The organism is Peribacillus sp. 05N428 (assembly GCF_056397085.1).
This window is the reverse complement of record NZ_JBFTMS010000013.1, coordinates 1-57,671: the sequence shown is the minus strand read 5'-3', so window position 1 is coordinate 57,671 and position 57,671 is coordinate 1. Positions and strand designations below refer to the sequence as shown.

Here is a 57,671-nt window from a genome sequence, read left to right as displayed (position 1 = left end):
TTGAAGAAGACATTTAAAACTTACGAAGTATAGTTAGAGGGAACAAACCAACTAACGAAATTAAACAAGCGAGTTGGCTTAAACAATTTTGTGAATTATTTATAAAGAACACGATGAAGCACTTGGTTGCCTTTTAGGCAAAAGGTGCTTTTTGCTTTTTAGCATGAAGTAAAAGAATTAGCCTCAATTCCTAATCTATTGCCTTACAATTTTAAAAACCAACTGATGAGTACCTTATAATGTGGTTAATGGTGCGGGGTTAAAGGATCAGCTCATTTCTATGGCGAGAGTGGAGTAGGAAATTAGTGGTAAGGGTATAGATAATCAAGTTAGTAATTTATATAGAGGAGATAGTTTACTACATTCTCCTAAAAGACCTAATGGAATAGGTAAGCCTTTTATTGCAGATTCAGGTAATTTAGTTCCTGCAAACACTAAAGGATTGTATAAAGGACGTCAAGTTACTGTTATAGAGCACATTTTAGGTGGTTGTAGAAAGGGGAAAAATCAAATAGCCCTTATACCAGTGTTACCGTTAACAAAAACATAATTGAAGGTTATGTCCAATATGGACATATACTCTCGGAAAATCATAATTGAGATTTAGAGAAAAAAATGACTTTATAACTATTAAAAATACAAAAAATGGATATATACCCACTTATTACTGTGGAATTCTTACATTTATCACAACGTGGAATTTTAAATATGGTAAGATAATCTTATCTTTATTATTGTAATAATGTGTGTGAAATGATTATATTTGCTAATTTTTTATAAATCACTGCTTATAAAAGGTGGAAACAATGAAATGAATGATTTTGTAACTTATTTAAATTCCTTGAATAATGCAAATAGCTCTAATGAAAATGCTTTAGCTGAAGCGCAAGTAACAAATAAATTTTACAAAGATTTTCATATTGATCGAAACTTGGGTAGTTACCTTGTCCAGCAATTGAAAAAGAAACCTACTTGTGTAATTCTTACTGGTCACGCGGGGGATGGAAAGACTAGCTTAGTATATCAAGTATTAAAAAGCTTTGATATTTTTAATGAACAAGAGGGATTAAAAAAATATGATCAAAAGTATTCTAGCGAAATAGATCGTGAGTTATTTTATATTAAGGATATGAGTGAATTAGCTGAAAGTGAACAAATAAAACTCTTAGAAAAAGCTCTTTCAGGGAAACAACAGGATATTTCTTCTATAGTTGTTTCTAATACCGGTCCATTAATGGCAACATTTAAACATTTGATAAAACAGGGACGAATTAGCGAGGTTACAGAAGATAACGTAGAGATGCAACTTTTAGAACTCATGGATAAAAACGAAGGATTAGAAGTTAAGATAGGGAATTATGAAATCTTATTAGTAAATATGGCACGTATTGATAATGTGGTTTTAGTTCCCCAAATAATTGAGCGTATTACTTCAGAGAACCTTTGGGAACCCTGTTCAATGTGTTCAAAAAGTGATGGTTGTCCAATTTATAATAATTATTTATCAGTTAAAGAGAATAAAGAGAATATCGTACATTTTATAACAAGCTATTATCGTTGGTTGTTTGAATCAGATAGAAGATTAACTATCCGTCAGATTATAGCACAATTATCCTATGCGATGACAGGGAATCAAAATTGTAATTCTAATATGGATTCAGAGTCGATATTTAGATATCACTTTAGTAACTTGTTTTTCGGGTTTAATGGTCTTTATATAAATGAAGAGGCTAAGCAAATTCGTGCTATAAAAGAGCTTCAACAGTTAGAAATAGATAGTAAAGAAACAATTTTTGATTATGACTACTTTGTCAAAAATGATTTCTCTCATTTAACCACTTTATCTAATTTTGTTATTTCTAAAGAATGGAATACAAAAATGCAGAAATATAAGTTAAAACCTACAGAATATATGAAAACTGAAGAACCTTATTTGCTTAGAAAAGCAGTTCGCAGAATGAATATACTCTTTCGTCAAAATGACCGAGAAACTTTAAATCAGTTACTTGATGAATTATTTTCTCCAATCTTCAGCAAATATATTACTTATCATGAAAGAAAATGGAACATTAAAGAAAGTAGAAATATGAAGGCAACTATAATTAAAGCTTTGCATTATATTCTTGTGGGTACACACTCAGAAAAGCAAAATGAGAAAATTTATTTACCTTTACAACGTTATGGTACAGGAATGCAGAATGTTCAATTATTACTAGGGGAGCTAGAGGGAAATGATATTTCTATCATTCAAAAATATACTGAGTCAGTTTTTGACTCTGATGAGAATCATTATGAAATCTTCATAAGTTTTTCTAGTAAAAGAGAATATAAAGTTCCTTTAATGTTATTAGATTACTTTGATCTTATTTCAAAAGGGGCTGTTTCCACTAAACTTAATCCTTCTTTAAGCCATGGTATTAATAAAATGAAGTCTCAGCTATTTATAGATTATAAATATCGAGACGAGAATGAAATAATTAGACTATTAATCCATACATTAAAAGGAACTAGGTTAATGAAACTTCAGATTGATGAGGCAGAAATATTTGTTGATTAAGGGGATGGTAGAATGTCTTTAACGATGCATCAAAATAAGATTTTCCCTGAATTATCGGGAAAAGAAATCACTAAAGAGAATATACAAATCCAAACTTATGGACAGAGATTATATAAAGACCAAACTCTATATGAATATTTACTAGAGTTTTTAGTTATCTTTTGTTCACCGAAGAATACAGGCAAAGACAAAGAGGTTAAAAATTCTAAATTTGCTTTCGAATTTTCTATGAATACTGAAAATGAAAAAATAAATTATTATCCATCCCCAAGAATGGGATTGAAAAGATTTACATTTTTAAAACGAAGTGAGTTAGAAAAGCGGTTTAAAGTAGATATAGATGCACTTGAAGAGCATAGGGGACTACTAGATGAGAAAATTAATGTAGATGATTCTACATTCAGAAGCGAGTTCGTGTTAGATATTTTACAAGATCTATTATATGGATTTAACGCTATAATCGGTAAGCGTTCATGGTTCGCACAATCTCTACTTCCTGTGGCACCTGAGCTCATTTTTTGTGAAGCGATAGGAAAAAAAGCAGATAGAGCACAAATGGGAGAAGACACATTGTTAAAAGACATTGATGGAAAGTTCAATTTCACCGACAGAGCGTTTATGGCTAGAGGTGGTGAGGTGTATTATCTTCATGTTCTGCAAGGTCTAGAGGAGCGACCAGATTTAAAAGAGGAATTAGAATCGCTGCTATCCCAATTGATTAACAGCGTCCCTCAATTAAGTAGTATTTCACAATTCATTCATAATACATGGAGAAATGAAAAATTTTCTGAGTTAATGTCCGAAGAAGGAGCTCAGTTAGATAAGATTGATTATGTTACAAAGACTATGGAGTGGATTCCTGATACCTATCGGTTAAGGTCTGCAAATACAGTTTTAGAATTAAAGAACCTTCTAGCCTCTTCTATTAATATATTAGAAAAGATTGACATGATGTCTTCTCTAATAGCATTACAAATTATGAGAATGATGTGTTTGCAAGCTCAGATAAAATTAGAAGGTAAGGATAACTGTGAATGGCTAATTGATGTTATTAATGACTCTGGAAATCAAATTCGTAAGTTGGCTGTATCTTCGTATGAAAGATTAGAGGAAAATGTTTTTCGTGCTGTTCATCAAGCAAATATTAAAGAATATAATGTTAAGCAGAGAGATGAAGAGAGTATATATGAGGATGCCTCAAAGGACACTAATAGACTTATTAGAAAACTAGGAAAACAACTTGGGTTTATAGTGCCACCAAAAGGTGGGAATATGAGGTTTGGTATTAACGAAGAGATTGTAAAAGTTATAGTATTAGCTATTGTTCCCCCAGGAGAAAGAATGTTATATACAACATTCTTATCGAAATGCTATGAACACTTTAAAATAATTATAGGTTCTAAAGAGGCACAGAGCCATTGGTCAGATAACAATCATTTAGATTTGACGATGTTTAATGTGAATTCGGAAAAATTCCAGGGTTTACTTAAAAGTTGTGGTTTTCTACGAGACCTATCTGATTCAACTTCTATTGTAGAAAATCCGTTTCAGGAGTGAATAATGTGAAAAAGTATATTACCGAGATTATTAATATATTAGACGAAAGTATTGACTTAAGGGAAAAAGATAAAGCATTTCTTTTCCGTTTAGATAACTTTGTTCATCCAGAAATATATCTTGATATCTGCAGGCATTTTAAAATTAAGTCTTCAAATGAAGGTGTAAATTTTAAGGCGAAATTAGGGCAGGAAAAGTATTCTGCATTTAATAAGCATGAAGAGTTTATTAACATTCTTGAAGAGTTAGAAAAAGAAGATTATATCGAACACGATGTTCAATTGACGACATGGAGAAATACCGTTGCTGATCAAAAAGGAATTCTATTTTTAATGGGATCTGAGAGTGTTCAAGACAAAGGGGGATTAGCAGATTTTTATAAGATTTCTCCGGAAGTAATTGAACACCGAATTGGTAAGGATTATGCACGTTGGTTTGGAAATTTAATAGAATATGAAATTGTTTCTGAAAAAAATGCACTTAACCATTTTTTTGATCATTTATTCCGAGTAGTACCAAAGGACTTATTTAAGTTGAGTCTCATTGTTGACCGGATTGAAGAGGAAAAAATTTCAGGTATAGAGGATGTTCTAGAATCAATAGGGAAGAATTTATTAGTTGATTGGGAATTGCCTTCAATAAATGGATTTGACAGCAGGACTATAAATAATTTAGGAAAAGTAAAAAAATTTGATCTTATTGAAAAAGCGAATAGATTTAAGAATAGAGCAGAATTCAAAGACGGTTTAACTAAAGCTAAATTCAATAAGTTAATTAAGAAGCTTAATGATTTTAATAATAATGAAGAAAAGCGTGAAGAATTTGCAGAAAGTATCTTACAGGCAGAAGTATTATTTGGTTCATATCAAGAATTCGAAAATTCTCTAATTAATTATTTTAAAGGTATAGATTTAGATATTTTAAGACCTATGCTATTTAAGTTAGATTTCAACTTTATAAACGAAATTGTCAACTTTAAAAAGCCTAAAGATCCTGATCCAATACCACCAACTAAAGATAAAATTATTAAAGTCTATGGCTCGCCGATAGAAGCATTTGCAAAGATAATTTTTAATAGTATATCTGTTTTAGGTGAATTTACTGATGACGCTAAGCCTAAACTTAAAATTACAGTTAATGAAGCAGTTTTGTCTAATTATATAGAGGACAATAAATATGACCTTTATAGTGCTTGGACGAAGATTTGTTTTGCTACAGGTGGACTTGTGGAGTATCTCCAAGAAGAGTTTGAAGGAGAACTAGATCTTTTCTATGAAGAAGAAAAGGATCCCTTTCAAATTTTAAATTCAGATGTTTTATCCATAAAAACTTCAAAAGGTACTCAAACTCTTTCTAATATAATGCTAACTGTTCATATGGAAGGCGTGGAAAAACCTTTAGAATATAAATGGATATTTAGTCCAAATGAATATTGGCTTAATTCGTTTGATATCAATCTTTTGGACCAGCTAATCGAAGCCTCAAATTCATCTGCTAGGTTTCTTCCGATTTTCTTTAGTAATTCCTTAGGGAACCTTTTAAGCAGCGTTGATTCGGATATTTTCTTTTATCAGCTTAATAGTGCGGAACAAGGATTTGTAAATGTGTTTGATTTGTTGCCTAAAGAAATCCAAGAAGGGCAAATAGCATCAAAACTTTATCAACTTAGTAGCCCCTTTAAGGAATATATAAACGACTTGAAAAATAATGGACTATATAACACTGTTAATTCTCGTCAGTCTAAAAGTGCTTTGCAGTTTGTAGATAAATATACAAAAGTTATTCAGTCTATATTAAAGCAAAAGACTGATATTACAACTATGGAGAGAAAACATATTCATTTAATTTGTAATGTATTTATGATTGTACAGTCAAAAGAATCAGCTAAGGAGGAGTATTTAAAGGGAGCAATTGTACCACCATTACATCCAGCTATGCTAGAGAAGATAATTGAGCAGCAATCATTCTATCGAAAAGGTCTATTTAGTCTTCTTAATGAGTCGTCTTATAACTTAACTAACAAGCTGTATGAAAAAGAAATTGAGAATATAATTAGACAATCTACTATTATATCAGGAGTGGATTCCATTATATCCGATGAGTCAAATAGCCGCTTAACTAAGGAAGTATACGGTTATTATGCCTTGCATGGAGAGATATTAGATGATACATCATTAGAGTCTATGGCCTTATTAGATAGTGACTTAGTATTCGATGAAGATTTTAATACAAAAGAAATGTTAAATAACTCTTTTATGTCACGACTAATTGAAGGGAAATTAACTGAATATGTACAAATATTCCCAGGTCAATCAGATTGTATAAGGATTGGTTTTGTCAATTTCGAACATCTACAGCCAGTTGTTGCTGGAGTCCATGCTTTTATTGAGTCATTAAAAACAATTTCTCATAACATTAATATARGATTGCAGATTATTTCGCCGAGTTCCCTTCAAGAAGGAAGAGCATATGTTAGTTTTTGGTTGGATAACTTCTTCCATGAGGAAGATAATGTAAAAATAGAAACGTATTATAAAAATGTCAATTTAGAGTCGGAGAATTATTCTGTTTTAGACGAAGTTTTACTTGACCATGATATGATTTTTGTGAATGATGTTATGTCTACTAGTAAGATTACATATCGCCATACTGGTGAGATGAATATTTCACCTTCTGAAACAAGGTTTCCTATGGTATTTCATCCAATTCCCATTTTCTACACAGATTCTGTAAGAAGAGTTTCTATTAGCCAAAGGCAATTTCAAGCAGCCTTTATGCATTCACAATTAACACAGTGGATTGAAAACCCTGATAGTAAAGAAGGAATATATAGAGTTGAAAAGGAACTTTTTATGTCAGAGCAAATGACAAAAGTATTAGAACTTATACACAACAAGGCTAGGTGGGTAGTAACATTAGATGCGGCATTAGATAAGAAATTCTTTGATAATGAAAAGGTTATTAGTTTTTCAACAGGTGAAGGTCCGTATGGAGAACTAAATATGACAGTTTCGGCTTCAAATACAATTAGAGAAGATGTAGTAAATCGTTTAACAAAGAGATTGAAAGATATGTTCCCTACTTGGGATCGGAATAAGCTGAATATTTGTGCGGAATTCTGTTTAGAGCAATCAAAGGACTTAGATGGAATAAAAGTTTTGAAAGCCTTAAATCCATATGATTATGAGGCTCATAGTTTCTTATCTTATATCCTATCTGTGAATAGTCTAGAGATAAATTCACGGGATACAGATACACTTCTAAAGGCATATATTCCGATGGATTCGTATATGCATTGGTTTAAGCATGCCACTAATAGACCTGATTATTTGTTATTAGAAATCAAAAAGGACTCATTAAATACAGATTCCCTAGAAATTAATGCAACTGTAATCGAGTGTAAGATGGGTAAGTCAAATAATGTGCATGTAGAGAAGGGGCTTAAACAAATTACAAATAGTATTTTTTATTTGTCTGAACTATTTAATGGGTCATCTACTTCCTATAACAAAAGATATTGGTACGCACAATTATTTCGTGCTCTGGTTTTTGCTCCTAATTTTGTACCTGAAATTGAACAAGAACAAATTAACTTTAATAAAAGTTTAATGAATATTTTAGATGGAAAATTTAGAGTCAATTGGTCGGGGAAATTACTTACCTATTGGCTTGATTATAAGCAGGAAGATGTGAGTGAGGAGATAATATCCCTGGAAAAGGATATCCAATGTGTACATGAAGCGTATGGTCAATTATATATTCAAAAACATCTTTTACCCGTTGATATGTCGGGAAATGTAGATTATGTAGATTTAGGAGAGGAATTACTTAGTTTTTCTAATAATAGAGATGACTTTGAAGCCTTGGTTCAAGAAAATCAATATGAGATTATGGAGCGTCTAGATAATGAATCATCATTATCTAAAGAGACAAATCAAATAGAATCGGGAAGTCTTATGAAACTAGAAAAAGAAAGAAATGATAAGAGTGAAGAAATTATTAATAATGACAGCTTTAGTGAAATTAAGGAAGAAAATATAAATCAAGATGTTAATGGTATTGAGGGAAAAGAAACTAAAGAAATAACTCCTTTAGAAAAAATTCGTGTTTTATTAGGAAAAGATATCAAATCTCAGGAAGATATTTATTGGGAATATGGACATCCTCAGTTAGAAAACAGACATATACTCATTTCTGGTAAATCAGGGGTAGGGAAAACATATTTTATCCAATGTCTTCTTTATGAATTAGCTAAAAGTGGAGTTTCCAGTATTGTTTTTGATTATACTGATGGATTTAAAAAATCAAAATTAGAGCCTGAGTTCAATGAGGGGCTCAAGGAAAATATTGAGCAATTCCTCGTGTTTAAAAATAAGTTTCCAATAAATCCATTTAAAAGAAACTTAAAGGAATTGGATGAGGATGAATTCTACCCTGAGAGTGATGAAGATGTAGCTGATAGAATAAAAAGTGTATTTATGTCGGTATATAAAGATATTGGTTCACAACAAGCAAATGCACTTTACCAAGCAACTAAAGAAGGATTAAGAAAATATGGAGATGAAATGGATCTTAAACGATTGGGAGATGAATTAGAGGCTTTAGGAACTTCATATGCCTCAACTACTTTATCTAAACTGCAATCTATAATTGATAGAAATCCTTTTGATACAAAATCGAGCTATAACTGGGAAAAACACCTGCAACAAAAAGGTAAAGTTTTCATAGTCCAGTTGACTGGGTTTAATAGGGATGTACAGCTTGTAATTACTGAATTTATTCTGTGGGATTTATGGAATTATCTCTTATCTAAGGGAGATAAATCTATGCCCTTCCCTGCTATTATAGACGAAGCTCAGAATTTAGATCATAGTGAAAAATCTCCAAGTGCAAAAATTCTAACTGAAGGAAGAAAATTTGGCTGGTCAGGTTGGTATGCTACACAGTTTATGCAAGGACAACTTAAAAAAGATGAAATTCAGCGATTACAAAATTCTAGCCAAAAAATTTATTTTGCACCTCCAGAGGAAGAGATTACAAATATTGCTTCTTATTTAGATACTGATTCTTTTAAACGAAAAGAATGGGCAAAGAAACTTTCAGGTTTGAGAAAAGGACAATGTATTGTGTGGGGACCTATGCTTAAATCAGATGGTAATCTACAAAGGACTGCACCGAAAATAGTAAATGTTATACCTCTCTCTGAAAGGATAAAAGAAAATGAATAATAATATGAATTTCCATCAAACTTTTCCCCCAGAGAGAGAAGCAATAGCACAGATATTAAATCTTGCGGCAAAAGAAAATGGAGCATTAAATAAAGATGAAATATCAAATATGACTACTATCCCTACTGGTGACCGCTCGGGGAAAGTTGTACCAACTATTAGATATGCAGAGTATATGGGACTATTAGATGTGGAAAATATCGGAGGTTACTTTAAGCTTTCTCTAACTTCTTTAGGGAGAATTATAAATAATGAGGATCCATATCTAAGCGAGCCAATTACCATTTGGGCTTGCCACTATAATTTAACTTCAAAAGAATCAAAAGCGGGATTATGGAGCTATGTATTTAATGATATAATTCCGCAACTTGGAACATCTTTTTCGAAAGAAGTATTCTCGAATATTATTAACAAAAACTTCTTGAAGGAGATAAACTTGACCCCTCTCCGTTCTTGTTATTTAAATGACAGGAGTTTTGGGAATTTGGGTCTTATGAAAGAAGAGGGAAATAAATATTTATTTACTCCTCATAAAATTGATCCAACTTATAAATACTTATATGCTTATCAATTACTTCTATATTGGGAAAGACATTTAGGAGATAGAACCGAGATTACAATAGATGAAATAAAAGATCATTTGTATTTTGGAAATTCATATATATGGACCGAGAGGGATCTTTTGAATTTATTAGATCTTTTACAAGATGAAAGAATCATATTAATGAATCGACAGTTGAGCCCTATAACGGTTGTTAAGCAAGAAAACTCAAAAAACATGCTAAAAAGGATATATTCATTACTGATTTAATGGAGGAATTATATGGTTGGCGAAAAAATTAAAGATATATTACGTTTTAAGAAGGAATTATATTTCAATGGTGCAGTTCAAGTAGATTGGTATTATCGTAAAGAAAAACAGGTAGATATTGCCGAAAGTTTTGTTTTTCATGGACCTGAATATTTTGGTGTTAGTGATGAGGATATAACTTATAAAAGTCACAAACTAGTGGATACTGCATCATTTACCAATATTGTAGCGAATAAGCTTTATAAAGAGACAAACGGGTCGAATTTCATAACAACCATAGCTCCTTATGGAACAGGAAAATCTCACTTAGCTGTAACACTTGCATCCTTATTTGGAAGTCCTCAAATGAATTCTAAAGTTCTGAGTAACTTAAATGTTGTGGATGAAAAAGTAGGGAAAGAAGTTAGTGAATTAATCAGTAAGCCTAATATTGTCCTCATGTTAAATGGCATGAAAGATTTTAATTTAAATTATGAAATACTTAACGCAACTCAAAAGGCTTTAAAGATGCATAATGTAGATTCTTCATTTCTTAAGACATTAACTAAATCTTACGACATCGCTAAAAATTTCGTTAATAATACTTATTTAAACTTTGAAGCAGTTTATATAGATAATGCAAAGTCACTACTACCTCAAATATCATCTTCTTTACTAAAAGATTATTTAGTAGATAATATTTTACAAGATACTAATGTATTTGAAGTAATAAATAAGGTTTACTTTCACGTTAATGGTACCTACATTCGTTGGGATGAAGGAGTCTCAGCGGGTGATATTTTACTGAAAATATCTAAAACTCTATGCGGAGATCGAGACCAATTTAATAAAGTTATGGTTCTTTTTGATGAATTTGGTCGTTTTATTGAATTTGCTTCTTCCTACCCAACTAGGGCAGGTGATTCTGCATTACAACAGATATACGAGGCGATACAAGATAGCAATGATAAGGTTTTGTTTGTAGGATTTATTCAATCGGATTTAAAATCATATCTTACAAGAGTTGATCGTTCTTCGAATATTATTCGTTATGTTGGAAGGTATGAAGCTAGTGAAAAAATACACTTATCATCAAATTTAGAAACCATATTCGCTAACCTAATTGAAAGAACAAATAATAAAGCTTTTAAAGAGTTAATCGAAACAAAAGTAAATAAAGATAGTGAAATTTTAAAATGGGAAAAATTTCATAGTGATATGTTATCATGGTTACCTGCTGCACAAAATTCTAGTGTTTGGAGTAGCTTTAATTTTTTCAAGAAAGTTGTCTTAGAAGGCATTTACCCTATGCACCCGTTAACAACTTGGATGTTATCTAACCTATCTAGTTGGTTACAACAAAGGTCATCTTTAACTTTTTTGGAAAAGGAAATTCAAAACTTTGGAGAAGTGAAGTTGCATGAATTTGGAGATTTACCGCTTATCCCTGCAACTTCAATTATACAGTCAGACTTTTTTCAAGAACTATTAGCGGCTGAACAAGATGGAAGAAAGCAAAGTGAATATTGTATCTTATATAATCAAGTCCTGGTAAAGTATGGAGATAAGTTAGATGATAGACAAAAGGCTGTTTTAGCAGCAAATTTAATCTTACGAATAGGACGCTTTAAAACCAAGTCATTACAAGAAGTGAAAAAAGCTCTATATTATACATCAAACTTAAATGAAAAGGAAATAGATTTAGCTTTAACAACTTTAGAAAATGAATTTGGCGTAATTAGTTTTGATGATACAGCTAAAGTTTTTGATTTTGTAGCTGATGCAACAGGAATTAACGATTTTAAACGAATATTACAGCAAAAGAAAAATAAAATTAGTTTAGATTTAAAATTAGTATTTGAGAGTACGGCAAAAGAGCTACTTGAATTGGGTATAATTGAAAATTCCTTTGCCCAGCGTAACTTTGTCGTATCTAATGAATGGAAATATACGCAACAATTGCTTCATATAGATGAAATCACTAATGAATTTTTATTATCATATAAAAATGACTGGGATTTAAGTACAAACCCTGAACAGCCTAAAGGTAAGCTAGTTTGGTTGTATGTTCCAGTGGGTACAGCGGAGAGTAAGCTTTCTTCTTTAAAACTTATTCTGAAGAAGTTAAAGTTTGATAGAATTCCAATATCCTTTTTTATCTTAGATGATAAGGAAGAAGCCTTTTATAATGCTATTTTAGACTATCAAGTGTCTAAACTATTTAAGGAAGAAGAAAAAATAAAATATGCCCGGTTTATTCCTGATTATATTTCCAAAACTGAGATGATTGTTAAAGATAAATTTATTAATTTAGCTAGCCAGAGACTTATTATTGATGGAGAAGAGATAGTTAAAATAAATCAAAGGTTAAATGTGTTCACTGAATCTGAATTTAATAAGCTTTATCCTGATTTAATACCTTTCCCATTCACAGGATTTGCGAATAGGACATTGACGAAACCAAAGCAAAGTCTCTCAAGAATTGCACGACTAATTCTTACTGGAATGAATTATCAAATAGTTCATTCAGAGACGACAGATATGAGAAATAGAATCGAAGAAATTCTATTTGAAGGAAAAGTTGGCGCATGGGGTGTTCTCAATAATAATTATCAACTTATCTCCCCTACTAATATTAAAGTCAGGAAAATATTTAATAGTTTTGATAAATATTTAACGGAAAAAGGTCAACTAATTGTTAGTGATATCTTTGATGAATATCAAAAACCACCTTATGGTTTAAATGACTATTCTCTAGCTTTATTAATAGCAGTATATCTGGCACAACGGAAGATTGAAACGAGAGTAAATATTGAAGATAATCGTTTGAGATTAGAAGAATGGGGAAAGGAAATATATTTAGATAAAGAAGTAAGAATAAGAACTCTGTTAGATACTACTATATATAAGGTAAACATTGATGAGCTTTCTACCAAATATTTAACTCTCTATGCCAAGGTGGAAAGAAATAATGATGTAGAATTATGCCCGGTTTTATTTCGGGAGCTAGAGCAGTTGAAAATAGAAGAAGATATTCCAGAAGAATTACAAGATAAAGTTACACATATTGAAATGATTCTACAGATGGGTATGAATCTCTTTGAGAAGACATCAAAATTTATAGGGTCGTTACGTGCGAATTACGATAAAGCGGTTCGAGAAAAAGATATAAAGAAATTATTTGAAGTAATTGAGGCATGTGAGGATATTAATGGTTATATAGACAAATCAACAATATATATATATAACGAGAATCATGTTGAAACCTCTACAAGTTTAACAAATAAATCACACCAATTCATACAAAAAGAATTTAGTGATTGGTTATTAAAGCTTAAATGCCAAAATATTGGACAAGTAACTTTGTTTGAAAAGTGGGTAAAAAATACAATCGGGTACTTTAATAAATATGACTATAAGCAAGAGGCAAGGCTTACACAGTCAAAGTTAGAAAAGATATTAGATGATCTAACAATTGTTCATAAACTTCAAAATATTAATGGAACTGTAATGGATTACATTAGGAAGAGTACTCCTAATGATAATACAAGTTTTGAACAGCTACAAGATTTGAAGAAAGAAGGACAAGAATTAATTGACTTCATTTTAGGTCATAATGTAGATCGTAATTATTTAGATAGCTACCTAGATAAGCTAGAGCCGAGAGTAGATCAAATATCAAACTACATTAATAAATTAACACAACAAATAACAGAAGTTGATGATGCTTTCTTTGATTTAACTGATATAACAACATGCGAAGCAGTGTTGAAAAAGGCTAAGGTATTATTGCAAAAACAGTTAAAAGAAGAAGATAAAGTAAATATCGAACAGAGTGCAGATGAAGTTCAAAACTTTTTAAATGACATAGAAAAAGTTAAGGTAACTAAAAATAATCGAATTGAATTATTTACAGAACTACAAGTCTTAGAGAATAAGTGGTCCGAAATTGATTCAGATATTGATTTCCTTCCGATAATAAGTTCTTTCAGAAACTCAATGATTAATCAGATTAATGAACTGGAAATTAAATGGTGCAAAAAACACTTGAAAGATTCGGATACAGAAATAATCTGGGATGTTTCAAAATGTACTACTTGGCTCAATGATACAAAAATAACACCACATTTTCTTAGTCAAGATACAATGGATGCTTATGAAACTATGCGTGAAAAAATTATGCTAAGATTAAATGAACTTTCAGTGGATGGAGTAATTAGTTTGTTCGAAAATTTGACAGATGAGCAGAAGGAACTATGTTATGATAAATTAGTATCATTAATGAAGGTAAATATTTAATCAGTTTTATTTAAGCATCTAGAAAGGAGTTTCTAGATGCTTTATTTGGACTAACTGTCTTTCTGGAATTAATCAAGATAGTTAGGAAGCATTGGAGATTGCCAATACCTTTTTATAAGCAAAAGCTTACTTGCTCTCTTATAAATGATATGGATACTAATAGGAGGCAACAGCTGATAGTGGGGAATGGCAGTGTTTTTGTGGTGTCATTTAACACTCAACTAGAATATTAAAATGGGATGAATACATGCCATACAAAAAGATAGATGTATAATATTAACATTTATTTTGATAAAAAAATAGCTGTCAAGGTTACATTGATTGGTAGGTTGTATGGATTTCCTTCTTGATAAATCAAAAAAAAAGAAAGTCTTATAGATTCATGGTATTTATTCACAGTGAAAATATATCAGAAGTTTGGTTAAATTAAAAATATATCTATTTTTTAGTAAAAAAGGTGATATAGGTATGGAATGGTAATTAATACTTTTTTATGTAATCTTGGGTTTTATTGCCTAATCATTCAAAAATATACGATGAGTATACATAAGAAGAAGTGTTATTAAGTTACTTTATAAAGAAATAGACGGTGAGAACATCTAGATTTATTCTAGATGTCTTCTTTGCAACAAATCAATCACTGGAAATCGTTCTCCAGTGAAAATCAGAAAGGCGTTAGATGAGATATGGCATATGGGCAACATCAAAGCTTTTATTTAAGGGATAGATGGTTAAACAAGGGTATTAAACATTTGACTACTGATGAAAGATTTTTCTATGATAAAGATGCTTTTGAAAAAATTGGACTTGGTAAAAATATGGTTCAATCTCTACGTTATTGGGTTGTTGCAACAGGTGTTGTTTCAGAAGTATATACTGCTGATAGAAAGAAAATGCATCATATAACTGAACTTGGTAAATTAGTTTTTGAATACGATAAATTCATAAAATATCCAGAAACAGCATCCATTTTACATTATCAATTGGTTAAGGATATTGAGCCTTCTTCTACTTGGTATTGGTATTTTAATATATACAAAGAAACGGTTTCAACTAAAGACAATCTTCTAAATGAGCTCATAAAATGGGTCAAGGATACAGAAAAAAAGACCGTTTCAGAGAAATCATTAAAACGTGATATTGATTGTCTAGTTAGGCTATATACGGCGGGACAAAATGTGAACGACCCTGAAGAAGTCATTCAAAGTCCCTTGCATAAACTCGGGTTAGTGGAAGAGAAAAAAGGAGTTATTTACAAAAAGGCGTCTAATTATAATCATATTGGTCTAACTGCTTTAATGTATGTCTTATTGGATTATAAATCTCACAATGATGTAGATACTGTCAGTGTGGATGATTTAGTAAATTCTATTGGCCTATGGGGGAAAACTTTCAATATTAGCAGAAGTTCAATAGTGAATGCTTTGAATCAATTAACTTTACTTCCAAAGTTTCCGGTAAGTTTTATTCGAACGAACAATTTAGATTTAATTAGAATCCCAAATATTACTCCACAGCACTTTTTACAAGAAGAGTATAGCCGAAAGGTGGAAGTAATTAAATGATAGTAAAAGAGGCTCCATTTAAAACAAGCGTTAATATAAAATTCGACTTAGGTAAAAAGGAATTTATAAATCGGTATCTACCTACACCCTCTCACGCCGAATCTTTATTAGGCCTCTTAGGGGGTTTCACTGGAAAAGAAATTAGATCTCATATTATTATCGGTCCTTATGGAACGGGTAAATCACTAATTGCTACCATTGTAGCGGGGCTTGTATCAAAGAAAGTTGATAAGAGAACTTTCAGTGCATTATCAAAGAAATTCAATAAGGTCCATGACGATATCTTTGATGAATTGCATGAGGTTAATAATATAGATACAAAATATTTAACAGTTGCTCTGAACGGGAATGAAGGGAGATTTAGACAGTCCGTTTTGAGTTCAATCATAAGAACAATTAATGAAAATAAGATTGATATTACTCTTCCAGGGCAAAACGGGAAAATCATTCAAACTATTGATTTATGGTCTCAGGAGTTTCCTTCAACATATCGGGCTTTTAAAAAAATCCTAAAAGATAATGGAAAAGATATAGATACATGGAGATTGGGAGTACTAAACCAAGAGAAAGAAGAAATTAATTGGTTTATTGAATTATTCCCTTCATTAACTTCTGGTTCTGAGTTTGTTGTGGATTATAAGGAATCTTTTATTGATCAAATTAAGTTTGTCCTATATGAATTAAAGAAAAAAAATATTGGTTTATTGATTGCCTATGATGAGTTTGGAAGAATGCTACAAACAATCGAGCCACATCTTGTTCATGAAACTATGCAGGATTTACAAGATCTTGCTGAATTGACTAATAATACAGCAGATAATTTGCATTTACTCTTAATTACACATCGTAATTTAGCACAATATTTAGGTTTGTTAAATGAAGAATATAAGAATGAATTTCAAAGAATTGAAAAGCGATTTAGGACCTACTATGTAGAAAGCGATCGTTTCACTTTCATTAGAATTACAGATAGCTACCTTAATGATGTAAACATGAATAGGCTTAATAAAAGTGAGAACATACCGGATTTGATCGACAAATTAAGAAAATACCCTTTATTTCCAGAATTGAATCAACAAGAAGTTGAAAAGATCATTATTGAAGGAACGTATCCAATACATCCAGTGACCCTATATTTATTGCCATATTTATCTAGTTTCTTTGGTCAAAATGAAAGAACGTTATTCACATTTTTAGAAAGTAGTGAAACCGGTGGACTAACTAATCATCTCAATAAAAATGACGGATACTATCTTCCATCCCATTTATTTAATTACTTTTTCCCTTCCTTACATGAAGTAGATACTAGTAGTGATGGCTATGAAGCAATGAAGATATACAAAAGCATCATTCATAAAGCTCCCTCATTACTAGAAGATGAGAATAATTTGGATGTAATAAAATTCATTACGCTATGGGAAATGGCAGGCTTACAATCTAAATTCAAGTTGACGACAGACTTTTTACAATTTGCTTTGAATAAAACACGAACTGAATTAACCAATGTTCTTACAAAGTTATCATCTATAAAAGCGATTAGATTTAATAGAGTACTGGGGTATTGGGAGTTAATAGAGGGTAGTTCATTCTTTATTGAAGAACTTATAAAAGAAAGACGGCCTTTTATCAAACTTAATCGCAATTTAAGAGAATCGATTTTAAAAAGCTTATTAACTAAACGATTCTTCTTATCGAATGATTATAATGATGAAAAAAGCATGACTCGGTATGCCGAAATAGAGTTTCTATTTAGCTCAGAAATTTTACAGAATGAAGGCTGGAGAGAAAAATATAAAGAGATTAAAAAATCAGATGCTATAGTTTTTTATATCATACTAGAATCCTTAAATGATCTGGAATATGTCAAAGAAAAATTAAAGGATCCTAGTGAAGAATATTTTATTTACTGTATTTCTAAATACTCTTATTCACCAATAGATGAACAAGTTACAGAGCTTGTAGTAGTTAATGAATTACTTAATGATGTTGAATTATTAAAGGAGGATAAATATTTAAAAGAAGAATTGATATTATGGAAAGAGGATCTTGAGTTCTCAATCAGGGATTTTATTGATAAGTATACAAGCTATAGTTCTGATTGTTTGTGGCTCTATAAGAACGATGAGATGTCTCTTCACAGTGAAATTGCTTTAGAGAAATTGTTAAGTAATATTATGTTCGAAAATTATAAACTAACCCCAGAAGTCAGAAATGATTCGTTTAATAGAAGAAAAATTAATACCATGCAGCGTAAAGCAGGATACACCGTCTTAGATAAAGTGATCAATAATTGCACTGAACCTTGTCTTTCTATAGAAGGGCAAGGGCCAGATTATTTAATCTATGCCACGGTATTTAAAAACAACAATTTTGATATAGGAAGTTTAGATAGTATAGGTTCTATTGAATTAAAAGAGCTAAGGGGAAGATTGGTAAATTATTTAGAGAGAAATCCAACTAGTAGTCTAAGCGATCTCTCGAATATTTTACAAAGAGAACCTTTTGGGATTAGGGCCCCTTTAATTCCTATATTTGTTGTTTCGTTATTGAGAGATAGATGGGATCAGTTGATGTTCTATAGAAATGATATGTATATAGCTGGGATAACAAGCGAAATTTTATATAAAATGTTTGAGGAAGCTAATGAATATGAATATGTTTATTATAAATTTGATCAGCAATACGAAGAGTTCTTCTTATCATTAGAAAATACTTTTAGTCATTATGAGAATGATTTAATTAAGAACAAGCCTAAATTTATTCGTTTGAATAACGCAATGCTTTCTTGGCTTAGAAGTCTACCAAGATATACTCAAACTACATCGAAGCTTAATGAGAATATATTGTGGTTAAAAGAAATTATTAGAAAAAGCGAGATAAATCCTCAAGAAACTTTTAGGAAGTTATATGAGAGATATAATAATAATATTGACGTACTTTTAATGGAAAAGAAAAAAATAGAAGTGGCTTATACGGAATTTAAGAAAGTCCTATGTCATGAAGTTTTTAAAATAGTAGGTGTAGTCTCATTTGATCAACTACATTCATGGGCACAGGACAATAATGGAGAAGTAAGGAAGAAAAATAAATTTGTAAAAAGTATAATTAATTTAGATCAATTAGAGAATTGGATTGAAGAGTTTGCCTACTCTTACTTAGGTATTGAACTATCCAATTGGTCTGATATCACTACAGAAATGTTTCTTAGACAAATTAAATCGGATTTCCAGGACACATCCACTCACAATCTAAATACTGGTAATCAAATAGAGATCCAATATAATGGAATAGTAAAGACTCTTAATAAAGTAAGTTTATCAACAAAGTCCGAAACAATTTATAAAAATGTTGAGCGGATGATTCGTAATGCAGGACGTAATGTACCAAAAGAGGAAGTAGAGTATCTTGTTTATAGTTTGTTTGATCAATTTGTAGAATAGAGAAGGTGACTTGTGTTGGATAGAAAACCAGTACATGTAGCTATGTTTAGCGGGGGCGCTGCAAGCGCCTATGTTGCTTATCAAATGGTACAAGCGCATGGGAAAGAAAATTGTATACTTTTTTTTACTAATACATTGTGGGAAGATGACGATAATTATAGATTTATGGATGAGGTTTCTGACTATATTGGACTTGAAATAACTGAACGAATAGATGGTAGAACTCCAGAAGAAGTTTTTTATGACTATAGATTTTTGGGAAATTCAAGGTTGGCGAAATGTTCAGAAGAGCTAAAAGTCTATCAAACTATTGTTTTCTTAGAAGAGCTGAGGGATCAACATAACTTGGAACCGATCCTTTACTTTGGAATTGGTCCTCATGAGTCTCATCGAGCGGATAATTTGAAGGAATTTTATAGCCACCGTCCCCTTGAACCTATTGAGACTAGGTTTCCTATGATTGAAACCTTTAGAGAAGATATTGATGCTAAAGGTATAATTGAAGGAGAATGGCGAATAAAATTACCAAGAATGTATGAAATGGGCTTTTCACATGCAAATTGTGGAGGCCGCTGTGTAAGGGGCGGTTATCAACATTACGCACAATTATACAAAATTTGGCCGGATAGATATGCTTTACAAGAAGAAATGGAAGAGAACTTTCGTAAGAACTTTGAAAAGAACGTGTCTATCTTGAAAAAAGATGGAGGACCCTTTACATTAAGGGAATATAGAGAGCAAATGGATAGAGAAGGTGTAGAAAAATTCTTGAAAACAAAAGATGAAACAGTTCCATGTGTTTGTTCTTTCTCATAACAATTAAGGTACTGTTGTAAACGATATTAAAGTAAAAAACCATGATTGAGTAAATCATGGTTTTTTATTGTACTCACCATTTGAATAAGTCATACATATAATGGGAATAAATAATAATACATAACCAGATATAAAATCTATCTGCAAGGGTGTTAATATGTTATATGTAAAGAATGGTCATGTTCTAGAAATAGGACAAAAAATAAGAGTATATCGGAATTTACACACAGGAACCTTCTCTATTCAAGATTTAAAGACCAAAATAGTCATTGCTCATGGAGATGGATTTATCCTACATGACGTTGATTTTAAAGTATACAAAAAGGGACAAGAAAGAGTCAGAAACACTCTTCACAAAAGGGTTCATGCTTATGTAATTGGAACTTATTCTGATGAAGAATGTAATTTAACATCTGAATATAGACCGATTTTTTATGATCCATATAAAACTGATTACTTTGTCGATTTAAAATCATTAAACCCAATTCACAAATCAGATTTATGTCTTTGTTTAAATAATAGGTGTTATATAAAATGAATCTTAACCTGAAATAATTTATATTTGTATAAATAATTCAAGGAGTATTCTCTCAGAATAATGTTTTGATTCATCATTCATAGCTCGCTTTTTTCAAATAGACAAATGATTATTCTAAGTAAGGTATAGTACTATTAATAGGAGATAAAATTTAGAGTGATAGAGAATTGTGAGGGGATAATTATGGTTATTGAGAAAATACTAATAGAATTAATAAAAGACATAAAACAAGTAAATACATTAAGTTCAAAAATTATTTACATAAAAAGCATCAACCAAAATGTAATAGATATTACAGTCAATAAATTCGATGGAGGGAAAGAGCGGGATCTACAAATCCCTTTCAATACTATATTAAAAGCTTGGTATGAGTTTGTTTCAGTAAGAACTGCTTCTCCTTCGGACTTTGTTTTGACCAAAGATTTTTCTATATTAAATATGACTCTCATATCTAAGCTTCCCTTTGTTGAAGTAATCCATTTAGCTGAGGAGCCAGCTATAAAACTACGAGAATTTAAAACAGACCAGTTACCTGCCGATAATTATGAAAACTTTGAGATTTTCCTTGATGAAGTGTATAACGGCAAATATGACCCGTCTACATTAAGTGAACAAATAAGCGGAAGTATATATCATCTTAAGTCTCGCTGTCGCCAAGACTTAAGATTAATAGGTTTGATAAACGAGAAAAATAAAATAAGTCAAACTCATATGAGTGAGTACTTAACTAGTAAGAATAAAAAACAATACCTTGAAAAATTGGTATTGATGCAAGATTATTTTCAAGTTGCATTAGAGTGCTTAAGTATTATGAAAAGGTTTTCTAAAGTTGAAAAAAGAACAGCTCTTATTGAGATAGGTATGTTAATAGTTCGGAATTCTAAAGGTGATAACTTAATGCTTGAATCTGTTGCCGAGAAAAGAACAAATAACCTACTATCATGGCTTGAAAATCTTCAATTAGTCGATCAAAATTGGATACCTATTAATGAGGAGTTGCAAAAAGTGGACAGTAAACTACGAGAGTATTTTCTGAAAATATCGAGTGAATATCTAACAGCAAAAAGTGGGAGTTTTGGTGGAAATGCTTTTGCTAGCTTTATAAGACACGATGTACCAAAGGAGATGAGTAAGTTATCGTTTCTTGATGATAAAAACTATTCCGTTGCAGCTTCTGCTGGTAAAGGTAATTGGGCAACAGTTCCGTGGATTTCTATTTTAAATAATGAGGTAACGAACTCTACACAAAGAGGGTATTACTTAGTTTACCTTTTTAGTGAAGATATGAAGCGACTTTATTTGTCTTTTAGTCAAGGCGTTACGGAAACGTCTAAAGAAGATATGTTGAGAATCAAAAAGGACATTCGTGGTCATATCACAATGGATTCTTCAGTGAAAAAAGATGATAACATGTTTATAGGAGATAGCAATAAAGCAAAACAATATGCAGATTCGACTGCAGCTTATATTGAATATAACTTAGGTGACCTACCTTCGGAAACGGAGCTTGTTCAAGATCTTAAAATGATGGTCGGTTATTATGAAGAGTATATAGCATTTAAAAGTTCTCCACTTATAGATCCTTTATATAACCCAGATCCGGGTAATGAGATTACATATGAAAAAGAAAAATGGTTAGCGAGTAACAAAGATCTAATCAACCACATCCATGCTTACATTGCAGCCAAAGGTTTTTTCTACACCAAAGAAGAAGTCACCAATTTGTTCCTTTCTCTGAAAACAAAGCCATTTGTTATCCTTTCCGGTATTTCTGGTACAGGGAAGACAAAGATTGTTCAGTGGTTTGCGGAGAGCGTGGGGGCTACTGAGGAGAATGGACAGTTTGCATTGATTCCGATTCGTCCTGATTGGAATGATGGTTCGGATTTGCTTGGGTATGTGGATATTAAGGGAGACTTTAAGCCAGGTCCGTTTACAACTGTGATTGAAAAAGCGGAACAGAATCCGGATGATCCTTATTTTGTATTGTTGGATGAGATGAATTTAGCACGGGTGGAGCATTATTTTAGCGATGTGTTGAGCGTGATGGAGAGCCGTAAGAGGGAGAATGGGAAGATGGTTACGTCTGCCCTTCTTTCTGCGGAAATGTCTAAGCGGGATATTAGGCTGCCTGTGAACCTTTATGTTATTGGGACGGTCAATATGGATGAAACGACACATCCTTTTAGTAAAAAGGTGCTCGACCGGGCTAATACGATTGAGTTCAACCGGGTGGAATTATCGAATCTTGTATTTCTGGAAGAGCAGGTGGAAGTGGAACCAAAATTGGTTCAGGATAATATGTTCAGGTCCAAATATTTGCACTTGAAGGATCTTTATTTGGGGAATCAGGAGCTTGTTAAAAAGGTTACCGCTGAATTGGAAGATATCAATAAATCCTTGCAGCTAACCAATGCCCATATCGGTTATCGGGTTCGGGATGAGATATGTTTTTATCTTGCTTATAACGAAGACAGTGAATTGATGAGTTTTGAGATTGCATTTGATCATTGTATTTTACAAAAGATCCTGCCGCGTATTTCAGGCAGTGATACCCGGGTAGAAAGGCTATTAGAGGGTTTATATCGTTTGTTTACTACAAAAGAATATATCGATGATGAGGAAAGTAATGAAATCAGTATACGTACGGCGAGATATCCAAAAAGTACCGCTAAAGTAGTAGAGATGCTTAGGAGGTTACGAGATGATGGCTTCACATCCTTCTGGATCTCCTGATGATGTCGACTTGGTCAAAATAGAGGCAGAAGCATTTTCATTGGTGATTAAGGGAAAGCCATATCATCACCGATATGAGGGGCTAAAGCAGTATCGTAAGATGGATTATCATGATGTCATGCAATTTTCTGTTTCAGGAGAAGACGTTCAAAGTGTTGAAGTCTATGATATTGAATCAGGAAAGTTAACTGTTTCCCAGCAGGTGCGGCCGATTTTCTTTGAAAATGGGACCTATCAAGTGCTAATAATTTCAAAACAAAATCAAGAACTGGGCTTTTACCATGAACATCCTATATTACGACAGGCAATATCTCGTATCGAATTGAGTGGAATGTCGCTTTTAACAGGGAATCTCCAATTTCAAAATGAGGTAGGGTATACGACTTTTGAAGTTCGTTCAGGTGCACAAACTTTATTGGAAGTCACACTTGAAATCTTTCCGGTTAAATTGGATTATCAGAAAGATTATCGACAGCTGCTTGAGGAAGTGAATGATGAGATTTATAACTTGGCTTTTCACTTTATCCGGAAAACGTATTTAGGGGCAAACATCAAGCTTGAAGGCAAGCCAAGCAGGGCTGAATTCTATCGTTTGATGACGAAGCATTTTAAGCAGTTTATTCAGGCTGTAAATCGAATCGAGAGGCAGCCGCATCATATATTAGAAACATCATATGTAAAAGCGCGCGGCGATCAACTCAGCAAGACTGATTCTTATACACGGAAGTATTTGCAAAAACGGAGTCAGTCTTTTATGGAAGTGGAGAATGGAATTAGAATCCATGGGAAAACGATGATGCCGCGTGAAGGGGTTAAGCCTAAAAAAGAGCTGCGTTACGATACGATGGAAAATCGTTATGTGAAATGGATGATGGACAGGCTGATTCATAAGTTTGATGATTTGTTGGGCGCTTTAATGAATAAGAATAAGCGTTGGAAGGAAGAACCTGATGCGGAACTTCTGTTACGGCTGAATCAAATGAAACAGCAGCTTGAGTCAAGGAAGAACAATGTCTTTTGGCGCTCGATTGGCAGACTTGATCGATCGGTAATGAGTTTGGTCCTGCAAATGGCACCAGGTTATCGTGATGCCTTTCAAATTTATTTAACTGTCTCAAAAGGCCTTATGCTGCAAGGAAAGCTTTATCAAATGTCTGTTAAGGATGTCGCTACTTTATATGAATACTGGACTTTTTTAAAGCTAGGACAAATTTTGAGCAGTAAATATACCCTGTTGAGTCAGGATATTGTCAGTGTAAACCGTGATGGGCTGTTTGTGAATTTAGAGGCGAACCGAACTGCTAAACGAGTCTTTGAGCACCCAGTAACTAAGGAAAAGATTGAACTAATCTATCAAAAATATGAGAAAGATTTACCGACCATTCCTCAAAAGCCTGACTCGATGTTGACGATTGAGAAAAAAGGCAAGAATCAACGCTATAATTATGTATTTGATGCCAAATACCGAATTGATTATGCGCAACCTGAAAGCTATTATCAATCCCGTTATAAAACGCCGGGACCGGTGGAAGACGATATTAATACGATGCACCGCTATAGGGATTCACTCGTTACCATGAGTAATGGTCCATATGAGCGGACTGCCTTTGGAGCGTATGTGTTATTTCCTTGGTCAGATGAGCAAAATTATGAAGACCATCATTTTTATAAAAGTATAGATCAAGTTAATATTGGTGGGTTGCCGTTTTTACCAAACGCTACCTATATGGTCGAGCGATTCATAGAGTGCCTCATTGAAAAAAGTCCTGAGGAAATACAGCGTGAAGGGATATTACCTAGGGGAACGAAAGAGGAATGGGAATCAACATTAGAAGAAAAAGTACTTGTCGGAACGGTTTCGAACGAAGCAATTTATCGAGACTTTATTCAGCAGGGCTACTATCAGATCCCTGTTAATAGCCTAAAAAAGGGCTGGCAAGAAGCAAAATATGTCGCACTTTATATGACTTCAGGGCTTGGGGAGAACGGTGTTAGAGAGTATGGAGAAATCAAGCGAATTGCTACTGAAGAAGATACTGTCCGTTTCTTTGTGGAGGTTTGGAAGAATACAAAGCAGGTTATCCGTCCTGTGAAATATGGCATAGCAACGTATATGATGACAACTCTTTCAATACTAAACGAGGCGAAAGAGCTGCCTGAGCTGTACATGAAAAACAAGCAGGAAACCACACTTTGGAGGATGCTGAGAAGGATTTCAGATCAGATAGAGATTAACCTGGATAACAAGGTTTTGGACGAAGCCTTAGGAGTAGTGACTTTTTCTTTTAAAGGAATCGAAATCCATTTGAACAAAGAGAAACAAACCTTATCCATTAGAAATGATAGTCAAGAACGAGTATTGTGTACAGATTTATTAATTCATCAGCCTTCTAAAGTATTAAGAGAAGTTCTTGGTTTACTTTGAACCACTATACAGTTGTAAAGCTACTGCAAAAATCAGCACATTGTGAAGGAGCCTAACCCATTTGATTTGTGGAGAGGGCTTCTTTTATTTATAAATGAGGATATTAATATATAAAAATTCTCACTTATTTAACTGATGAGATGGCAGGTAAATACTTTGGAAGAAGAAGGATCTTAACATTCTATTTTAAAGAAATATAAGGTGAAATTGAAAGTATATTGTCATTATCGTTTTTGAAGATATGGTAAAATCAAATGGTATTTCACATAAGACTAGATTAAAAAATGAATAGGTATCATGTTTGAAAAGTAAGGCCACAGGAGGGGTAAATATGCATAATCATTCTTTATTTGAGTTCGTTGGTCAATTTTCAAGTGAGTTATTCGAGCTTGTTTGCCGTATTGAAAATCAGCTGTTGGATCAACCGCTTGCGTCATTGATACAGGCTCGTTTATTTACAGAACAGTTGGTTAAAATTATTAGCAAAGAAGAGGGTTTTGAGGATATCTATCCGCTCAAGCACTCAGAACGAATACATAAATTATATCGTCAGAATGCGGTTGAAGAAGATATTTATTTGAAATTAGAATGGATCAGAAAGAAAGGAAATAAAGCGGCACATGATATAAAAGAAGTGAACATTACTGATGTGCTTCAGGTTCACAAATTTCTATTTGAGATCAGTGTTTGGTATATGCAAGTATACGTAAGCTATGATTTTGAAGAACCTATTTACAAGCTGCCTATTAAGACGGCTCAAGAAACTACTAATCCATTAGAAGCGAAGGATTTAGATGTCTTAATCAAACCATATGTAGATCAGACTATGCAAAAGATGGATGAGATGTGGTTGGAGGTTCAACGTCAGTTGGAAGCTATAAAAGAGGAAAAGAAACGGGTGCAAACTGAGGCAGCTATAACTGAAGCCGTCAGCCCGCAGCAATTGGAAATAGCTGCAACCGCTGAAAAAGAAATTCTGGCATCCTCTCAAGAAAATCAACAAGTATTGGGAGTAAAGCAAATCGAATTAAATGAAGAAGATAAAATGACAATAAGTGAAGAAATGGCGATATTATATAGGGTTTTTAAAAGAAATACTTTTAATTTTAAAAAGGCAACCAGTAAGGCTACAGAATTTAAAAGTATAAAAAATGGAGAAGTATTATACTTACTTACTAATAAAGAAATAAGTATTGTATTGGATCCAAATACTGTCGAAAATAATTTGAATTTTAAAAGTAATGGTAAATACCATAGTACTGCCTTAAAACAATTTCCTAAGAAATTAAATAAAGGACAAACTCCAATAAATTATGGGTATTCTTTTAAATTTAAAACAGAAGAAGAATTAGATGCCTTTTTAAGGAGTTTAAATGATAGTTTAATATAGGAGTCTTTCATAATTACTTAACAGAGACAGAGTGCTCCGGAAATTATAATGGCAGCCTTCTTTTATACACAGAGTTAGATAAGAAGATTAAAGTCAATGAGCCAGTCGTGCCAGACCTATATGATCAAGAAAGAGACATCCCCCCAAGGAATGTCTCTCCCCCCTATAAACTAATAACACTCATCATCCCCTCATGCGTTGCTTCCTCTATCGTCCGCGGACCAAGGCAATCCCCAATCTGTTTCACAATAGGCGCATGGCCTTTCATTTCTTCGAATAGTTCTGTGTTGGGTATGCGGCCAAGGGAGAGGACGATGGAGTCCCAGTTGGTTAGTTCTTGTTTTTGTTGGGTGAATAGGTTCCGGATGATGACGTGATCTTTTTTGATTGCCCCGATGTCGTAATGGGGTAGGAGTGTGACGTTTAGGTTGTATAGTTTTTTTAGGTATTCGTTCCTGAGATATTGGTGGACGGTTTCACCGATGTGCAGTCGTGATGATATGAGTGTGACTCCATGTCCTTTTTCGGCTAGGTAGATGGCTGCTTCCATGCCGGGCCAGTCGCCGCCAAAGTCGAATACGAGTACGTTTTCCCCGACTTTTTTGTTTGAGCTGTAGAGGTCATCACTCATGATGATTCGTGGGTCATCGATTCCTTCGATGGCTGGTGTATAGGGCCGTGAGCCGGTTGCACATATGATGGCGTCCGGTTTTGATTCGGATATTTCCTGGGCGGTGGCTGTTTTACCTAATTGCACATTTATATTGCTTCTCATCAGTTTCCGGGAGTAGTTATCGAGCATAGATTCTGCGAGTTCATGCCTCATCGGTGCTTTGCGCATGGTGCGAAGCAGGCCGCCGATGTATTTGCTTTGATCGATTAGTGTAACGGAATGACCTAGTGAATCCGCGGTTATGGCTGCCTGTAATCCGCCAGGTCCTGCGCCGATGACGAGGACATTCTGTTTGTTTCTTTGTTTCTTTAATTCTGGCAATATCCATGCCTCTTTACCTGTTGTTGGGTTTTGGACACAGCCAATTGGCAGTCCTTTATGATAGTGACCGATACAGGCTTGTAAACAGCCGATGCATGCATCGATTGCTTGCAGGTCGCCGCTTTTTGCTTTGTTGGGCATGTCTGGGTCGACGATTAAGGCCCTGGTCATTCCGACGACATCGGCTTTTCCGGTTGATACGATCTGCTCAGCTTCAACGGGGTCGACGATTCGATTACCGACAAAGACCGGTACGGCTCCTGCCATCCTGATTTTGAATCCATGTGGTGATAAGTAAGCATGCTTTATCGGTGATGGCGGCACGATATGGGTTGATCCCTCGAAGGTACTTGAATCTCCGGCTGTGACATTGATGAAATCCAATCGGACTTTCTCCGCGAGGTATTCAACGATTTGCACGGAATCCTTCATCGTGGTCCCGTCCATCGTCAGTTCATCTGAACTCATGCGAATGCCAACGGTAAAGTCTTCCCCGACTCTTTCCCATACCTTCTCCAAGATTTTCACGATGAATTGCATCCGATTTTCAAAAGACCCGCCATAGTGATCGGTGCGTTTATTTGTATGCTGTGACCAAAACTGGGCAGGAAGATATCCGTGTGAACAGCAAATTTCCACTCCATCAAGTCCGCCTTCCTTTGCCAGCTGTGCTGAATGGGCGAACCCTTCAATCACTCCTTCAATATCCTCTAGGCTCATTGGTTTTGGCATCACGCCAAAGCGCAGGCTGGGAACGGCCGATGGCGCCCATGCTGCATTTCGATAGTCGCTCGATACGACTTCCCGTCCGCCATGGAATAGCTGCGAGAAAACCTTCGTTCCATACTTATGGAGCGTTTCGGAAAGCTCTTTGTAGGCATCGACGATTCTTTGGTCATATCCGGCAATCGTTTTGGACGTAAGCATGCCGGATGGATGTACGGATGCCGCTTCAAGGATGATCAATCCGACGCCCCCTTTAGCGCGGGCTTCATGATAGGCCACCATATCCGAAGTGGGGATTCCGTCCGTGACATGATTTGTTTGATGTGCTGTACTTAAGATCCGGTTTTTTAAATCAGTAGAACCGATCGTTAATTGGGTAAACAGATTCTTGAATTGTGCCATATACATGACCACTCCCTAATGTTAGATAGAATGAGAGTATAGAGGGCATCCATTCGCCCCCTACCTATCCCTATACAGGTTCAATATGCAATAACCATGCCGTTTGGGGAATGTGGTTTCATATTCGTTTTTTTACTTGGATAAAGAGGGTATGGCTCATGAGTATAGTATTTTATATATAGATAACTGAACCTTTTTTGGAAAGCGGTGATTCATAAAAGGTTCAGCATTAGATTGGTTGATATAGAGGCATTCGTTGCTTATGAAAGGGTCACTTACTTTTAAACGTATAAAAAAGTGTAACAAAATCGGTTCGCAATCAAAATATGGGGTGATGTGATGGAAGTAAAAAAGGAATCACTAATTGTATTTTCCGATATTTCTATTTTGGATGTAAAATCCTTGCTGAAGATTAATTCTTCACCTTTTATTGTCATGAAAAATCACTTGGAGATCCTCGGCATATTGGATGAAGGTTTCTTTTTGAAGAGATTGGATAGCGATGGTCAAAATCAGGAAATCACGGCTTATCTTAATTCATCGTTTGTCGTCGTTGATGATTTAGATAAGCTAAGTGAAGAGGATATGAGCACCTATGATTTTGTGATTCAACATAATGATAACCAATATAGCTGCCATCCGATCTCCGAAGTCAGGGAAATGCTGCTTAAAAAGAAGATGAAGAGCTTAATCAGTCTAAATGAATCACTAAAGAAAGAGCTGGAGGTAACAAGAAAGAAGGTAAAGGAGCTCACGCAAATCCTGCATTCCAGCTATGATGAAATATTCGTGACGGATGCGAACGGGGATACGTTATTCGTGAGTGAGGCGTGCAAGAAGCTTACAGGGCTGCCGCCGGAGGCCTTTATTAATAAGAACATTAATGAGTTGGTTGAAAAGGGATTGATCGTCAATTCGGTTACATTAAAAACGATGAAAACGAAAGCGATCCATTCGGCGGAGCAAACCTATCCGCATGGATTGACGGTATTCAGCACAGCGAAGCCGATTTTTGATGAGGAGGGGAACTTATATAGAATCGTTTCGAACTCCAGGGATATCACGGAATTGGTTGAGATGAAGAGTCAATTGAACAGAGTGAAGCTTAGGAACCAGCGGGCCCAGCATGAAAATTCGAGAACCGTTACGTTCAATAACTTCATTACAAATTCGAATAAGATGATAAAGGTTTTGGAATTAGCTGAAAAAGTCGCCCCGATGGATTCTTCCATCTTCATTCATGGTGAAACCGGTGTCGGAAAAGGGGTTTTAGCAAGGGTCATTCATGATCTCAGCAGCAGAAAGGATAAGAATTTCATTCAAGTGAATTGCGGCGCGATTCCATCGGCTTTAATTGAGTCCGAGCTATTTGGCTACGAAAGCGGTGCATTTACGGGAGCTAATAAGCACGGGAAAAAGGGGCTTGTTGAGAGTGCTGATGGCGGCACATTGTTTCTTGATGAAATCGGGGAAATGCCGCTCGACATCCAAGTGAAAATCCTCCATCTGGTCCAGGACAGAAAATTCATGAAGGTGGGTGGAACGAAGGAGAAAAAGGTGAATATTCGCATCATCTCCGCCACGAATAAAGACTTGAAGCAAATGATCAGGAATAATCAGTTCCGCGAAGATCTATATTATCGGCTGCATGTCGTTCCCATGGAAATACCGCAGCTGCGTGAGCGGAAGGAAGATATCTTATTATTAACCGATTATTTTCTGAAGAAATTCAATGAAAAATACGGTCAATCCATCACGATTGATGATCATTCCAAGTTAATTCTGCAGCTGCAGGATTACCCGGGCAATGTTCGGGAGTTGGAAAATGTAATAGAACAAATCGTCGTGACGGCTAGAAAGCCTATCGTAACGATAGAGGATTTGCCTTCCGATTTAACCTACAAAGATACGGCACTGGTCAATTTAACAGGAATCATTCCCTTGAAAAAAGCGTTAGAGGAAACGGAAAAACAATTATTGTCACAGGCCCTTTCCACCTATAAATCAACCAGAAAAATGGCCAAGGCCCTGGAGGTCAGCCAAACGACGATCATGCGCAAACTGGGCAAATACCAATTTAGCTATCATGACGATTAATAATAAATTAACCCCTAATAAAATCTGAATATTCAAAAACTTGGTATGGATATTGCATATTTAAATGATTGATTATTTCTATTTTGATAAGGGGGTCAAGAAATGGGCGAGCTGATTTTCTCTTTAAGCTATGGGGGTTCCTTAATTGTCATGGGGTGGATCACGAAGGTTTTCCTAGTAAAAATGAAAAGAAATCAAGAAGAAATAAAAGCAAAAGATCCGATTGAAAAGGTGGGGATGTAAGTGGCCTTTCTCCTTGGTATTATCATATCCTTTTGTGTGTATGTCTCGATCGGTATCTTTTTATTCAGGAAAGTGAAAAGCTCAGAGGAGTACTATGTTTCTGGTCGAAGCGGAAACACATTGATGATTACGGGTACGCTTGTTGCCTCTTTCCTAAGTACTGTATCATTCATGGGAGAAGCGGGATTTTCCTATGAAGGGTATCCGATCCTGCTGCTTATCCTCGTGATTTTTAATGCAAGCGGCTATATATTCGGAGTGTTCCTGTTTGGCAGGTATTTAAGAAGAAGCAAATCATTGACCGTTCCTGAATTTTTTGGTAATCGCTTTCATTCAAAGAAGGTAAGGCTGGCAGCTGCGATCACGACGATTCTCGGTATCGCTGCATACTTGGTTGCCGTTACTCAAGGGGCAGCCGTTTTATTGGCCGAGGTTTCTGGTGTTTCCTATCCAATGGCCCTGGTGATCATGTGGGTCGTGTATTCATCCTTCACCATTCTCTCAGGAGCGAAGGGGGTCATGGTCAATGATACGGTGATGTTCTTTTTATTCTCGATCGCAACGTATCTTAGCTTTCCTTATATTATCAAATCCGCAGGCGGGTTTCCTGATGCTGTTATGAAAGCGGCAAACCTGGCCGAACGGCCTGATTTATTAAGCTGGCATGGCATTACCGGACCTGCCGCAACGATGGGCACTCCTTGGGAAGCATTGGCCTGGGCCGTCATCATGGGCTTGGTCTGGGGCATTGTCATTGCCGTGAGTCCATGGCAAAGCAGCCGATATTTAATGGCAAAAAATGAACACGTAGCCATCCGTGCTGGCGTGTGGGCAACGATATCCATTTTGACCGTTTATTTGTTCCTCCATATCAGCATATCGACAATCACCACCATTAAAGCAGATATCGCCCCGACGGAAAAGGTATTCATTTGGGCAGCGATGAATATTGTCCCTACATGGCTTGGGGTCATCATCGTCAGCGGCATCATGGCTGCGGCCTTATCATCCTGTTCGAGCTTCCTGCAGATTATAGGAAGCAGCATTACACGGGATATCATGGAACAATCACGGAAAAAGGAATACACAGATCATCATCTATTACGGGCCAGCCGCATATCCATGGTCGTGATCAGCTTGATCATTCTATTGATTGGCTTGTTCCAGCCGCCTGCCGTCATGTGGATCGGCTACTTTGCGGCTACACTATTTGCGGCATCATGGGGACCGATTGCCATATCAAGCGTATTCTCAAAGAAGGTAACGAAAGAAGGCGCCTTTTGGAGCATCGTATTCGGCTTCGTTGGCGTCATTCTCGGAGAGAGTCTCGGCATGTTCGGAATAAGCCTTCCCGTTTACCTCAATCCTGTCATCATTGGTTTAATCTTAAGCATAGGCGCACTTATCATTGGCTCCAAGTATGGAACGATCACCATCGAAGAAAGGGAATTTTATGCAAATATCCTTCAAACCCCAATTGAAATAGACGAGCAAAAAGAAATGAACATCACCCGCAGATACCCAGCTTATTTAATGATCAGCGGCGTCATGGTCATCATGGTTACACTGGTGTTTTATTATTGGCCGATCAATATGAATTGATTTAGATGGCAGGGAGGAATCCCCTGTCATTTTTTTGTAACTAGCTAAATTTCAAACTATGTATCACTATGACTATCTTCCTGTGAATATTCACTTAAAAGTTGGAGTATGATATCCTTATATTAACATAAACCAAAAACAGCCCCATGCTGGAACATGAGGCTGACAACTAGCAAGAGTGGTTGGTCACAACTAATAACTTTTAATCAGAAGAATCAGAAGAAGAACCATTGCCATCTTGGTGGGATGAGTGGTTCTTTTTCCGTTTCTTGACGAACGCAGACAGGATAAGATTGGTTGCTACCAAGCGCTCCTTCCGGAATACTCTCTAATCTTAGGTATTCACTTCAGCTGTTCGAGTACAACAACTTTGTCCCATTCTTTGTTTTCATAATCGGACTCTTCCCAACCCACGCGGAATATGTCGCCATAGTTTGGATGGAATCCCATGGTAGTAAATACCTCTGTTTGATAGTAAATGCCTTCGCCCTTGCCCTCTATTTTCTCGCCACGGATATGCCCATTTTCGATTTCACTGATTTCAAATGTCTCGGTAATGATATTCTCTTCACCCTCATTAGCCATACGCCTTTCTTTACCCATATATACCTCTGATGTTTGCTTGTCCAGTTGTATTACTGGCATTTCCTTGATTTTCGCTAGACGGTTTATTTCTGCAATAATCTTTTGGTCTTGCTTTTTATCTTGCATTTCGTCCGCATTATGAAAACCAATTGCGTATCCCCCACCTAAACCTACTAATGCCCCTGCTACTGTAAAAGCTAATACTGTCTTCTTCATATGTATTTCCACCTTTTCTATTGCTCTTACCTACTTAATTATTAATAATATCATGCAAAACTTGATTAAGATAATTACTTTTTAGGGAGTGGAATTTTGAAATCAAAACAAGAAAGAACAGCCGACGTCAGGCTGTCCTCTTCAGTCTCCCCATTACCTTCATGATACGTGCCTACCAACCTCTGATAAAAAACCTCCAGAGTTATTAATCATCCATTATATAAAACAAAAAATCATTGACTATTGGAAATATCCTGGTTAGAATAGGGGCAAGATTTGAAAGGAGCGATAAACGTGGCATTTTTACAATTATACTGATATACACACATATTATGGAAAAAACCACTTTTTATAAGGGGTTATTTGCTGTGTGTATAGGATGGATATGTTGTAGAGGGTTTGTCGTTCTGCCGGATATCTATGCCATTTTTCCGTACACAGAGCCCTTCTGTGTACTTTTTTGTTTTGGAGGGATTTAACTTGATGATGTTACTTTTTTATTGATGCGAGTTTGGGAGTTGAGCTCATATTAGAAGATCGTTCAGCGGTGACTATAAAATAGGGGGAATGTACATTGCAATTTCTATTATTCTTTTGATGCGGGCTTGAAATAGAAGCTCGTATCGATCCAAGCTATCGATACGAAATCACAAATTTCGGAGGTAGCGAATATGGAACAAATATGTTTTGAATTAGAAAATGTCGAAGTGACTTATTTAGATAAAGAGATATTGAAGATTGATCGGTTGGCTGTACATCAATTTGACCGCATCGGCATCGTCGGGAAAAATGGTACAGGAAAAAGTACGTTATTGAAGTTACTTGCTGGAGAAATTCAACCGACAAGCGGAAAAGTAAAGGCTTACGTTGATCGCGGCTATTTTGAGCAAGTTGAAGCGCCTGCTGTTGCTGAAGCTGATCCAGCGTTACTGGGAAAATTGGCAGTTCCGCGAAATTCAGGGTCGCTAAGCGGCGGTGAGCAAACGAGGCTGAAGCTTGCCCAATTGTTTACCCACTATAATGAAGCGTTGCTAATCGATGAGCCGACAACCCACTTGGATCATGACGGCCTTTCGTTTTTACTTGATGAGTTACGTTATTACTATGGGGCGCTTGTCTTGATTAGTCATGACAGGGCTATACTGGATGAACTCGTCACGACGATCTGGGAAGTGCATGAAGGCGAGGTACATGTATATTCAGGGAATTACAGCGAGTACATGGCACAGAAGCAGTTAAAACGTGAACAACAGACGCAGGCTCATGAACAATTCATTAAAGAAAAGAGCCGGCTTGAAAAAGCGGCACAGGAAAAAATGAAAAAAGCTGAAAAAATCGCTCAAGCTGGAAGGTTGTCAAAAAAAGAGGCGAATGCAAAACCGAATAAAACGTTTATGACGAAATCGAAAGGCACAAGCCAAAAAGCCGCACAACGTGCAGCGAAGGCAATGGAGCATCGAGTGGAAAAACTTCAGGAAGTGGAAGCGGTACAAGAGGAAAGGCAAATCGTATTTCGCCAGTCAAAGCAATTGGAATTGCATAATAAGTTCCCGATAATGGCAGACCGGCTGACTCTTAAAGTGGAGGGGAACGTATTATTGGATGAGGTGAGTTTCCAGCTGCCGCTCGGTAAAAAAATAGCCATCACAGGCAGCAACGGCAGCGGTAAAAGTACTTTGCTGCACCATATTGCGAATAATGGTGCCGGATTAACGGTTTCTCCAAAAGCGAAAATGGGTTACTTCCGTCAAATGAGCTATAGATTTGCAAAAGATGAAGCGGTACTTCAATTCCTGGGGAACCGCTCGGAATATGATGAAGGATTTTTAAGAAGTGTCCTGCATTCGATGCAGTTTACCGGGACGGATATACTGAAAAGCGTTCAGTCTTTAAGTGGCGGAGAAGCGATTCGCCTCCAGCTTTGTCAGTTGTTTCTAGGGGAATACAACATTCTGCTATTGGATGAACCGACTAATTTTCTGGATATCACTGCCATTGAAGCATTGGAACGATTCATGGCTGGATATGAAGGCACGGTCATATTTGTATCCCATGATCAAGCGTTCATAAAGCAGGTTGCAGATATTCAGTATCAACTTCAGGAGAAAAAATTGGTTCAAGTGTGATTTTTAACGTTTACGGAAAAATAAGCCGATGGGATAATTCCGTCGGCTTATTTATAATAATTTCCTAAACACATTAAGGATGAATCGTAACCGGTGTCCCGATTGGAACAATTCTTGATAATTCCTCCACGTCCCGATTATGCATGCGAATACAGCCTTTTGAGACGGCTTTACCAATTGAGCTGGGATCGTTCGTTCCATGAATGCCGTAGTGCTCCTTGGATAGACTCATCCACATCGTACCGAATGGGCCTCCGGGGTTGGGGGCTTTATTAATGATGATGAATTTTCCTACCGGTGTACCGAACAGCATTCTTCCAACGGCGATCGGATATTGTTTTTGCAATACTCCATTTTTTAGCAGCCTTAGCTTACGATTGTTAACGGACACATCGATCTGAAATGGAATGGTATCAGGAGGGGGAAAACCAGGGATCATAATGGGTTGGCCAGGATATATGACATTAGGGTTTATTGTCGGGTTAGCATTGATGATTGCCGATAGCGGTTTCCGGTAGTCCCTGGATATCTGTGTCAGTGTTTCACCTGGTTTAACTGTATGAATCAGTCTGAACACCTCCATAGGTTATAGTTGTCATGTTTCATTCTATGTGATTTTTCAAAAGTGTTTCGTAACTCTTTGTAAGCTGTTATCTGTTTTTAATAAAACTTATATGTTAAGTAACCAAGCCGAAAAGAAACCGAAATGAACTTTTGATAAAATAAGTTTTTATCGAGATGGATTTTTGTTAGTTAAAGAGGGGGAAATAAGCGTGGAGGAACATGTGAAAAAGGCTTTAGTAGAATGGAATGAAGAAATCAGTGATGTGTTAAATGGGATAGAAAAAGAGTATGAAGAAGTTAAGCGTGAACTTCAGGTTTATTCCTATAAATTCAATATTACCAAACAGGTTGTACAATCCACTATAAATGATGAAATTATACGAAACATCCGCGAGCTCTATCATAAACCTTTTGAACAAAAATTGAATGAACTGAAAGAATCGATAAAAGAGCTGGAAGAAAAGAGAAAGGTTTTTCAAATGTTTGTCGATAAAATCGAAAAGGTTAGTGAAAGAGAAGAAGGAAAACCGCAAATATCAGTCATATAAGGCAGCGAAGAGTAGATACTCAGAACAACTCTACTATTCTATACACAAAAACCATGGCAGCGAATATACCTGCTTTTTTTTGCTGGAATAGCCAAAAGCGGCCCCTTGTTTACCCCAACATTAACCCGGGTACACTATCCTATAAAAAGGAAATGGGGGTATTCTATGTGGAATGCGGTCTTTTGGGGAGGGGTTTCGGGTTCTGCCGTCCTGCTTGGTGCACTTGCCGCCATCCTCATTCCGATAAAGAAAAACATCATTGGCTATATTATGGCCTTTGGTACGGGTGTATTGATTGGTGCCGCGGCATATGAGCTGCTTGCAGATTCGGTGAGTGATGGGGGGATTTGGGCGACGGCGATCGGTTTCATAGCAGGGGCCGCCGTGTTTACTGCCTTGGATTTTCTTATTTCCAAAAAAGGTGCGGATAAAAGGAAACGGTCCAATAATAGCTCTTCGAAGGAAGCGGGCCTAGCCATTTTCATCGGGACGGTGATGGATGCCATACCGGAGTCGATCATGATTGGCGCAAGCTTAATAAGCGGCGGCTCGGTAAGCTGGCTATTGGTCATTGCCATCTTCATCAGTAATATTCCGGAGGGGCTCTCAAGTACAACAGGTCTGCTCAAAAGTGATTACTCCAAGAAGAAAATCATGCTGCTGTGGTTTTCCGTCCTGATCATTTCGGCACTCTCCTCGATGTCGGGCTATCTATTCCTCGATCATGCCCCGGACTATGTCCTGGCAGCGATGGCAGCCTTTGCAGGCGGCGGAATCATCGCCATGATCGCCTCAACGATGATGCCTGAAGCATATGAAGACGGAGGGCCGATCACGGGCATATTCACCGCTGCGGGCCTGCTTATCTCTTTAGTTCTGGATTCGATGTAAGATTGTCCCCTTGGAAGGAAGGGGGGCAATTTTTTTTTTGAATTCTATCATAGAAGGAAATGTACAAGGAATCTATCTCGAAAAAGGAATTGTTGGTGTTAAAATATCATTTCAAATCATACACTCTTCATATAGATTTTAGACATTGAGGAGCTGTTGGAAATGAACTTCGAGATGCAAATAGCGAATATGTTAGCTGATAATTTAAAAGGTTTCATTACATTCGTCCGGGAAAATCATGAAAATGAAAATAATTGCTTTTGTTTAAATAAAGATAAATTGTATCAATTGAAGCTTCTTGTTGAGGAGTTTAAGTTTCAAGTATTGGCCGATGAACTTAAACGGATCAACCGGTATACCTGGGATGAAAACTATACGCACTTATTAGTTGATAGATTCAGAAAAGGGATGGCAATCATTGAAGAGTACGTTGAAAATAACTACAGCGATTTATTCATTTTCACCGCTAGACTTTACACGTTGAATAGCCTCAGCTTAACCTTTTGCAAGGAGGAAGAATCAATAGTCAGCTAATTAGGGCACCAGCGAAAAAAAGAAGAGCTCATAATATGCGCTCTTCCTTTTTTCATTATAGGGATGGTTGACCAAAAGATTCTAATTCTATATACTCCGAGCCCGATCTTATTTGCTTGGCATCGAAGAGATATATTTTTTGACTACTTCATACACATATTCTTGATTGGCTGCTGCTGTATTTGGGTTATATTTACCGCCATTCACTTTATTATTGGATAGCACCCGTATACCTAAGAAAGGCACATCATAAGCTTTGGCGATTTGTGCTGCCGAAGCTCCTTCCATTTCTTCAACAGATGTACCATATTTCGTATGGAACCATTTAATTCGATCCACTTCATTATTCCAAACGTCTGCAGAACCGATAGTACCATCGACAACCTTACCTTTTGTGTAGGTATCCTTAACTGCATGAGCAGCTGCAAGTAAATCCTTATCTCCTTCGTAGAAGCGTGGTTTTTCAGCATTAGGATCTTCTCCTGCACTTCCTTCAGAAGCCATTAGGTCCATTGGTTTCCATATCGTTGGATCGATTCCTTCGTTTTCAGCTTTATCGGCCGTTTTTAATGAACCTAGGTTTACCGTTCTTTCTCCTAAAACAATATCAAAAACGTTTAAGCTTGGATCATGTCCGCCTGATGTCCCTTGATTGATGATGGCAATAGGGTTATATCTTTCCATTGCCACTGCTGTAGCGGCAGCCGTGTTTTCCATCCCTTTACCTGTTTTTGCAACGATTACAGGATAATTGTCTAAAGTTCCTATGTAAAATACAAAATCCCCTGATTTTTCTTCTTTAACATTTTTTAACCTTTTCGCGAAATTTTCAGCTTCGATTGGCATTGGGCCTTGAACCATAATAGGCCTTTGAGTCTTTTTTTCGACCGTTTCATTTTTGGAAGCGGAACTGCAAGCTGCAATCACCGACACGAAAAGTAAAGTAATGATTCCTAATAGAGTGTACTTTTTTAACATGTTTTTTCTCTCCTTAAAAAACAAATTATCCGATTGTTTGATTGACTCGCAGTTGTGGTCAAAGAAAAAGGCCCAGAACGGCAGAATGAATGCTGCCTTCTAGACCTACGATAGTCAAAGTATAGATAATCAAGCAAAAATGAAGCGATTGCTAAATCATTAGCTGCTCAAAAAGCGGGAGGCCGAATACTTTAACTCGTAGTCTAGTTCTTTAACTGGGAACCAGGTAGAAACGCTCAGACCATATTTCCGAGCATATACGAGTAATACGATTATTACTTTGCTAATATAACAAACAAATGCTAGATAATCAATGTAAAAGTGAACATTAAAATAAAAATATAATTTAATGTTCGTGTTTGTGGGGTGTGGAAACGTTGATTTCCACTCCAGGCACTCGCTTTCCGCGGGCGGTCGTGGAGCCTCCTCGGCTTGAGCCTGCGGGGTCTCCCCTAGACGCGCTTTTCCCGCAGGAGTCTCGAACACCCGCTCCAATCAACTGGAACGTATTTTAAATGAAAAAACTATGGGCAAACTACTTTTCTTCTAATTTGGCTATAGGAGGGGGCGGAATGGCTTTTTAATAGTTTTTTTATGGCTTCCTCAATGGATGGAAGAAATTTGCGACACTCCTGCCGAAAAACTGGCTTGCCGAGACCCCACAGACGCTTGCGTCGAGGAGGCTTGGCAGACAGTCGGCGGAAAGGGAGCGGATTTCTGAAATCAACTGGAGCGTTTTTTAAATAAAAAAACTATAAGCAAACTTACTTTTTCTCTAGTTTGACTATAGTCTGGAGAGGGGTGGAATGGCCTCATCCCGAACCATATAGGGATGAGGCCAAAAAGCTTCTAATTCTTTATTAAAATAGTTAACCTTTTAAAGGTACTTTCCCTATGAAAGTATTCTTTTGAAGATCATAATGATTTTCTATATCTTTCCCAAGCCTGTTTGTAAGTTGGGTTAGCTTTTGTACTATATAGCTTAATTCAAAAACATTGTATAATTTATTCACTTCCCAAATTGATGCTAGTCTTGCGCTATTTCCAAAGGGAAGTAAAGAAATTATTGCTTCATCTTCATCAAATTCCAGAGAATAATATTTGAATTCATGTACGACTCCACCTTTTTTGTTTGTTTGTCCCCATTTTAGTAAATAGAGATAAAATTCTAACAATGCAATATCCGCTTGGAAATATATATCATTATTTATTTTAATTGTAAGTATCCCCTCAACCCTTAATGCAATGGCAGGAGAATGTCTTAAATCAAAGGGAATAGAGTCTTTATCAGTTGTAAACTGATATTCAAATTCTACGCTATCGGATAACTTTTCCATATGTCCCCATCTTACTATCACAATTTTTATTTTCTTTTCACCTTTAGTACCTATCTTTTATTCACTGTAATGACCAATGATAACTTATCATTATCATTTACAGAAATACTTATATTCTTGATTGCAAACTTTCTTTTATCCATTGATTTAAAAGCGTAATTTCACCCGTATCCGTATTAATATACATATTAGAAGTAATTTCTAGTCCTTCTGACTATAAATGAGAAGATATAGAAATTTATTTTTCTGAGTATTATGACATTAACGTTTATAAAGAATCTTTATCTACACCGAGCTCTTTTCCTGTTACTATCTTCTGTTGTTTCTTTAGAAATATATAGCATTACATTGTATTTTATTAATTGTCCAAACTATAATATTAATTTGGTCTAAATGAAGTAGTCACTCCTGGTAAAACGCTAAAGCGAGATTTATTTAATGCATATGCTGTACCTGTAAGAGTTGCATATCCACCGTTATTTTTATTCATTGTTACACCACCGCTAATAGTTGAACCTAAAGCTCCCATGCCACCTACAGGTGCATCTCTCTTAAAACCAGAATGGTATCTTAATTTTACAATACCTTTAAAATTATACGGCCATGCTGTAGCGGGTTTAACAGACCAATATACACTTCTACCTGTATCACTTGCTACAATACTAGCTCGTCCTCCAGGACCAGTAGCTGATGAATACGACATAGGATTATTCTCATTTATAACAACACTATTAGGATGATTAAAAATAACATCAGATATTTCTGTATCATTTCCAAAACTTCTAACTGTAATTTCATCGTCCATATAGATAATTTCACCTGTTTGAGCTAATTCTTCTAATTCTTGATCATCTTTTTGGCTGGAAAATGTTGGGGTGGCTGATACTAAAGAAAACAACATGAAAACTATTAGTAAAACGATCTTTTTCACAAAGTTTACCTCCTCTTCTATAATGTGTATTTTAGTTATATAATAAATAAAATATGAGGTGGTTAATTTGAAACAAAATCATGATTATTATCAAAATCTATTAAAAAGACTTTGTAAAGCTGATAATATTTCTCCTCGAAAACCTAGGTTTGAAAATATTGAAGATCTAGTAATTATTCATGTTAAAAATCATTTGAAAGAAGGGGTAGATTTAGAATGTTTTAAAATTTTAAATCTTATTTATCAAACAGTCGTGCCTTTAGGTATAAAATTCAATCAACAGTTATATTTATATCCAAATGGAGATAGATTAGATAGAGTAGCGATAACCTTTAACAAAAATGATTATATACTTTTAAATAAAAAACTAGAAAAAGGAGAGATATAAATAATCAATACATATTGGAGATGGCCTCCCTATAAGTGGGCTATTTTTTTTGGTCTTCCTCATTGTTTTAGATATGTCGGCTTGGTAAAATGCCAGCACCGCCAAAATTCGAAATACTACCCGAACCCTGCTGTAGAAAAGCCTTTTTATTCAACATTCTTCCCCTCCCCCCGATAATGTTTTTTTTCTAGAAACAAAGGACATGTTTACCATGTTACATTAAAACAATTAAAAATAAAAGAGATTTATAGTTAAAAATACCTAGATAGTGTTAATTGATATTTAGGAATAAATGCAAAAACTCCTACGGGAAAATCCATAGGAGTATGAGGTAAGGTTTTCTGATTTTTGGAAATCCTGTCCATGTTCAAAAATATGCTTCGTACTCTTTCGGTGATCATGAATAGGGAGAAGGGATAATTGTGGCTATTAGAATTTTTGTCTCTGCTGAACCAATGCAACCTATTAGAAACTCAAGACATCCAATTATGAGCTGGAAATCGAGTGCCTGGGGTGGACCGCATCGTTCAAAGAAATAGAAAGAACCTTTGATCATTCCTATTCTCCAAAACGAGAAAGAATTCCAGAATCTCTAACATGGGTGACGGAAGTTCGTAAAAAAATGCGGTGTACAAAGCGCTATCAGCGCTTATCATCATCAACCAAAGTTATCACGACATTTCCTTTTTTATGTCCTAGCTCTACGTATTTATGAGCTTCGGGAATCTGTTCCAGCGGGTAGCGTTTATCAATGACCGATATTAATTCTCCAGTTTCGATTAGCTCTTTGAGAAATAGTAAATCTTCCGTACGTTCCTTTGCTATTCCCTGTCCTTCAACGGACACGTATCGCCCGTTCAGGGTTAGTGCTTTTTTGCATGTGGCTTTCGAACTTTTCCCGACTGCATCAAAGATGATATCATATTGCTCTTGTCTTTCCGAAAAATCCTCTTCCGTATAATCAATTACTTTATCGGCTCCCAATGATTTCACCAATTCAAAATTAGCGGCACTGCATACTCCGGTAACTTCTGTTCCAAAGTATTTGGCCAGCTGCACCGCGGAAGTGCCCACCGAACCGGATGCGCCATAGATGAGGACTTTTTGTCCGTCCTGGATATTGGCTTTTCTGAAAAAATGCAGAGCTGTCGTTCCGCCAAAAGAAACGGCGGCGGCTTCTTCATAGGTCATATTGGCAGGCTTCATTGCGATTGGGCCGTCTTCGGGTAAGCATGTGTATTCGGCATGGGCCCCGAAATTCATTCCAGTCATGGCAAAAATCTGGTCGCCTTTTTTGAATTTCGTCACATTCCTCCCCGTGTCTTCTATCTCCCCGGACAACTCCACTCCGAGTATCGGTTTTCGCGGTTTTCTAAGGCCCAGGAAGAGTCGCATCGGCAGCCATAATAAGAAAGGGCTATTGAAACTCCTGACTCGTACGTCCCCAGAAGCCACTGTTGCCGCGTGAACCTTTACCAGTATTTCGTTGTCCTTTGGGGTTGGCTTTACTATCTCTTTGAGTTCCAGTACATCGGGTGAACCGTATTTCGTGCATACCATTGCTTTCATCGCAAGTCTCCTTAGTTTTTGATACAATCTTTTAATACTATGATAGAAGCTGTAAGATAAAACTAACGTAACTGAAGTAACTTCTGATCAAATGTTGAAAAGCAGTGAGTTTCATGGGGGATTCCCTGAGGCAATCAAGAGTACGTTCATTCGGATAATGCCGCGAAGCCTTTGGCTTTGCTGATAAACGGCAAAAGGAGATTAAAGAATGACCATTAATGAAAGACCAAGAAGAATAATTTTAGATTTAGCAGTTACATTAGATGGATTTATTGAAGGGCCGAAAGGAGAAATCGACTGGTGCATTATGGACTCTGAAATGGGGTTCATTGATTTCTTGAATCAAATTGATACTATTTTTTATGGAAGAAAAAGCTATGATTTATGGGGGCAATATACGCCAGAAAATGAGGTATCCGATACTGAGAAAGAAATGTGGAATATTGTTCATGGCAAACAAAAATTCATGTTTTCTAAAACGAAAAAAAGCATTGATAATAACGTAACGATCATAAATGATAATATTGTTGAAGAAGTAAATAAAATAAAGAATACGCCTGGTAAAGACATCTGGCTTTATGGAGGGTCAAGTCTTATTACATCTTTTATAAGATTGGGGCTGGTTGATGAATTCAGGTTATCTGTTCACCCTGTTATTTTAGGGGAAGGAAAACCTTTGTTTATTGACATAAAGGAGAGATTGAACCTAACACTGGTTAATACAAAAAGCTTTTCCTCTGGCGTTGTCCAACTTTGCTATCATCTTAATGAAGAGTAATGGTTAAGCATGACGATATATTTCTTCTTCAAACTAATGGGGGAGTTTACGGAATAAAGATCATTAAAATGATCAAACACTATTATGAAAAATTCATAATTAGATAAAAGAGTAACTCCATTTTAAAAAAAATGGAGTTTTTGTATTTGCCGTTAAATTAGATTGAAGGGAATTTATACACTATCTGTTATTGAATTCACGATATCGACGAAAACAACAGGTTTAGCTCTGAAAATGGAGAAATATCGACGTTACTTACAAGTTTATCTCCGAATAAAGAGATATATCAACGAAAACTGCCGATATATCTCCGAATAAAGAGATATATCAACGAAAACTGCCGATATATCTCCGAATAAAGAGATATATCGACGAAAATACAGGTATATCTCTGAAAATGGAGAGATACGAGTAAATCCCCAAAACTTATGAGTAAAACCCTAAATAAGGCTAGTAAGGTATCCGGACTTGATGTGTGGATACCTTTTTTTATACATATTGCAATTTATAAATTATAAAATGTAATATATATATTGCAAAAAGTAAAATGAATCATATAATAAGGGTAAGCGATGGAATTAAATGGAGGTCGATTAAAGATGAATCTATTTAAACGAACGAAAAAGATCACGGATGAGCGGATTGAGAATGTTAGAAATAAAATTTATAAAGAAATGTATTATGTCATCTTGGTCATTTGCCTGGCGAGTGCACTTTTCAAACTATATAAATATGGTGCAGGCAGCGGGGAGTTATATCTGGAATTCGCGATCCTTGTTGTTGGGGGGCTGTATTACTTAGCTCGTTCGATTTTCTTAGGTGTATTCTGGGATGAAGTGGAGATGCATGACCGCAACAGCAAAACACCGATGAGCAAGAAGACGGTTCTTGGGGCGGTTGCTTTAGCACTTATCATCGCTATATTCATGGGCGTGAATAGTGCTGTATCCTATGCCGATGGCAGTTCCCAGGGCGTATGGTATTTTATATTGGTATCGTTTGTATCCGTCATGATCTATTTGCCGATTTTACTTCTGTTTTTTGGCGGTATATACTTGCTGGCGAAGAAAATCGGAATGAAAAATAGCTAAGATAATAAGAAATAGTAGGTGCTGTCCCTTGAAGAATATAAAACTGAAGCTTGCGAGAGTAGAAAAGGACTTGTCACAAGAAGAACTGGCCAAGATTGTCGGCGTATCCAGGCAAACGATAGGATTGATTGAATCCGGAAAGTATAATCCCTCATTAAGTTTATGTGTCGGGATTTGTAAAGCATTATCCCGTACATTGGATGATTTGTTTTGGGAGGAAGACTAATTGGGTATCCATTGACTTGGATATCTTTTTTTTCAGGAATTTATCATCAAAAAATGGGGGAAGGTATAGCATGTAAGCAAAAATCTAACATTCGAGAGGGATGGTTTGATGGATCGTACGATTGGTTACTTACGTGAGATATTGTCTAACTATACGGACCAATATCCTGAAGCGCAGGAAATATATAATAAAATCAAAAGCGGACACTTTCATTCGGAAGAAGAACTCGTCAATAAGCTATCCGGTAAAGAGGCCAGTCTCCTTAACCATATTCTTCCTCAGGAAATCAAGCATGCAAAGGAAGCGAGTGATTCGGAACGGGTCACGCAATTATCAGAGGTATATGAACTGATTATTATATGATGAAACCTTGTCCATGATGATCATGGACAAGGTTTTGTTGGTTTTATTCCATTTCACTAAGTGAATCCATATGACTGGCAATCATGGCGATGATCGTGCTTGCTTCTTCCTTGCTGAAAATGAAATTCGTTTCATCCTTTATCAGGTCATCATCCGCTGTCCTAATCCGATTGATCCGTTTCAGCACACCATCACCCGTCTCCTGAACGATACCGAACTGGTAGGTGACCTCCACTTCATTATCCTGGATATAGGCAGTCACTTCAGGCGTTTCCCAATCTACATCGATTTCGTATATATCGGAATTTTCGCCGTCAGGATCATACAAATCATCATTATCATCATCCATATCCATTTCATATGCATAATCGTAATCATCATCATCCTCATCTTCTTCCAAATAGTTATGGAAGCTCTCATGGACAGCATCGATGATATCTTCAATATCCGAAAGGATGACCTTGCTGATCTGCCCTAAATCCGGATCGAACGATTCCATATAAAATTCTTCATTATACGGATCAAAAAACAGCGAGGAAAAATAATCCCGCTCATCGTCTTCCAGCTCTGTATAAAACTCGATGCGTGGATGCTTAGACCCGCGCTCCACGATCATACTGCCATTGCGATCGTATTTCTCACAAATTGATTTAAGATGATCCTGCAATTCCCCGCTTACTCTGTCAAACCATTCTAATGACATCAACATCCACTTCCTTTCGAGATTATTATTTCCCAGAAAAGCCGAACATGACATGCCATTTAAAGGCAGCTGCAATTTAACTACGCATCAGGAATGTCTGTAATAAAAAAAGAATATAAAGGGAAAATAAGATAAAAGCAAAAACGTTAGATTTCCCTATACCTTTCAATGATGAAGTCAATAAAATACCTGCTGGCGATTGGCAATACCCTTTTATCCTTATACGCCAAAGTAATGGTTCGGATAATAGAAGGAGAGATGCTTTTCGTTACAATATTATAGGGACATTTATGTAAGAGCAGTTTCGGTAAAATCGAAATGCCAAGCCCTTGTTCAATCATGGACATAATCGCATAAGGATCATATACCCGGTATTGTGTATCAGGTTCAAAATCGAACTGTTTAAAAATCATTAATGGTTCATGTACCACTCCCTCATCCAACAGAATATAAGGATCTTTTAGCAATTCCTCCAAGGAGACTTCTGTGAATGATGTTAAAGGATGATCTACTGGCATTACAGCCACCATTTCATCTTTTTGCAAGGGAATCGTAGTTAAATCCGAAACATTTGAATTCACAAAGCCAAAGTCTACGCTGCCTTCTTTAATCCAGTTTGAGATTTCCGTATAATTTCCTTGATGTAATTCGAAATGTACAGTTGGATAAAGTTCTTTAAAATCCTTGATCAATCCTGGTATCCAATGACATGTAACACTGGAAAAGGTGCCAATTCGAATAAGGCCGCTTTGCAGTCCCTCCATCTCTTTATGCTTTTCAGTCAGTTCCCTATGTGAATTGCAAATCTTCCTGATATATGGCAAAAATTCCTCGCCATCTGGTGTCAGTGTAATACCCTTTCGAGAACGTAAGATAAGAGTGGTGGAAAGCTCTTCCTCTAATGAATGCACCATTTGGCTAATGGCGGACTGCGTATAGCCAAGTTCTTCAGCCGCTTTTGTAAAACTGCCTGTTTCTATGGTTTTGATAAAAGCATAATACGAATTCAACCGAACTGACCCCTTTGCATTAGTAATTCTAATAGACCTATTATAAAAATTGATTTTACTAATGTAAATGGAAGAAATAAAATATAGTTGGAATCTAAAATTAAATCATGGAGTTGAAGCAGAAAAATAATGAAGATTAACGTTAAATACAGAAATATTATTTATGTATGTTTAATGGCTTTTTGTATGTCCTTTTTTATTTCATTCATATTAGTTTCAATAAATAGGGGGTATGATCATCAATTCTTATCTGCATGGTTAAAAACTTGGTCACAGGCTTTTATTTGTGCTTTCTTTGGAGCTTACTTCTTTCCGAGAGTCATACAACAAATAATGAGAAGAATTAATTTTGTAGAAAAACCGCCCATGATTGAGAAGGATTTATTAGTGAGAGAAGAAGACAATGGATGATGCCAGTAGATAATTAAAAGGATTTCCTGATTTTAGTGCTGCCCAAATGATGGGGAGCCTTTTTTGCGTTTCCCTGCAAAATTTCAAGATCATGCTACTTTCATCCTGTAAAAGTTTATATAGAGTGTGAAAGGGGGTGAGTGGCATGGCAAACCAGATTCCAGTTTCAAGTACATTGCGGATCGATTTTGAGACGGGGTTAAATGAAAAAGGGGCTCTCGTTTTCAAGCGGAGGACCTTTTCGAACATCAAGGTCGAGGCGACTGCGGATCAGTTGTTTTCGACGGCTGTTGCAATCACAAGTGTGCAGAATTATCCAATGGGTGAAGTGACCCGGGTGGATATGTATTCATTGATTGGCTAAACGGTATTTGGAAAGAGGCCGGAAGCGGGGGAGGTGATTTGAAATGGCTAAAGTACTGGAATTGATTTTCGTTACGGAGGAAGGAAAGTCAGCGACGATTTCCGTTGATAATCCGAAGGAGCCGGTCGAAGTGAATACGGTTAAACTGGCAATGGAAAAAATCATTGCGGGGAACGTGTTCGTTACATCTTCAGGGGATTTCGTCGATTTGAAAGCGGCACGCCTTGTCGAGCGGAATGTCGAGGAAGTGGAACTCATCTAAGAACGGGTCTTGTTGGTCACCCTGGAAGAGAGGTGAAAAAAGTGGATCAAATCCTGCCGTTTGTCAGTGATATTGGGTTCCCGATCATTGTTACCCTTTATTTGCTTCATAGGATTGAAACGAAATTGGATACTTTGAATGAAACCCTTGTGGAGCTGCCAGAACGCCTGCGAGAAGGGATTCCGAAGTCAGGTTAAGGATAAGCGGGGAGCCTCATGGGTGATAGCATCCATGAGGCTTTTCCTTTTAAAATGGAAAAGTTTTAATAGATTCTAGTTTTATATCAAAACTATCGGGTATACATAAAACTGTAGCTAGTTCATCAAAAATCCAAATAATAAGGAGGAGTTTTAATGGCTAACAACAATGAAAAAATGAGCAGGGAAGAAGCTGGCCGCAAAGGCGGGGAAGCTACAGCAAAAAATCATGATAAGGAATTTTTCCAAGAGATCGGTCAAAAAGGCGGAGAGGCCACTTCCGAAAATCATGATAAGGAATTCTATCAGGAAATCGGCAAAAAAGGCGGAGAGGCTAGAGCCGATCAACGTGATTCCGATGATTGAAAAATGAGCAGGAAAAAGCAGGACTTAATGGCGGGGAAAAAAAGCCGCCGCTAAAAAAAGATCTGAAGTTTTTAGCTGAATCTAGTTTTATGGCTGTTCAAGCGCGTACATGACATATGTAGCTAGTACATGGAAAATCCAAATAATAAGGAGGAATTTTTAATGGCTAACAACAATGAGAAAATGAGTCGTGAAGAAGCAGGACGTAAAGGTGGAGAAACAACAGCGAAAAATCATGATAAGGAATTCTATCAAGAGATTGGCCAAAAAGGCGGAGAAGCGACATCCGAAAATCATGATAAGGAATTCTATCAAGAAATTGGCCAAAAAGGCGGAGAAGCGACATCCGAAAATCATGATAAGGAATTCTATCAAGAGATTGGCCAAAAAGGCGGAGAAGCCACATCCGAAAATCATGATAAGGAATTCTATCAAGAGATTGGTAAAAAAGGCGGAGAAGCGACATCCGAAAGTCATGGCAAGGAATTCTATCAGGAAATCGGCGAAAAAGGCGGAGAAGCACGGGCCAATCAACGTGATGATTCCGATGATGGAAAAATGAGCCGTGAAGAAGCAGGACGCAAAGGCGGGGAAAAAAGCCGCCGTTAAAATATAATATAGTGAAACATATAAATGACCGAGGGAGTAAACATTCCCTCGGTTTTTTTATGCCAGTACAGCACATTGCAAAGTGTTCTCAGGGATTAAAGTGGGTAAAGAATAACACCTATAAAAGAAGAGGTGATGAAGAAGTTGATTGTCCATTATTCATTTCCCCATTTAAAAGTAGGCGGAGTTACATTCACTGCACGGCATTCATTGCTTGCTCTTGGTCTTGCGGGAATTGCTTATCTGGTTTCCAATAAGAGGAAGCATCAAGCGGTATTCAAAACGGCTTCATTGATGTGCAAAATTGAACGGAAAGAGGATTCCATCAAGCTTATTTGGCCTGATGAAGGTGGTTACTATCGGGTATTCAGAGGGCGAGAGCTGATTTACAGCGGCTCGGAGCCGAAGATGGCAGATCGGGGTCTGGCTCCAGGAACCATCTATACGTACACGATAGATAGCTTGAATGATAAAGAACAGGCAGTGAACAGGATGAAAATACAGACATCAACGACTGCCGAAAATAAAAAAGAGGATAATATCCTTTTGGATTTGGTATTCACGACAATTGTCGCAAAAGGCCAAGCCAGCCTGGAATGGGAGCCCATCAAGGGAATAAAAGAATATACGATTTATCGAAACGGCGTGGATATTGGGAAAGTGAGTGGATGTTCCTTCAATGATCGGAGTATTAATGAAAATCAGGAATACACATATACCATTAAAGCGAAGCGGCCACTACCGCGTTCAGAGCAGGAATCCTATGCCGTGAAATCCCTTGTAGCAAGTATTGTCGGAGCCGTAAAAAAAGGTTCTTCACAAGCAAAGGCGGCGATCGAGGAAATAACGAATACCAAAAAGATAGGACCTGTAAAACAGCTTTTGCAGTCGGTTGAAAACGATGTGGAAGGTAAAAGGAAAAGAAATTGGCAGCTGCGCTATTCCACTTTTTTACCGGAAGAGTGGCTGAAAAACCCCAATCTGGCCTCAAAGGTTCCCTATTTTAAAGGAGACAACCGCGGGTTTGATCCTGAATCATCCCGTTTCCGGACCAGGGTCGATGTGTACATTCACGAAAAGGAAAGGGAAGCCGAGATTGAATTTTCCAAAGCTGTCGGGAAAAGTGAGGCTTACAACCATGATGGGGATTTCCTTGAGGAGGGAGTGGCCTCGGATGAAGGTGTTATAGTGAAGCGCATATTATCCAATCATGAGAAAACGACAATCCAGCTGACACACTCTGTAGGCAATCCGATCATCATTTCACCTGCCGTGGATTATAAAGTGATCGGGACCTTTTACCGAAATGGCGAAATCAATATCGCCGGCTATCATGATCAGGCCCCGCATCACGAAGTCTACCTAAAGGAGACAGACGACCAAAACTGGGAACCGCTGCACCTAGCGGAAAACAAAGGGCTCGAAATGATGGCGCACCCTACGGCCAATCATTTATGGAGATACTCCACATTCACACAATGAAAAGGACGAAAAGCCAAGATCGCTGTTCGTCCTTTTTTTTGTTTATTAGCCTTTGTTATAGGAAAGCATTGATTTTTTTATAGTCTCGTTAAAATACCTATTCCAAATCTGTGAGAAGATGTGACACAAGATTAAGTCATTATAAATGCGGCAATCCTTGTATGACTATCCGTATACCTTTTTGCTTGAAACCTGCTAGACCAGAGTAGCAGCTATTAAGTTATTTGCAATTATTAGTGAATTTTAGGTAATGATCGCTTTTGTTATATCTTCCAATTTTCCCTATTGGTTTTTGGCTAATTAGTTATTTAGGAAAATTTAATTTAACTAATTATTGACCAAAATTCAAACGAAAATAAAATACAATAAGTAAATTGTACCGATTTATATAAAATATGGTAAAATATATCTAGTGTTTATATAATATTTTAATAAAAAATTTGAACTGGAGATGTGTTAGTTGAAAAAAATCATTTCATGTATTGCGGTTTTTATCTTAATATTTTCATTTTTTTCACAGCCTCGTGTAAGTAAAGCAAAGAATCAAAGCGAAAAGAACTATTTAGTAGAGTTTAATAAAAAATTGGATACTAAATTAATTGAAAAAGAGGGAGGGGAAATCAAAGGGAAATACAAGCATTTCAAGACTGCAAAAGCATCATTAACAGCTGATGAATTATATAAAATAAAGAAAAATCCAACTGTAAAACTGATTGAAGAAGATGTAACAGTACAATCTACTCCTTTAAATGGAGAAACATACCTTGAAAATGAATATAGTTGGGGAACAAAACGAATTAATGCTAATAAAGCTCATGAAAATGGTATAACTGGAAAAGGCATTAAACTTGCAATTTTAGACACCGGGATTTCTAATCAATCTGGGATAGTAGTAGAAAAGCAAGCTTCATTTATAGATAGTGAAGAAGATGTTATAGATTTAAACGGTCATGGAACAGCAGTATCTAGTATAATTGCAACTTCATATGAAAATTCTGGATTCCACGGAGTAGCTCCAGATGTTAAATTGTATGTTGGGAAAGTACTTGATCAAAATGGTACAGGACAATATAGTGATATAATTGAAGGAATTGAGTGGGCAATTGAAGAAGATATCAATATTATAAACATGAGCTTCGGTGGTAGTAAAGAATCTGAAATATTGAAAAATGTAATTGATAAAGCTTATGATCAAGGAGTCTTAATGATTTCTTCAGTAGGAAATGAGGGGACTGAAAAAGTTACTTATCCGGCTGCGTATAATAATGTAATTGGTGTTGGAGCATCAGACTTCTATAATCAAATGAGTTCACTGTCTAATTATAGCGATCAATTAGAATTAGTTGCCCCGGGAGTAAATATCCAAACTTTAGATTTAAATGGCGATCATATAACAGCAAGTGGTACTTCTATAGCTGCCTCATATGTTTCTGGAGCTGCAGCTCTTCTTTGGTCACAAAATGTAAACCTTGATAATAAAGAAATGCGCACAAAATTAAAAGACTACGCTACAACACTAGAAAATCAAAAAAAATATGATTTGGTAAATGTTGATCCTTCTTTCTCTCAATATGTTCCAGATAACATTCAAACAGATTCGAAACAAGATGAATTAACCGAAGAGGAATTGGCATTTCTAACTGAAGCTGGTTGGTCAGAAGAAGCTATTGATGGAACAACTAATGAAGAAATGAAAGAGTTTATATCTGAAGGAGCAATGAACCCTGACTATTCTGAAACTACGTATACATTTGTGCCGGAAGATGAAATTAGTGGGGATGTACAAGCTCAAAATTTAAAGAATGGTGGAAGTATTACTCTAAAGGTAAGTGCGTCTTATCTTGGAATTAAGAATAGTAATGAAAAACAGTTTAAAATAAATGGTAGTTATAATTGGAATAGCATGCCAAAAAATCGGTACGTGGATCTTTTTGCTCTTGCCTGGACTGATAACGCTTGGTATAAATCTACAAGTAAATTATCTCATACTTATTATGGTGCAATACCTATTACTGAATCTGTTACTGTTTTTAAACCTTCTTTAAAAGCGGGTATGTCGTGGAAAGTAGACCTACGTGTTGGATCACATGATGATATAGGGAAATTCACTCAATATATTTATCTACCTAAATCTGCTTCAAGTAAAAACAATGGACCTTTACAAGCAATAGTAGAATATTCTCATGCTTTCACAACGATAACTCCATCTATTGGTGGTGGCTCAGGAGGTTTTTCATATGGAATTTCTACAGGAAAGGGTAAAGACTACGCGGATAATCCTCCTATAAGCAGTGTGAAAAGTTACTAAATAAATAGTTAGAGTAACAAAAAAGAGAGAATAAAACATGTAATGTTCAACATTTGGAAGGGGTATCTTGTGCGAAAGTTAATTATTGGTATTGTGATTATTTCATTAATAATATTTGCCTATTACTACTACATTGCTCAAATTGATAAAAAGAACAATAAACTCGATCTTAACGTCGAACAATCCCTTGAACATCAATTGACAACAAAAGACTATGAGAGTTTTACTTATAAAATTACAAATAATACAAATAAGAACTTTAATTTGCTATTTGCTACAGGTAATGAAATAGACGTAGAATTCAAAACAATAACGAATAGTCCAATTAAAGAGGGTACTATCATTACTGTTGAATCTCAACCGACTAAAAAACATAAAAAAGATTTTAATAAAGGAGACACATGGGAGTATACTATAAAAATTAATTCGAAGTTGCTTTCAAAAGGAGACTATCAATTAACTGCTCAATTTATTCCAAGTAATGCTAGTACTCTTAATAAAGTTGAGCAAATAATAACTCACCCTTAACAAATACATAAACACACTTCATAAATATTGTTCTTTAATGTACTAACCACATTTGTTAAAGAGTCGTACCCGCAATTCTATAACGTAAAAAAGGTAATTCAGCTGAATTACCTTTTTTTACGTTATAGAAAGCCAATAAAGAGACTAATTTAACGAAAGCAGAAAATTAAATACCTTTTCCATCTGTGTTTTCATTCCGAGCTTAATAGTTAGGGGCTTCGATTTACAATGTTTACTTCCCGGTAAAGAGCGATTAAAGTGTATCTAGATTAATTTCCGGTTTTTCACTGGCAACTGCTATTAATATTATCTGCTCCTACCCCAAACTTCTGAAGATGTTTAATTAGCCTATTCTTGATCTTCTTTCCCTAAGTGCGAACTTTTTCTCCACGGTCTTTAATTAAATTTACATTAATGTTTGCAAGTCTATTTATAAAAACCGCTTTCGAACACTTGGCGACGGCAGCATACAGCTTTCTTCTTTCTTTCCGAACCATTTGTAACGGTTCCTGGCAATAAAATCATAAACGAAGTTCCGGATGAAGCTTGGGACGATGATGAAACCGTAAAGCAATTTCCATGCCCCTTGTAAGCGGCAGCAAATCCTCAAGGCTGCAGACGATTTATAATAGGCCTTATCCTTTTCGATCAGCACCATACTATCTATATCTGCAGGAACATCATACTTCTTCAGCAACTCTTGTCCTGCCTCACTTTGAAGCGAAGCGTAATGAAAAAGCCCCTGCGGATCCCGCTTTATAATGAACTGGACACTCGAATCGCAAAAGTTGCATTCACCATCAAACAAAATGACCGGATTCATGAACATTCCTCCTATAGAGAGACGTTATCATACTTATGCTTATATAATATACTACCCGTTTTGAAAAAGCGAAAACGTCTGGAACTGCCTGGAGTTTTGATGATGGAAGGGATTGTCGTTCCGGCAAGTCACTAACGGGTACGTAAACCAATTGGCGGGTGGACCCATGATATAGGCAGTTTTTTGACTGTTATCAAACTGTTATTTTCCATTAACTAAACTGTAAACAAGCTGTGATATGGTAGATACTCCAATGAAGTTCCAAGCCGGCAATCCTATAGTAGAGGAACGCCGGCTTTTTCATTCAAACCATAAATGAGGATTAGAAAATATAACTGGCAGTTTCTTTATAGGAGGTAAGATTTCATGAAACGTGATCCGTATTTTGACAATGCGAAAGCTGTCTTAATCGTACTAGTTGTTTTGGGGCACACATTAGCTAGAATGGTGGAAGAAAACCAATGGATTTTAACTATTTATCTGTTCATTTTTTCATTCCATATGCCAGCTTTTATTTTAGTATCCGGTTATTTTTCCAGAAAGATAAAAAGTAAAAAGGACCTCTGGGGGCTCATTAAGAAAATATTAATTCCCTATGTAATATTCCAGGTGATATATACCTTCTATTATCAGAAGGTATTTGATGAACCAATAGACTTCACAATATTGACTCCAAGATGGGCTTTATGGTTCTTAATAAGCTTATTCTGCTGGAATATATTATTGTTTATATTTTCCTCCAGGAAATATGGAATCGCCCTTTCAATCATTGTCTCTCTAATAATCGGTTACTTTGGTGAAGTGAATGAATGGTTAAGTTTATCGAGAACCTTCTTTTTCTTTCCTTTCTTTTTAATTGGTCATTTTTTAGAAAAAAATCATTTTGAATGGGTTAAAAAGAAAAGTAATGCCCTTATCGGCTGGGCTGTACTAGGGTTAATCTTTATCAGTATTTATTTCTATGGGGAAATGACTTGGAGGGAATGGTTTTATGGCCGCTTAGGTTATCAGGAATTAATGGAAGGCTCCATTGCCCTCGGCTTTATATATAAGTTACTCGTATATTTAATTATGGGAGCAGCAACTTACTGTTTTTTATGTATAGTTCCTAAAAAACAAACGTTTTTTACTGAATTAGGATCCATTACATTAGGTATTTATCTTTTTCATATGTTTTTCCTGGAATATGTTTACAACTCATTTATTTATGATTGGATCAAAGAAAGTGGCCAATACTATGTTTTATTAGTCATACCTGTAACCATAATATTTATATTATCAAGAAAACCGATAGTAAAAGTGGAATGTGCGTTAATAGGAATGAAAATGAAAACATAACAGAATTCTACCTATAAAGTAAATATCCCTTCAGAGATTGAAGGTTAAGACTGTCGACAAACTAGATGAAAAATAAGTCTGCTCAATTTTTATTTAGGTTTGTTTGTAAAACAGGGAACGTCGATTTCCACTTCAGGCACTCGCTTTCCGCGGGCGGGAGCCTCCTCGGCGCTCCTGCGGGGTCTCCCATGCCACGCTTTTCCCGCAGGAGTCTCGCACCTTCCGTTCCAATCGACTTTGTGTTTTGAAAGAAAAACTGTAGGCCGGGCTCATCTAAACCATGTTTAAGACTAGTTTATCCTTCATGTTTTTTCCTGTACTCCTTAATGGATGGAAGAAATTTGCGACACTCCTGCCGAATAACTGGCTAGTCGAGACCCCACAGACGCTTGCGTCGAGGAGGCTTGGCAGACAGTCGGCGGAAAGGGAGCGGATTTCTGAAATCAACTGGAATTTTTAAAAGAAAAAACTGCAGTCAAACTTGAACTGCCCCGTAAATGTTAGACACCAAACTAACATTTACGGGGTGTTTTTTATGGCTAATTTTTCTGCMGAACAGAAAATATTCATTGTACGACTTTACCTTGAAGGAAAGCACAGCTATATGGATCTTCAGAAAATATTTGAAGTTTCKTATCAAATGATTCAAGGATGGGTTCGTTTATACCAAATTCAAGGAGCCGATGGATTTAAGAAATCCTATACAAGTTATTCTACGGAGTTTAAAATGGATGTACTTA

The 57,671-nt window shown here is 36.0% G+C and carries 44 protein-coding genes, 1 pseudogene and 1 riboswitch; of the genes and pseudogenes, 35 read left to right on the top strand and 10 right to left on the bottom strand.

Annotated features, from left to right (window positions below):
• The first annotated feature begins 811 nt into the window (after positions 1–811).
• From AC1DIV_RS14200 to AC1DIV_RS14145, 12 genes are all read left to right on the top strand, one after another.
• Positions 812–2,557, top strand: coding sequence for a hypothetical protein (locus AC1DIV_RS14200; protein WP_477576620.1), 1,746 nt, complete (start codon positions 812–814; stop codon positions 2,555–2,557).
• Between the two features lie 12 nt (positions 2,558–2,569).
• On the top strand, positions 2,570–4,114 hold the full coding sequence (locus AC1DIV_RS14195; RefSeq protein ID WP_477576618.1) for a hypothetical protein: 1,545 nt from the start codon (positions 2,570–2,572) through the stop codon (positions 4,112–4,114).
• 5 nt (positions 4,115–4,119) lie between these two features.
• Positions 4,120–9,342, top strand: coding sequence for an ATP-binding protein (locus tag AC1DIV_RS14190; RefSeq protein ID WP_477576617.1), 5,223 nt, complete (start codon positions 4,120–4,122; stop codon positions 9,340–9,342).
• A complete protein-coding gene (locus tag AC1DIV_RS14185; RefSeq protein WP_477576615.1) occupies positions 9,335–10,153 on the top strand; it encodes a DUF4007 family protein in 819 nt (272 codons plus the stop codon). Before AC1DIV_RS14190 ends, AC1DIV_RS14185 begins: the two co-directional genes overlap by 8 nt.
• 12 nt (positions 10,154–10,165) lie before the next feature.
• Positions 10,166–14,431, top strand: a complete 4,266-nt coding sequence (locus AC1DIV_RS14180; protein WP_477576613.1) for a hypothetical protein — start codon at positions 10,166–10,168, stop codon at positions 14,429–14,431.
• A 686-nt stretch (positions 14,432–15,117) separates the two neighbouring features.
• Positions 15,118–15,996 (top strand): DUF4007 family protein, encoded by an 879-nt coding sequence (locus AC1DIV_RS14175; protein ID WP_477576612.1) that lies wholly within the window; start codon positions 15,118–15,120, stop codon positions 15,994–15,996.
• Positions 15,993–19,436, top strand: coding sequence for a hypothetical protein (locus AC1DIV_RS14170; protein WP_477576610.1), 3,444 nt, complete (start codon positions 15,993–15,995; stop codon positions 19,434–19,436). Before AC1DIV_RS14175 ends, AC1DIV_RS14170 begins: the two co-directional genes overlap by 4 nt.
• A gap of 12 nt (positions 19,437–19,448) precedes the next feature.
• On the top strand, positions 19,449–20,252 hold the full coding sequence (locus tag AC1DIV_RS14165; RefSeq protein WP_375563582.1) for a hypothetical protein: 804 nt from the start codon (positions 19,449–19,451) through the stop codon (positions 20,250–20,252).
• Between the two features lie 157 nt (positions 20,253–20,409).
• Positions 20,410–20,790, top strand: coding sequence for a hypothetical protein (locus AC1DIV_RS14160; RefSeq protein WP_289322633.1), 381 nt, complete (start codon positions 20,410–20,412; stop codon positions 20,788–20,790).
• A 183-nt stretch (positions 20,791–20,973) separates the two neighbouring features.
• The gene (locus AC1DIV_RS14155; RefSeq protein WP_477576608.1) at positions 20,974–23,526 is read left to right on the top strand and encodes an MrcB family domain-containing protein; all 2,553 of its coding nucleotides are present in this window, start codon (positions 20,974–20,976) and stop codon (positions 23,524–23,526) included.
• Positions 23,498–25,951, top strand: coding sequence for a DUF2357 domain-containing protein (locus tag AC1DIV_RS14150; protein WP_477576689.1), 2,454 nt, complete (start codon positions 23,498–23,500; stop codon positions 25,949–25,951). The genes AC1DIV_RS14155 and AC1DIV_RS14150 overlap by 29 nt, the downstream gene beginning before the upstream one ends.
• A gap of 331 nt (positions 25,952–26,282) precedes the next feature.
• Positions 26,283–27,341, top strand: a complete 1,059-nt coding sequence (locus AC1DIV_RS14145) for a DUF4145 domain-containing protein (protein WP_477576606.1) — start codon at positions 26,283–26,285, stop codon at positions 27,339–27,341.
• A gap of 163 nt (positions 27,342–27,504) precedes the next feature.
• Here AC1DIV_RS14145 and AC1DIV_RS14140 read toward each other — a convergent pair whose 3' ends face one another.
• Positions 27,505–29,463 carry an oxidoreductase gene (locus AC1DIV_RS14140; protein ID WP_477576604.1) on the bottom strand — a complete coding sequence of 653 codons (1,959 nt, stop codon included), beginning with the start codon at positions 29,461–29,463 and terminating at the stop codon, positions 27,505–27,507.
• 339 nt (positions 29,464–29,802) lie between these two features.
• On the opposite strand from AC1DIV_RS14140, the gene AC1DIV_RS14135 reads away from it, so the two are divergent.
• The 3 genes from AC1DIV_RS14135 (at position 29,803) to AC1DIV_RS14125 (ending at position 33,405) form a co-directional block, all read left to right on the top strand.
• Positions 29,803–31,560 carry a sigma-54 interaction domain-containing protein gene (locus AC1DIV_RS14135; protein WP_477576602.1) on the top strand — a complete coding sequence of 586 codons (1,758 nt, stop codon included), beginning with the start codon at positions 29,803–29,805 and terminating at the stop codon, positions 31,558–31,560.
• A 102-nt stretch (positions 31,561–31,662) separates the two neighbouring features.
• A complete protein-coding gene (locus AC1DIV_RS14130) occupies positions 31,663–31,803 on the top strand; it encodes a hypothetical protein (protein ID WP_155726506.1) in 141 nt (46 codons plus the stop codon).
• The gene (locus AC1DIV_RS14125; protein WP_477576600.1) at positions 31,804–33,405 is read left to right on the top strand and encodes a sodium:solute symporter family protein; all 1,602 of its coding nucleotides are present in this window, start codon (positions 31,804–31,806) and stop codon (positions 33,403–33,405) included.
• A 342-nt stretch (positions 33,406–33,747) separates the two neighbouring features.
• Here AC1DIV_RS14125 and AC1DIV_RS14120 read toward each other — a convergent pair whose 3' ends face one another.
• Entirely contained in the window at positions 33,748–34,206 is a 459-nt protein-coding gene (locus AC1DIV_RS14120) for a hypothetical protein (protein WP_048687718.1), read from the bottom strand.
• 671 nt (positions 34,207–34,877) lie between these two features.
• On the opposite strand from AC1DIV_RS14120, the gene AC1DIV_RS14115 reads away from it, so the two are divergent.
• On the top strand, positions 34,878–36,332 hold the full coding sequence (locus AC1DIV_RS14115) for an Msr family ABC-F type ribosomal protection protein (RefSeq protein WP_477576598.1): 1,455 nt from the start codon (positions 34,878–34,880) through the stop codon (positions 36,330–36,332).
• A gap of 73 nt (positions 36,333–36,405) precedes the next feature.
• Here the strand turns inward: AC1DIV_RS14115 and AC1DIV_RS14110 are convergent, their stop codons facing one another.
• Positions 36,406–36,900: a L,D-transpeptidase family protein gene (locus AC1DIV_RS14110; protein WP_262870832.1), complete on the bottom strand. Its 495-nt coding sequence runs from the start codon at positions 36,898–36,900 to the stop codon at positions 36,406–36,408.
• Positions 36,901–37,105: 205 nt separating this feature from the next.
• On the opposite strand from AC1DIV_RS14110, the gene AC1DIV_RS14105 reads away from it, so the two are divergent.
• The 3 genes from AC1DIV_RS14105 to AC1DIV_RS14095 all read left to right on the top strand — a co-directional run bounded on the left by AC1DIV_RS14105 (position 37,106) and on the right by AC1DIV_RS14095 (position 38,869).
• Positions 37,106–37,444, top strand: coding sequence for a hypothetical protein (locus AC1DIV_RS14105; RefSeq protein ID WP_048687716.1), 339 nt, complete (start codon positions 37,106–37,108; stop codon positions 37,442–37,444).
• A gap of 165 nt (positions 37,445–37,609) precedes the next feature.
• Positions 37,610–38,335, top strand: a complete 726-nt coding sequence (locus AC1DIV_RS14100) for a ZIP family metal transporter (protein WP_477576597.1) — start codon at positions 37,610–37,612, stop codon at positions 38,333–38,335.
• Between the two features lie 162 nt (positions 38,336–38,497).
• Positions 38,498–38,869 (top strand): hypothetical protein, encoded by a 372-nt coding sequence (locus AC1DIV_RS14095; protein ID WP_477576595.1) that lies wholly within the window; start codon positions 38,498–38,500, stop codon positions 38,867–38,869.
• 108 nt (positions 38,870–38,977) lie between these two features.
• On the opposite strand, the gene AC1DIV_RS14090 is transcribed toward AC1DIV_RS14095, so the two are convergent.
• From AC1DIV_RS14090 to AC1DIV_RS14080, 3 genes are all read right to left on the bottom strand, one after another.
• Positions 38,978–39,847 carry a 5'-methylthioadenosine/S-adenosylhomocysteine nucleosidase gene (locus AC1DIV_RS14090; protein ID WP_258831881.1) on the bottom strand — a complete coding sequence of 290 codons (870 nt, stop codon included), beginning with the start codon at positions 39,845–39,847 and terminating at the stop codon, positions 38,978–38,980.
• Positions 39,848–40,026: 179 nt separating this feature from the next.
• A riboswitch (purine riboswitch) is annotated at positions 40,027–40,130 on the bottom strand.
• 586 nt (positions 40,131–40,716) lie between these two features.
• Positions 40,717–41,184, bottom strand: coding sequence for a DUF7878 domain-containing protein (locus AC1DIV_RS14085; RefSeq protein ID WP_477576593.1), 468 nt, complete (start codon positions 41,182–41,184; stop codon positions 40,717–40,719).
• 379 nt (positions 41,185–41,563) lie between these two features.
• Positions 41,564–42,115, bottom strand: coding sequence for a hypothetical protein (locus AC1DIV_RS14080; protein WP_251543174.1), 552 nt, complete (start codon positions 42,113–42,115; stop codon positions 41,564–41,566).
• Between the two features lie 67 nt (positions 42,116–42,182).
• Here AC1DIV_RS14080 and AC1DIV_RS14075 point away from each other — a divergent pair, with 67 nt between their 5' ends.
• Complete coding sequence (locus AC1DIV_RS14075) at positions 42,183–42,503, top strand: hypothetical protein (RefSeq protein WP_251543176.1); 321 nt, start codon at positions 42,183–42,185, stop codon at positions 42,501–42,503.
• 642 nt (positions 42,504–43,145) lie between these two features.
• Here AC1DIV_RS14075 and AC1DIV_RS14070 read toward each other — a convergent pair.
• Positions 43,146–44,072: an NAD(P)-dependent alcohol dehydrogenase gene (locus AC1DIV_RS14070; protein WP_477576591.1), complete on the bottom strand. Its 927-nt coding sequence runs from the start codon at positions 44,070–44,072 to the stop codon at positions 43,146–43,148.
• A gap of 208 nt (positions 44,073–44,280) precedes the next feature.
• Here AC1DIV_RS14070 and AC1DIV_RS14065 point away from each other — a divergent pair, with 208 nt between their 5' ends.
• The 4 genes from AC1DIV_RS14065 (at position 44,281) to AC1DIV_RS14050 (ending at position 46,530) form a co-directional block, all read left to right on the top strand.
• Positions 44,281–44,850: a dihydrofolate reductase family protein gene (locus AC1DIV_RS14065; RefSeq protein WP_477576589.1), complete on the top strand. Its 570-nt coding sequence runs from the start codon at positions 44,281–44,283 to the stop codon at positions 44,848–44,850.
• 599 nt (positions 44,851–45,449) lie between these two features.
• Entirely contained in the window at positions 45,450–45,941 is a 492-nt protein-coding gene (locus tag AC1DIV_RS14060) for a DUF6773 family protein (protein WP_477576587.1), read from the top strand.
• Between the two features lie 28 nt (positions 45,942–45,969).
• Positions 45,970–46,167: a helix-turn-helix transcriptional regulator gene (locus tag AC1DIV_RS14055; protein ID WP_034309784.1), complete on the top strand. Its 198-nt coding sequence runs from the start codon at positions 45,970–45,972 to the stop codon at positions 46,165–46,167.
• A 108-nt stretch (positions 46,168–46,275) separates the two neighbouring features.
• A complete protein-coding gene (locus AC1DIV_RS14050; RefSeq protein WP_034309781.1) occupies positions 46,276–46,530 on the top strand; it encodes a sigma-G-dependent sporulation-specific acid-soluble spore protein CsgA in 255 nt (84 codons plus the stop codon).
• Between the two features lie 43 nt (positions 46,531–46,573).
• Here AC1DIV_RS14050 and AC1DIV_RS14045 read toward each other — a convergent pair whose 3' ends face one another.
• Together AC1DIV_RS14045 and AC1DIV_RS14040 are read right to left on the bottom strand one after the other, a co-directional pair.
• Positions 46,574–47,233 carry a hypothetical protein gene (locus tag AC1DIV_RS14045; protein WP_034309777.1) on the bottom strand — a complete coding sequence of 220 codons (660 nt, stop codon included), beginning with the start codon at positions 47,231–47,233 and terminating at the stop codon, positions 46,574–46,576.
• 146 nt (positions 47,234–47,379) lie between these two features.
• On the bottom strand, positions 47,380–48,243 hold the full coding sequence (locus tag AC1DIV_RS14040) for a LysR family transcriptional regulator (protein ID WP_477576585.1): 864 nt from the start codon (positions 48,241–48,243) through the stop codon (positions 47,380–47,382).
• 129 nt (positions 48,244–48,372) lie between these two features.
• Between AC1DIV_RS14040 and AC1DIV_RS14035 the strand changes: the two genes are divergently transcribed.
• From AC1DIV_RS14035 to AC1DIV_RS13995, 9 genes and pseudogenes are all read left to right on the top strand, one after another.
• Positions 48,373–48,654 carry a DUF2798 domain-containing protein gene (locus tag AC1DIV_RS14035; RefSeq protein WP_477576583.1) on the top strand — a complete coding sequence of 94 codons (282 nt, stop codon included), beginning with the start codon at positions 48,373–48,375 and terminating at the stop codon, positions 48,652–48,654.
• Between the two features lie 145 nt (positions 48,655–48,799).
• The gene (locus tag AC1DIV_RS14030) at positions 48,800–49,018 is read left to right on the top strand and encodes a DUF1659 domain-containing protein (protein WP_063594617.1); all 219 of its coding nucleotides are present in this window, start codon (positions 48,800–48,802) and stop codon (positions 49,016–49,018) included.
• Between the two features lie 43 nt (positions 49,019–49,061).
• Positions 49,062–49,280 (top strand): DUF2922 domain-containing protein, encoded by a 219-nt coding sequence (locus tag AC1DIV_RS14025; RefSeq protein ID WP_053536155.1) that lies wholly within the window; start codon positions 49,062–49,064, stop codon positions 49,278–49,280.
• A 41-nt stretch (positions 49,281–49,321) separates the two neighbouring features.
• Complete coding sequence (locus tag AC1DIV_RS14020) at positions 49,322–49,477, top strand: YvrJ family protein (protein WP_034309764.1); 156 nt, start codon at positions 49,322–49,324, stop codon at positions 49,475–49,477.
• 156 nt (positions 49,478–49,633) lie between these two features.
• A pseudogene (locus tag AC1DIV_RS14015) lies at positions 49,634–49,837 on the top strand (KGG domain-containing protein); the annotation flags it as partial.
• 168 nt (positions 49,838–50,005) lie between these two features.
• Entirely contained in the window at positions 50,006–50,452 is a 447-nt protein-coding gene (gene gsiB, locus AC1DIV_RS14010) for a glucose starvation-inducible protein GsiB (RefSeq protein WP_048883183.1), read from the top strand.
• 135 nt (positions 50,453–50,587) lie between these two features.
• Complete coding sequence (locus tag AC1DIV_RS14005; RefSeq protein WP_477576581.1) at positions 50,588–51,934, top strand: DUF3238 domain-containing protein; 1,347 nt, start codon at positions 50,588–50,590, stop codon at positions 51,932–51,934.
• Positions 51,935–52,394: 460 nt separating this feature from the next.
• Positions 52,395–54,242 carry a S8 family peptidase gene (locus tag AC1DIV_RS14000; RefSeq protein ID WP_477576579.1) on the top strand — a complete coding sequence of 616 codons (1,848 nt, stop codon included), beginning with the start codon at positions 52,395–52,397 and terminating at the stop codon, positions 54,240–54,242.
• 69 nt (positions 54,243–54,311) lie between these two features.
• A complete protein-coding gene (locus AC1DIV_RS13995) occupies positions 54,312–54,770 on the top strand; it encodes a hypothetical protein (protein WP_063594613.1) in 459 nt (152 codons plus the stop codon).
• Positions 54,771–55,200: 430 nt separating this feature from the next.
• On the opposite strand, the gene AC1DIV_RS13990 is transcribed toward AC1DIV_RS13995, so the two are convergent.
• On the bottom strand, positions 55,201–55,593 hold the full coding sequence (locus AC1DIV_RS13990; RefSeq protein WP_477576577.1) for a thiol-disulfide oxidoreductase DCC family protein: 393 nt from the start codon (positions 55,591–55,593) through the stop codon (positions 55,201–55,203).
• A gap of 366 nt (positions 55,594–55,959) precedes the next feature.
• On the opposite strand from AC1DIV_RS13990, the gene AC1DIV_RS13985 reads away from it, so the two are divergent.
• Positions 55,960–56,931, top strand: a complete 972-nt coding sequence (locus AC1DIV_RS13985) for an acyltransferase family protein (RefSeq protein WP_477576575.1) — start codon at positions 55,960–55,962, stop codon at positions 56,929–56,931.
• A gap of 535 nt (positions 56,932–57,466) precedes the next feature.
• Positions 57,467–57,671, top strand: a 205-nt coding sequence (locus AC1DIV_RS13980; RefSeq protein WP_477576574.1) for a helix-turn-helix domain-containing protein, incomplete at its 3' end; no start/stop codon positions are given.

Excerpts from the sequence above, each read along its gene's own strand:
- AC1DIV_RS14130 (WP_155726506.1), top strand. The coding sequence starts at position 31,663 with ATGGGCGAGCTGATTTTCTCTTTAAGCTATGGGGGTTCCTTAATTGTC.
- AC1DIV_RS14140 (WP_477576604.1), bottom strand. The coding sequence starts at position 29,463 with ATGGCACAATTCAAGAATCTGTTTACCCAATTAACGATCGGTTCTACT.
- AC1DIV_RS13990 (WP_477576577.1), bottom strand. The coding sequence starts at position 55,593 with ATGAATCCGGTCATTTTGTTTGATGGTGAATGCAACTTTTGCGATTCG.
- AC1DIV_RS14045 (WP_034309777.1), bottom strand. The coding sequence starts at position 47,233 with ATGTCATTAGAATGGTTTGACAGAGTAAGCGGGGAATTGCAGGATCAT.
- AC1DIV_RS14160 (WP_289322633.1), top strand. The coding sequence starts at position 20,410 with ATGTTATATGTAAAGAATGGTCATGTTCTAGAAATAGGACAAAAAATA.
- gsiB (WP_048883183.1), top strand. The coding sequence starts at position 50,006 with ATGGCTAACAACAATGAGAAAATGAGTCGTGAAGAAGCAGGACGTAAA.
- AC1DIV_RS14200 (WP_477576620.1), top strand. The coding sequence starts at position 812 with ATGAATGATTTTGTAACTTATTTAAATTCCTTGAATAATGCAAATAGC.
- AC1DIV_RS14195 (WP_477576618.1), top strand. The coding sequence starts at position 2,570 with ATGTCTTTAACGATGCATCAAAATAAGATTTTCCCTGAATTATCGGGA.
- AC1DIV_RS14155 (WP_477576608.1), top strand. The coding sequence starts at position 20,974 with ATGGTTATTGAGAAAATACTAATAGAATTAATAAAAGACATAAAACAA.
- AC1DIV_RS14060 (WP_477576587.1), top strand. The coding sequence starts at position 45,450 with ATGAATCTATTTAAACGAACGAAAAAGATCACGGATGAGCGGATTGAG.
- AC1DIV_RS14070 (WP_477576591.1), bottom strand. The coding sequence starts at position 44,072 with ATGAAAGCAATGGTATGCACGAAATACGGTTCACCCGATGTACTGGAA.
- AC1DIV_RS14065 (WP_477576589.1), top strand. The coding sequence starts at position 44,281 with ATGACCATTAATGAAAGACCAAGAAGAATAATTTTAGATTTAGCAGTT.
- AC1DIV_RS14145 (WP_477576606.1), top strand. The coding sequence starts at position 26,283 with ATGCATAATCATTCTTTATTTGAGTTCGTTGGTCAATTTTCAAGTGAG.
- AC1DIV_RS14085 (WP_477576593.1), bottom strand. The coding sequence starts at position 41,184 with ATGGAAAAGTTATCCGATAGCGTAGAATTTGAATATCAGTTTACAACT.
- AC1DIV_RS14100 (WP_477576597.1), top strand. The coding sequence starts at position 37,610 with ATGTGGAATGCGGTCTTTTGGGGAGGGGTTTCGGGTTCTGCCGTCCTG.
- AC1DIV_RS14005 (WP_477576581.1), top strand. The coding sequence starts at position 50,588 with ATGAAGAAGTTGATTGTCCATTATTCATTTCCCCATTTAAAAGTAGGC.
- AC1DIV_RS14050 (WP_034309781.1), top strand. The coding sequence starts at position 46,276 with ATGGATCGTACGATTGGTTACTTACGTGAGATATTGTCTAACTATACG.
- AC1DIV_RS13985 (WP_477576575.1), top strand. The coding sequence starts at position 55,960 with ATGAAACGTGATCCGTATTTTGACAATGCGAAAGCTGTCTTAATCGTA.
- AC1DIV_RS14120 (WP_048687718.1), bottom strand. The coding sequence starts at position 34,206 with ATGAAGAAGACAGTATTAGCTTTTACAGTAGCAGGGGCATTAGTAGGT.
- AC1DIV_RS14185 (WP_477576615.1), top strand. The coding sequence starts at position 9,335 with ATGAATAATAATATGAATTTCCATCAAACTTTTCCCCCAGAGAGAGAA.
- AC1DIV_RS14030 (WP_063594617.1), top strand. The coding sequence starts at position 48,800 with ATGGCAAACCAGATTCCAGTTTCAAGTACATTGCGGATCGATTTTGAG.
- AC1DIV_RS14025 (WP_053536155.1), top strand. The coding sequence starts at position 49,062 with ATGGCTAAAGTACTGGAATTGATTTTCGTTACGGAGGAAGGAAAGTCA.
- AC1DIV_RS14095 (WP_477576595.1), top strand. The coding sequence starts at position 38,498 with ATGAACTTCGAGATGCAAATAGCGAATATGTTAGCTGATAATTTAAAA.
- AC1DIV_RS14035 (WP_477576583.1), top strand. The coding sequence starts at position 48,373 with ATGAAGATTAACGTTAAATACAGAAATATTATTTATGTATGTTTAATG.
- AC1DIV_RS14090 (WP_258831881.1), bottom strand. The coding sequence starts at position 39,847 with ATGTTAAAAAAGTACACTCTATTAGGAATCATTACTTTACTTTTCGTG.
- AC1DIV_RS14180 (WP_477576613.1), top strand. The coding sequence starts at position 10,166 with ATGGTTGGCGAAAAAATTAAAGATATATTACGTTTTAAGAAGGAATTA.
- AC1DIV_RS14150 (WP_477576689.1), top strand. The coding sequence starts at position 23,498 with ATGGCTTCACATCCTTCTGGATCTCCTGATGATGTCGACTTGGTCAAA.
- AC1DIV_RS14175 (WP_477576612.1), top strand. The coding sequence starts at position 15,118 with ATGGCATATGGGCAACATCAAAGCTTTTATTTAAGGGATAGATGGTTA.
- AC1DIV_RS14115 (WP_477576598.1), top strand. The coding sequence starts at position 34,878 with ATGGAACAAATATGTTTTGAATTAGAAAATGTCGAAGTGACTTATTTA.
- AC1DIV_RS14135 (WP_477576602.1), top strand. The coding sequence starts at position 29,803 with ATGGAAGTAAAAAAGGAATCACTAATTGTATTTTCCGATATTTCTATT.
- AC1DIV_RS14170 (WP_477576610.1), top strand. The coding sequence starts at position 15,993 with ATGATAGTAAAAGAGGCTCCATTTAAAACAAGCGTTAATATAAAATTC.